Genomic DNA, 57,671 nt, shown 5'->3' on the forward strand with positions numbered 1-57,671 from the left:
AAAAACCAATAACTAAATAAAGTAACAGACTACATACTTTTGAGAAATGAAGTTAGACTAGTCATAAATTTGTAATTCCATGAAAAACATATGTTTATATTTTCAAGTTCATCAACCGTTTCGTTTCAAGAAATATTCTTTCTTCGATATGGGAAAAGAACATTATTACTACGATGATTTTTTGAATGAGAGTGTGATGAGAAAAGTAGCTGAGAAATGCTATTTGCCTGCAAATAATCTTTTACTAAAGCTTATTGAACAAAATAAAGGCGAGTTTAAAGTCACATTCTCTATATCAGGAACAGCTCTTGATCAATTTGAATTGTATGCCCCTGAAGTACTAGAGAGTTTTCAGAAACTGGCAGAGACTGGTTGTGTTGAGTTTTTAGCGGAGACCTATTCACACTCGCTAGTATCATTACACAATAAAGATCTTTTCAAAGAGGAAGTTAAAAAGCATACTAAAGCCCTTAAAAACCTGCTGGGAATAAAAAAACCTAAAGTTTTTAGAAACACAGAGTTGATTTATTCTGATATGCTGGGTAAGGATATTTTTGAAATGGGATTCAAAGGAGTTCTTGCAGAAGGTGCAAAACATATTCTTGGATGGAAAAGCCCTAACTATATATATTGTAATCCTTTAGAGCCAAAGTTGAAACTCTTGTTGCGAAATTATAATTATAGTGATGATATTGCATTCCGATTCTCAGACACCTCGTGGACAGAATACCCACTTACGGCAAAGAAATTTGCATCATGGATTGCTTCAGATGAAAATGAAGAGAGCCAAATCGTAAATCTATTTATGGATTATGAGACCTTTGGGGAACATCATAATGCAGCTACAGGAATTTTTGATTTTTTAGAACACCTGCCGACAGCAGTTCTTGAAGAAGAGCTGAAATTCATCACACCTTCTGAAGCTGTCAGTAGTTTAGACACCGTCTCTCCTATGTCTATGCCCTATCCTACCTCATGGGCTGATGAAGAGCGTGATGTTTCAGCGTGGTTAGGAAACGAGATGCAGAAAGAAGCTTTTGATAAATTGTATCAGCTAGCTCCATTGATAAAGAAGATAGACAATAAGAAGTTGAAAAGAGATTGGGAATATTTACAGACTAGTGATGCATTTTATTATATGTCAACAAAATGGTTTACTGATGGTGATGTTCACACATACTTTAATCCTTACCCATCCGCCTACGATGCGTTTCTGAATTATATGAATATCTTGAGTGATTTCTCACAAGAGGTACATAAGTTGATTTCTCCAAGCAACAAAAAAGATGATATCATTGCTGAGTTGAAAGAAGAGTTGAAACATAAAGAGAAGCAACTGAAAGAATATCAAGAAATCATAAAATCATTATAGGTTTTATGGAAATGTTTGCATGCACTTTTTATGAGAAGTTTTAATAAAAATAGGGTAGCCTATACTAAAGGGTTATTTTTGTAAAAGTTGATAACGATATGAAACAATACGAAGAAATAGATTTTATTTTTGAAACAAGCTGGGAAGTTTGTAATAAAGTGGGTGGTATCCATACTGTCATTAAAAGTAAACTCCCACACCTTCAAAAAATAATTGGAGATAATCTCGTCTATATAGGTCCTGATATTTGGAAAAAAGACAACACTTCCCCTGAGTTTATAGAAGATACTAATCTTTATAGCGCATGGAAACACAAAGCAACCAGTGAAGGACTGCGTGTACGAACAGGCTATTGGAATATCGAGGGAAAACCAAAGGTCATTTTAGTTGATTTTACCACTTTCATTCATGAGAAAGATAATCTTTTAGCGAAATTGTGGGAAGATTACTCCTTAGACTCACTTACGGGTGGCTGGAATTACGTAGAATCTGTACTGTTCGGATACGCTGCGAGTAAGGTGATAGAGAGTTTTGTTGATTTTGAAACTTCATACACGGATAAAATTCTTGCCCATTTTCATGAATGGATGACGGCTTCAGGTGTTTTATACTTAAAAAAATATTTACCTCATATAGCCACAGTATTTACAACACATGCTACAAGTTTAGGACGCTCTATTTGCAGCAACAATCAAAAACTTTATAATTATTTAGAGGCAGACAAACAACATCCGAAAAATAAAGCTCGAGAATTAAATATTTTCTCTCAACATTCTATCGAAAAGAAAGCTGCCGAGCATTCCGATGCTTTTACAACTGTAAGCGACATTACCGGGAAAGAATGTAAAGTTTTACTTGGCAAAAAGCCAGACGTCATTACACCTAATGGATTTTGGAGTGAGGACAATCAACAATTAGCAGGGAAACGAGATAGCGCTAGGATAAAACTGAAGGATGTTGCTAGAGCTTTAACGGGTTCAGTATCTGACGATGCACTTCTTATTGCAACCAGCGGACGTTATGAGTTCAGAAACAAAGGTCTCGACTTATTTATTGATGCACTAACTAATCTTCGCGAGCAAAATATTGAAAAAGAAGTTGTAGCATTTATTCTGGTACCGGCTTGGCAAAAGAATGTTAATTTAGAATTACAAAGGAAGCTGGCTGGAGAAGATGTGGAAATTTATAATAAAATGCTGACACATCACCTGATGGATGAGGCTAATGATAAAATTCTAAACTCATTAGCTTATCATCAATTTTATAATGCCGAGGAAGATAAAGTGAAAATCATTTTCGCCCCAGTCTATTTGGACGGTAACGATGGTATCTTCAATCAAGAGTATTATGATTTGTTAGCAGGATTTGATCTTACGCTCTTCCCCTCCTACTATGAACCATGGGGCTATACTCCATTAGAGAGTGTGGCTTATGGTGTTCCTACGCTTACCTCATCTCTTGCCGGATTTGGAGTTTGGTCAAAAGAGAATACTGCGAATCAGTTGATAGATGGTATAAAAGTAATCGAGCGTAATGATGAGAATTATAAACAAGCAGAACAACAACTAGCTGATGAAATAGCTAGTTATGCATCATATTCTAACGAAACTTATGAGCAAGCAAGAAATAGCGCTTTTAAAGTTGCAGAAAAAGCACTTTGGGAGAATTTCTTTGACAACTATAAACAGGCATACAGCATTGCTATAAGTAAAGTTGAAGATAGAATTTCAACAATTATAGATACAAAAAAGAAAAAAGAAAGTCGAATTATAAAAGAAATGGAAATAGAGAACACACCTAACTGGAAGAAATTAATTGTACAGTCTGATTTACCAGACAATTTAGATAAACTAGAGGAATTATCCATGAACCTATGGTGGGTATGGAATGATGAAGCTCAAGAACTTTTTGAAGAAATAGACCCTGACGGATGGGTAGATTGCAAGAAAAACCCCCTGGCGATCCTTAGAATGGCTGATACTGAGCGTTTGGCAGAAATAGGCAGAAATGAAGAGTACATTAATAAACTTGACCGAGTTTATAATGATTTTAAGGAATATATGTCCTCAAAACCTGCACCTGATGCTAACCATATTGGTTACTTTAGTATGGAATATGGTTTGACTAATTTACTTAAAATCTATTCTGGGGGTTTAGGTATTTTAGCTGGTGATTATTTGAAAGCAGCAAGTGATACCAATCAGCCTTTGGTTGCTGTAGGATTTATGTATCGCTATGGTTACTTTACACAACGCCTCTCTGCAGAAGGATATCAAATTTCAGAATATGAATCGCAGGTTTTTAGCGAACTGCCCGCAAAGATGCTAAGAGATAATACAGGTGAACCTTTACGTCTATCAGTGAGTTTCCCCGGTCGTGATGTGTATTTTAGAATATGGCAAGTGCAGGTTGGTCGTGTTGATTTATATCTTTTGGATACCGATACACATTTTAATACCGTTGAAGACCGATCAATTTCTTATAAACTCTATGGTGGAGACTGGGAAAACCGCATCAAACAAGAGTTAGTCTTAGGTATGGGTGGAATGAAATTGCTGCGTGAGCTAAATGTAAAGACAAACATTTACCACCTGAACGAAGGACATGCGGCATTTGCAAACTTAGAGCGTTTGACGTACAATATGGAGCAATATAATCTTTCATTTGATGAAGCACTCGAAGTTGTGAGAGCAGCGTCTCTATTTACCACACATACTCCAGTACCTGCAGGGCATGATTCATTTTCTGAAGACTTTATTCGCACGTATCTGCGTCACATGCCAGAGCGCCTTAATATTTCTTGGGAAGCATTTCTTGGCTTAGGTCGATTCAATCCGTCTGATAGTGGAGAAAAGTTTAGCATGAGTGTCTTTGCTGCAAAAACCTCCTCAGAAATCAATGGAGTAAGTAAGTTGCATGGAAAAGTGAGTCGCGAGATGTTTGCACATCTATGGCCAGGTTTCGCTTCCAATGAGTTAGCATTAGGGCACGTAACCAATGGTGTCCATTATTCTACTTGGACAGCTAAAGAATGGAAAGATATTCATAAAAGAATCTTAGGAGAAGAATACATTCATGATTTATCCAATAAAGAAATATGGAGTAGAATATATAATTTAGATGATGCAGAAATTTGGGAGGTTCGTAATTCGCTACGTAAAAATCTGATTGATTTTATTAAGAGAAAAATAGTGAAGAACTGGATTAGACGCCATGAAGACCCAAGTACATTAGTCGATATTCAGGAAAATCTAAGTGACAAGACGCTTACCTTAGGTTTTGCTCGTAGATTTGCTACTTACAAAAGAGCACACTTATTGTTCACAGATTTAGATCGGCTTAATCGACTATTAAATGCGCCTGACCGCCCTGTTCAGATTCTTTTTGCCGGGAAAGCACACCCTGCTGATAAAGCGGGACAGGATTTAATCAAAAATATTGTAGAAATATCTAGAAAGCCTGAATTCGTTGGTAAGATTCTATTCTTAGAAAACTATGATATGGATTTGGCAAAGCATCTCATCAGTGGCGTAGATGTTTGGCTCAATAACCCTACCCGACCATTAGAAGCGAGTGGTACCAGCGGGCAAAAGGCTGAGATGAATGGTGCGCTTAACTTTAGTGTGCTTGATGGCTGGTGGGTAGAAGGTTATAAAGAAGGTGCAGGCTGGGCACTTCCGGAGGAACGAACTTACGAGGAGCAGTTTATGCAAGATAAATTGGATGCCGCCACTATTTATCACAAACTCGAGAATGAGGTGATACCATTGTTTTATGATAGAGATGAAAATCATATCCCTCATGGCTGGATTCAATACATTAAGAAATCATTTGCAGAAATAGCTCCGGAGTTTACGACCAAACGAATGATAGATGATTATAACAACAAATTCTATAAAAAGTTGCACATACGTGCTTCAGAAATGCGTGCTGACAACTTTAAGCAAGCTGAAGATTTAGCGGCTTGGAAAAAGAAGATTCAAAACGGTTGGGATAAAATTGAGGTGGTGAAATATGAGTTTCCAGATACTGTCTTAAATCCTTACATTTCAGGAGAACAATTTGCAGGAACTATAGTTTTAGACCTTAAGGAACTGCAAGAGCAGAATATTGGTGTTGAGATGGTCTTTACCAATTCAAAACGTGCAGATAATATGGAAATAGAGGATGTTCAAGAACTTAAGCTTGATAGAATGGAAGGCAGTTTGGCATACTATACTACTCAATTCAATTTAAGCAGACCGGGAGTGTATGATTATGGATTACGCATCTTCCCCAAGAATGAAAAACTCGCTCACAGACAAGATTTCCCTATCCTAAAATGGATATAGAAATTCATTGAAGATGTTAATAAAAAAGAGCAGTATGGATTATTTTCCTACTGCTCTTTTTCTCTTTGTGAAAGATTAATTAACTACTATTTTTTTGTTGTTATTAAGATGACGCCATTTTTAGCTTTTTCTCCGTAAAGAGTTATAGCTGCTTTATCCTTCAATATTGTGATATTTCGTATGGAATCCGGAGAAATTTCCTTTAGCACCGTTGCGTCTGCAAACACACCGTCTATAATATAAAGAGGTGCACCACTCTTGCCTTTAAGAAATAGATTCTTTTTTTTTGTGTCTTTTTCCATCACTATAAGTGTTTCTTCGTTTTCTGATGGAGAATGTAACTCCATTTTTAAGAAATCATTATCCAATGAGTCGTCCACCCTGTCATCTATTGGTATTTCTTTATCACCAATAATTAGACTTGCACTTTTCCTGTAAGGCATTTTACCGATGATTTTTATACGATTACTATTCAATTTTATTCTCGCTCCTTTTATTTCTGTATTATCTGTAACCGGGATTTTCTTATCGTCTATTTCGACAAAAACCTTTTTTCCTGCAATATCTTTAGATTTATAGAGCATCTTCGAGATGGTGAACTTTATCCCATTTGGAGTGCCTTTTGTTAAATAATCTACATGTAGGTTTTTGCCAACACTAATTACGTAAAAGTATTCACCATCAGCTAATTTATCATACTCAGCTTGGGACATAAAATCCTTAAAATTAAGTTTGGTGTCAGGTAATTTAACATCTTGCTTTTCAAAAACCTTAGTATTAGTCTCATCAAAAAGCATTATTTTATTAGATTTTGCAATGTCAAACATTGTGTTTAACTGAACGTTTATGAGGTTCTTACCATCACATACTTTTTCGACAGAAGGTACTCCTACCATTGAAAAAACGAGCGTATCTCCTTTCTTTGGAACTTCTATGCTATAATTTCCTTCTATGTCTGTCACTGTTCCCACTGTTGTGTTTTTAACTGTAACACTGGCACCAAAAATTCCTTTGTTTGCTTTGTCTATTACTTTTCCTGTTACTTTGATTTTTGCATTTGCTGATAGCGTTATTAATAAAAAAGTCAATAGACTTACTATTATTCTTTTCATTATTTTTAAATTTTAATTGGTAAAATATTTAATTATTGAGCTCATTTCTTTTGATTATTCTTGCATATAGATGATAAAATCATCATCCTCGTAAAGAATTTCTGTCTGTGCTATTTGTTTTTTATGATGTATATTTTGTACTGCCCACAGAGAAAGTCCCAAGGCAATAAGTACCGTTGCTGCAATAGGTATTGCCAACTTTCTTAAAGTAAAATTCCTTTTTTGTATGGTTTGTGATGCTATTCTAGCTTTTAGTTTATCACTATCTGAACTTCTTTTTTCCTTTTCGAAATAGTCCGAAAGTTGTTTTTCTGTATTTTTTTTTGATTTCATTATTTCAGTCCTTTAGGTAGTATTTCTTGCAATGTTTTTTTAGCTCTTGATAATAATACTCTCACATGTGCTTCTTTCAATTCCAGCAGTTCGCTAATCTCATAAAATTCTAAGCCATCAATTTCCCGCATATTTATTACCTTTTGCTGTAATTCGAGGAGTGTCCTAATGCACTTCGTAATCCAATCTCTGGTATCAAAATCATCAGTAGTGGAGGTTGCTATATCTCTATATTCTTTATTGATTTCAAAATTCAGTTTGTTATTCTGTTTTAATGTATCCAAACATTTATTTCTCACGCTTTGGTATAGGAAAGCTTTGTAGCTTGTTTTTATATGCACTTCTTTCCGCCTTTCCCACAGTGAAAGCATAACTTCTTGTACAACATCTTCTGCCTTAGATGTACAGCCTAACATCCGACATGCCATTGGAAGCACATTATCAACTGCAGGCAACAAGTATTTTGCGTACTCTTTTCTGGTCATATATCTTTAAGACGATTTTGAAAGCTATTTTGCAACAAGGTACACGAGATTTTATTCAAATAAAAAAGCGGTGCTACAATAGCACCGCTTTTCATCAACGTTTATTGATCTATTTCTCTTAGAACATATAACCAACAGAAAATTGGATAACACTGTTTTTAGCGTCAACGTCACCTTCATCAAACACCTCAGTTAAACCAAGGTTGTAACGAGCATCAACGAAAATATTATTGTAAAATTTATAGCCTAATCCAAAATTCAAGCCGAAATCAACCGTTTTAAATACATCGTCAGTATCTGGACTTACAGAAACATCACCTAAACTAGCTTCGTAGTCGTCATTTACTAAAAATCCTACTTGTGGTCCAGCCTGTAATGAAAAACCTGGAGCTACATAGTATTTAAACATAACTGGAACAGTTATATAATCTAAAGTTAATTCTGTATTGTCTTCATCAGCTCCTTGTGCAGAATACAACACCTCTGGCTGGATTGAGAACTGTTCGTTAACCATGAATTCAGCTAACACACCAAGATTGAATTTTGTTTTCATATCGGCATCTACGTCATCACCAGTCAAATTCGTAAAGTTAACTCCACCTTTAACACCAAAATTAAAGTCTTGAGCAATTCCTTGAGTTGCAAAAAATGCAACAGCAACTACTACTAAAAAAATCTTTTTCATAATCTTAATTTTTTAAATTTAAATTGTTTTCAAACTTTACTGTTATTATGAATAACATACGGAATGATGCAAAGTGTGTGCCAAAGGCATAGTATTTTTCTCCAAATACTTTACTAGCTTTTCGTTATGCCATCAGGTTGCACCCACGAATATCAGAGGTGTCAAACCGACCTAATACAGAAAAACTTCCATCGTCATAGCGACGCCCCAGATCCTTTGTTTCAATAAATGAGCAACTAAAGAGATTCGCTAAGTCAATAATATTGATTCCTCCCGTTATTTCTTCTTCCACATAGCTAAAAGGATCATTCGCTTCTCTAATATACACTTGCATCCATGGCTGGCAGTGATAAATACCTTCTTTTTGAGAATAGGCTTGGGAAAGTAATTCTGTCATGCCATACTCTGAGTGGATTTGTTGAGTTCCGAAAGCTTGACAAAGTTCTGAGTGTAATTCTTCGCGGGTGATTTCCTTCCTTCTCCCCTTCATTCCGCCAGTTTCAACAACCTTCGTATGTTTTAGATTGAGATGATATTTCTCCGTGAAATCCAGTAAAGCAAAACTTACCCCAAACAACAAAGTCGGCTGTCCTTGTGCTTCCAATTCTTGCAGTTTTTCAAACAATTCTTCGTGATTATACAAATAGAAGCCATTATTGGGATGTTTACTCTCCTCCATCAAGCGATTGACCATATATACCAATGAGGAATTTTGGCGCTCCAAATAATTAGGTAATAATGCTAAGAAACAATAGTTGGACGCCTTACCGAAAGCTTGTTCAAAACTTTTTAAAAGACTTTCCTCATACATTGAGATCTTCGTAATATAATGCTTACTATTGATAGAGCCTGTCGTTCCGCTACTCTCAAAAGTCTGTTGAACAGGAGCTTCAGGAGCAAGAATGCGTTGCGATTTAAAAAACTCAATAGGAAGAAAAGGAATTTCTGAAAGATGCTGAACATCTTCCGATTTTACTCCCAAACTATCCACGTATTCACGATAAACAGAGCCGTGCTGATATTGAAAACGAAATACTTCTAAAGCTAAACGCTCGAAATTTGTTGCATTAACTTCAAATATTTGTTTCTCTAAATTCATTATTCCCAAAGAATTATCGTTGCCAATCAGATTTTTTAATTAAATCGACTAAGAATTTTGCATTTTCAGCAGGGATTTCAGGAATCATGCCATGTCCTAAGTTAATAATCCATTTCTTCTCCTTGCGACCAAATTTTAAATAAGGTTGAAATTCTTTTTCAATCGTTTTTTTATCCGTCAAAAGTAACCGAGGGTCTATATTTCCTTGCAACACAACCTCCTCTCCCACAAATTTCCTCACATCAAACAATGATGTTTGCCAGTCAATACTAATACAATCAGCAACATCATAATTCATCAAAGAAAGACCGGTTCCTATTCCCATGGGGAAATAGATTACAGCTGTGTTAGTACTTCGCACGGCATTGGTTATTCTTTTTACAGCTGGAAGAAATAACTCTTTATAAAGCTCTAAAGGAATTATACCAGCATGAGTATCGAACAATTCAAAGGCTTGTATACCTGCTCGTACTTGCTCTTTTGCATAGTGGATAGCCATTTCTGTTATCTCTTCGATAACGTTCTTTAGTTCTTTTTTATTTTGATACAATGCAGGAACTAGTGCTGGGAAATTTTGTTTTTTACTAAAGCCTTGATACATATAACAAAGCGTAGTTAATGGAGCGCCGCAAAATCCAATTAAATCAACATTATCCGGTTTGTCTTTTTTTATAATCTTTATGGCTTCGTAAATATGCTCTAATTTTTCTGGTTGTCTTTCCAGCAAATCCATAGGATTTTCTACATCCTTCAGAGCAGGATGAAATGAGGGCTTCGGGTCAAAAGTTAAATTCATGCCTAACGCCTCAGGTACAACCAATATATCTGAAAATAAGATAGCGGCATCTACACCTAAATCGTAAATAGGCAACAACGTAACTTCTGCAGCTAATTCAGGGGTATCCATCATATGCTTAAAACCATACTGATCTCGCAACTTCATATAAGAAGGCAAAATCCGTCCTGCCTGTCTTTTAAACCATACAGGTGGTCTATCTGTTACTTTTCCTTGTAGTGTTTCTGTAAATATATTTGCCATTGCTATGCTTCTTTTTGAACTAATTCTGAGGTGAAATTAAATGTAATTTTTGGATAATTGCTTTGTGCCATTTGCAGTAAATATTGTGACTCTGCTAAAAAAACATCATTACCATGTTTATCTTTTGCAATATACTGATACTTATGCTTTTTGAAATTCTCTAATTGTTCTTGGTCATCTGAACTTATCCAACAAGCTTTGTACATATTCATAGGTGTCCAACGGCATGATGCTCCGTATTCATGCAAAAGTCGGTACTCTATCACCTCAAATTGTAACGCCCCCACAGTTCCAATCAACTTACGACCATTAAAATCCAAAGTAAAGAGCTGTGCCACACCTTCATCCATTAATTGGTCTATCCCTTTAGCTAACTGCTTGTATTTCATCGGGTCAGCATTGTCTATATATTTAAACATTTCAGGTGAAAAACTTGGTAACCCTTTAAAATGCAATTCTTCTCCACCGGTTATGGTATCGCCTATCTTAAAGTTGCCATTGTCTGGCAGACCGACAATATCCCCTGGATATGCTTCATCAATGATGGATTTTTTCTCAGCCATAAATGCTGTTGGGCTAGAGAACTTCATTTTCTTGCCCATTCTCACATGATAATAATTGGTATTTCGTTCGAATTTACCGGAACATACTTTTACAAAAGCTAAACGATTACGATGATTTGGGTCCATATTAGCATGGATTTTAAAGATATACCCGGTAAACTCTTCTTCCATCGGCTTGACTACGCGTTCTATGGCCTTAGTTGGCAGTGGTGAAGGTGCTATTTCTACAAAACAATCTAATAACTCTTTCACTCCAAAATTGTGTAGCGCAGAACCAAAAAACACTGGTGCTATTTCAGCATCAAAATACTCCTCATTATTAAAAGGGGGATAAACCCCATCAACTAACTCGAGATGCTCACGCAACGTATCTGCATCACTCCCAATCTGTTCATCAAGTTCAGGAGTATTTATATCTTCAAAGTCAATAGCTTCGGTAATACTCTGGATATCTGCCCGGTATAAAGACAGATTTTTGCGATAGATATTATAAACCCCTTTAAAGTCAGGACCAGAATTAATAGGCCAAGTCAATGGACATACTTGTATTTGCAATTCCTTTTCAATTTCATCCATTAAATCAAAAGGATCACGACCAATACGGTCTAATTTATTTACTAAAACGATTACAGGTGTTTTTCTCATCCGACAAACTTGCATCAATTTACGAGTTTGTGCTTCCACTCCTTTCGCTGAGTCGACTACGATAATTACACTATCGCAGGCGGTAAGCGTACGGAACGTATCTTCCGCAAAATCTTGGTGACCTGGGGTATCTAAGATGTTGATTTTGTACCCTTCGTACTCAAAACCCATTACTGAAGTGGCAACAGAAATTCCTCTTTGTCGCTCTATCTCCATGAAGTCTGAAGTGGCTGTTTTCTTAATTTTATTGCTTTTTACGGCTCCTGCCACATTAATAGCACCACCAAATAGCAGTAATTTTTCAGTTAATGTTGTTTTTCCTGCATCTGGATGACTAATAATACCAAAGGTTCTACGTCTTTTTATTTCTTCTTCTCTCGTCATTTAATAATTTCTCTTTTTAGGATTGCAAAGGTAAGGATAATTGAAATGATGAGAAAGTATAAAAAATAAGAATCTAGTGCATAAAAAAAGACAACACCTTGTTTTTAATGTTGTCTTCCTTAGTTTATCTTCTGCTAGGCTTCTTGAAGCTCTGATAACATTTTTTTAGCTTCTTCAAAAATTGTGTCATCATCCATACGTACAACACCACCGCCACCTTGTTCAAAATGTACTCCTGCACTTTCTCCAGAATTAAAATCTTGTCCTCCAAAGTAGTTGCGTACTGTTTGAACATTAATTCCTAATCTATCTGCAAGTTTTTGAGTACTTCCTTTTGGTAAACTATCTTTTACTTTTCTAAACTCTATGAATGATATTGTTCTCTGCGCCATAATTTTTTATTTTTTTGAAGTTTATAACACCATAAAATTAACAAAAAAATATTATTAGGCAAGGATTTTTATTTTTTTATCTCAAAAAAAATGTTAAGAATCTGAAAAACAAAATTACTGATTTACTTCTCCAATTCTTTTTTCGATAGAAGCTATTTTTTGTTGCATACCATCTACTCTATCTTTTCGGATATCGATAGTAATCGAAGAATAGATTCGATCAGCATCAGGCTCTAAAATATCATAAGCTTTTTGTACCATAGCTAACGCTTCTTGCATCGTAGCTGTCTCGATAGTCGTTCCCATAGGATTCAGTTTATACGACACACCGCTCTCGTCTATCATATTAATGACTTTACTCACATATTTACTGATGCCTTTTCCGCCTTTATCGGTTGGAAACATGGCAAAATTTAATAATACTGACATAATTCTATTGTTTACAAATGATATAGTTAAAGATACAAAATATTTCTAATTTTCTAGAGAAACATAAGTTGTTATGTTGAAAAACTAAAGAGTTATTTTAATGCTTATTTCGTTGCTACTCCTCTTCTTCAGTCAATTGAGAATAATCTTGATACAAGTAATCGTTGTAAGGAAAACGAGTGGCATGAATCTCTTTCACCATATCATAGAGTTTCTCTCTGAGTTCGTCAATATTTTGCTTTTCCTTAGCAGAAATAAAAATAGTTTCGTATTCATCCTTTGCCATCCATGTTTTTTTCCATTCGTCGAGACTGAAATTCTCTTTTAGTTTTGGAGTCAAATCATCTTCATCTTTTTTTATGTATGAAAAGGCATCCACTTTATTAAACACTAAGAGCATTGGCTTAGAATACTTGTCAATCTCTGCTAATGTTTCGTTTACAATCTGTACTTGCTCTTCGAAATTCGGGTGAGAAATATCTACAACGTGCATCAAAATATCAGCTTCCCTAACCTCATCTAAGGTGGATTTGAATGACTCTACCAAGTGGTGGGGCAACTTACGAATAAAACCTACGGTGTCGGCTAATAAAAAAGGAATATTGTGTACGACAACTTTACGAACGGTAGTATCTAAGGTTGCAAACAGCTTATTTTCAGCAAACACTTCAGATTTACTCAATAGATTCATCAAGGTGGATTTCCCAACGTTCGTATAACCTACTAGAGCAACGCGAACTAACTTTCCTCGGTTTTTCCGTTGGGTAGCCATTTGCTTATCAATCTTCTCTAGTTGCTTTTTCAATCGAGCTATTTTATCGCGGATAATACGGCGGTCGGTCTCAATCTCAGTTTCCCCAGGTCCTCTCATACCAATACCACCTCGTTGACGCTCCAAGTGTGTCCACATACGAGTAAGTCTAGGCAATAAATACTGATATTGAGCTAATTCTACTTGCACTTTTGAGTGAGCAGTTTGAGCTCTGCTGGCAAATATGTCCAATATTAAATTTGTACGATCAAGAATACGGACTTTAAACGCACGTTCTAGGTTTCTTAATTGTGAGGGTGTTAATTCATCATCAAAAATCAAAAGACTTATTTCTTCGTGGTCTGAAAGACATTCTTTAATTTCTTCAATTTTACCTGGTCCTACAAAAGTGACAGGATGTGCTGTGTCTAGTTTTTGTATAAAACGTTTTTGAATATCTACACCTGCTGTATCAGCTAAAAATTCTAACTCATCTAAATATTCTTTTAGTAACTGTTCTGTTACTCCTGCTGATCTATCAACTAATCCAATTATTACTGCTTTCTCTCTCTTCGGTGTTCTATCAATCATAGAGTGATTCCTATCTTTTTACATATTTCATAATTTCTGCAGCAACTTGCTCAGCTGTGAATCCAAATTTTTCATCTAAAACCTTAGCTGGTGCAGAGTATCCGAAATGATTTAGTCCAAAAACCGCGCCATTATCACCAACTAAGCCTTCAAGAGTTACGGGCAAGCCAGCAGTAAGCCCAAATCGGAATTTATCTTTTGGTAAAATTCTTTCTTGATATTCTTTATCTTGGTTGCGGAAGATGCCTTCTGACGGAACAGAAACTAAGCTTACATTTACACCTTTTTCATTGAGTATTTGTTTTGCATCCCAAAGCGTTGAAACTTCTGAACCACTTGCTAATAATACCATCTCTGCATTTTCATCTTCATCAATAATATAGGCACCTTTCTGTGCTCCTAATGCTTGATTGTATCGATCATCTACAGGAATAGATGGAATATTTTGGCGGGAAAGAATCAAACAAGTTGGAGTTTTTTTGTTTTCCATTGCCATTTTCCATGCTACGGTAGTTTCGTCAGCATCACAAGGTCGAACAACCATCACAGAAGGTTCTCCAGAGTGATTTTTTAATTTCTCCAATAAACGAATTTGTGCTTCGTGCTCAATGGGTTGGTGCGTCGGTCCGTCTTCTCCCACACGGAAAGCATCATGAGTCCAAATATATTTTACAGGCAACTCCATAAGTGCTGAAAGTCTAACGGCAGGCTTCATATAATCAGAAAATACGAAGAAGGTTCCACACGCAGCAATGACACCACCATGAAGCGCCATTCCATTACAAATAGCTGCTAAAGTAAATTCTGAAACACCGGGCTGTAAGAATGAACCTGAAAAATCATGATGATTAAATGCGGTGGTTTGCTTAAGAAAACCGTCCGTTTTGTCTGAGTTTGATAAATCGGCAGAGCCCACAATCATATTCTCTACCTTGCCAGCTAATTCACCTAAAACTGTTGAGGATGCTCCACGAGTAGCAATATCCATCTTTTGCTCTATTTCATCAAAAGCAATAGACTTTATGTCAGAAGAAAAGAATCTGCGTAGCTTAGCTGCTAGTGCAGGATTATCTTTTTCCCATTTATCTTGTTCTTCCTTTTTCTTAGCTGCTTTAGCTTTTTTAGTTTGCATCAAACCAGCATAATATTTTGCTACATCAGGGAATATTGTTAATTCATCAATATCTTCTACACCAAAACCTTTTAAAGTCTTTTCTAAGTCACCTCCAGCTGCAGTTAGCGGTTGCCCGTGGGTAGCTACAGCTCCTTCTAAACTGCTTCCGTCAGCAGTAACGCCACCTTTAGCCATCACTGTGTTTCCAATGATTAGCGTAGGACGATTTTGTTCTTCATTCGCTTCTTTTAGAGCTCTACGTATTTCATTAGGATCATTCCCATCTATCTCAATGACATTCCAATGCCATGCTTCATATTTTTTAGCAACATCTTCTTTAGAGACTCTATCCACTTTTGTGGATAGTTGAACATTGTTGGCATCATAGAACATAATTAAGTTCTTTAGTCCTAAAGTTCCGGCTATGCGACCAGCACCTTGTGCAATTTCTTCTTGGATACCTCCATCAGAAATATAAGTGTATATCTTATGAGACATCCATTCTCCAAATCGAGTCACTAGAAACTGCTCTGCAATAGCTGCCCCTACTGCCATAGTATGTCCCTGACCTAACGGTCCGGAGGTGTTTTCAATTCCTCTGGAAAAGTCAACCTCTGGATGCCCTGGTGTTGGACTTCCCCATTGACGAAAACGAGCCAATTCATTCATACTAAAATGCCCAACCAAAGCCAATTGCGCATACAGCATTGGAGACATATGCCCTGGGTCTAAGAAGAAACGATCTCTGTTTATCCAAGTTGGATCAGAAGGGTCAAAAGACAAGAATTCAGAATATAAAATATTGATGAAATCTGCACCTCCCATAGCACCACCCGGATGACCTGACTTTGCACGTTCAACCATTTGTACAGCTAAGGCTCTTATATTGTCTGCAGCTCTGTTTGTCAATGTATTATCCATTATAATAATTCGTTTGTTTTAAAATCACCACAAATATACACTTTATTTCATTGAATTTTATTGCCATACAACAGCCTTAAGTGCTATGACAGATTAACTTGCTTACATTGAAAGTATTACGAAATGCCTTTATTTATTAACAGTTAAATATGAAAACTGTTGATGAGAATAGAATTAAAGTTGTATTTTTGCACTCGCAAATGTGAAAAGCTTTATTTTCACCTTTTTGAATATAATAAAGATTAGAATTTATGGGATTGCAGTGTGGTATTGTTGGTCTTCCTAATGTAGGAAAATCAACACTTTTTAATTGTTTGTCTAATGCGAAAGCACAAGCAGCAAACTTTCCTTTTTGTACTAAAGAACCAAATGTTGGCGTGATAACGGTGCCAGATGACAGACTGATTAAGCTAGCGGAACTAGCTAAACCACAGCGAGTAGTCCCTGCCACTATGGAAATAGTTGACATAGCTGGACTTATACGTGGGGCGAGTAAAGGAGAAGGGTTGGGGAATCAATTTCTTGCAAATATTCGGGAGACAGATGCCATAATACATGTATTACGCTGTTTTGATAATGATAATATTACGCACGTAGATGGTAAAATAGATCCCGTAAGTGATAAGGAGACTATAGACATAGAACTGCAATTGAAAGATTTAGAAACGGTTGAAAACCGGTTGCAAAAATCTGCTAAAGTGGCAAAAACAGGAGGAGATCCTGAAGCAAAGAAATTAGTTGCTATACTGGAAAGATATAAAGAGGCTTTGGAACAAGGAAAATCTGCGAGAACAGTAGAGTTAGATGAATCTGAAGAACCTATTGCAAAAAACCTATTCCTTTTAACTAACAAGCCGATTCTCTATGTCTGCAATGTAGATGAAGCTTCGGTAAAAACAGGAAACAAATATGTAGATGCAGTAAAAGAAGCGGTAAAAGATGAAGATGCAGGATTATTGGTTATCGGTGCAGCTATAGAGTCTGATATTGCAGAATTGGAAGATTATGAAGAGAAACAATTATTCTTAGACGAACTTGGTCTTGAAGAAGCAGGAGTAAATGCACTGATACGTGAAGCTTACAAATTGTTGGATTTGGAAACCTTTTTTACTGTAGGAGAAAAAGAAGTTCGAGCGTGGACTTTCCATAAAAATGCTACGGCGCCACAGGCGGCAGGTGTTATTCATTCAGATTTTGAAAAAGGATTTATCCGTGCCGAAGTTATAAAATATGAGAACTTCATAGAGTATGGCTCAGAAAATGCTTGTAAAGAAGCAGGAAAAATGGCTATAGAGGGCAAGACTTATGTTGTAAAGGATGGCGATATTATGCATTTCAGATTTAATGTATAAAACCTAGGATAAATGTTGAAGAATATTCTTATTGTTGGGTTTGGAGGCTTTATAGGCAGTATATTACGCTATATGGTCTCTTGGCTATTTATGAATAATTCAGCAAATAAAACACTTTTTCCTTGGGGAACTTTTACGGTAAATATCATAGGTTGTTTGTTGATTGGCTTACTTTGGGGAATGATGGATACCTATGATTGGTTTTCAGAAGAATTAAGACTATTTCTTATGGTAGGGTTTTGTGGTGGATTCACAACTTTCTCTTCTTATGCATTCGAAGGACTAATCATTGGAAAAAGCAACTTAACATTGAGTTTCGTTTATATGGGAATTAGTTTATTGACAGGCTTGTTATTTGTTTATTTAGGGCATGCTCTTATTAAAGTAATAAGTTAATTACTTTTTCAGTGTCGCTAGTCCAAACAACTACATAATCATGTGATAATCTCTCGTAGAAAAAGGTGTAAGGAATCATAATGTTGTCTTCCCGGACTTCGGCTACAAATTTATTCTTTCTGGGATTTATCGGGTGTACATACATATCCTCTAGGACTCTTAAATCTTTTCTATTAGCTATTTTTACCAAACATTCTTTTGCACACCAAATTAAATGTAACTGAAAACTTCGCTCACCTCTAACCAAACTATTCAGTTCTTCTGGGCGCAGAAAATAATCATAGACTTTATCTAAACGGGTTGACAACAACTCAATATCAACTGCAACTCGTCGATTCTTACCTAAAACTACACCTATAAATTCATTTTTATGAGTAATGCTTATTTCCCATTCCGAATTCAGGATATATGGTTTACCAGTGGGTTCATAGCTGATACTGACATCCTCCTCTAGCATCATTTGAGTAAGTAGTCGTGAGGCTAACCACTCTTTACAGCGCTTCTCGCTATGAAACGTTGCAAACATTTCCTCATCTTTTTTTGATAAATAAACTTGCCGACGAAGTTCATCTACGCCTTCTTCAATTCGCCAAACTGCAAGAACACTATGATCATTTATATGTCGGGTTGAATATAAAGGCATTAGTTAGTCTCCCATTCTAAGGTTTGCATTAAGCGAGCTACGTCCTCTCGAAGAAAATCAATAACTACATTAAGTGAGTCTTTGTTTGGTTTTTCATTCAAGTAAAGAGACCCTCGTAAAAAATGATGAGTGCTATCCGTTAAATAAAACTGTATTGAAGAGGCTGTATTCCCCTCAATATCATATAAGGCACCATACACTTTTCGCTCTGGAGCACGATATTCTTTCATATTTATTCCATCAGCTTTTATGGTATGTTTGTAGACAAACTTGTGTGTATCTTCCACGTACTCAGCGAGATTTTCTTTCAAAGGGAAATAAGTCAGATGCAATTGTCCATTTTGTTTCGGAAAATAGATGTTCTGCCAACTGTATTGTGCGGTATCATCATCTTTTAAAGTTGCATATATTGGCAATTGAAAAGTATATAATCCTCTCTCTTCTACTAAGTGGTATTTTTTTTCTGGGAAACTAATCCGGAAATATCCTTTTGCTTTGGGTGTAGGTTTATCTCCACAACTTAGGAATAAAAATAGTATAAAAGCTAATCTTATTAGTTTCATAACACAAATATAACTGCTAAGGCTTAAATAAAATTGTTTTTGCGACAAAAATATTATTATAATTCTAAAAGTCTTTTCTTTGTATTTTAAGTATTAAATAAAATTACTACTAATGAAATTCAACTATTTGCTCATTCTGTTGTCGTTCTTGTTTCTATATTCATGCAACAACTCACCTCATAATACTACAAACAATAGAAATAATGAATATATCATAAACGGATACGTCATTAATAAAGATAATGAAATTGTTTTACTTTCTGATAGTGTCGGGAATGAATTGAATAGGGCAACTGTAAGAGAGAATAGGTTTTCTCTTATAGGCAAACCTAATGTTAACATTGCTTTTCTGCATTTTAAAAATGATGAAAAACACCCCATTTTTTTAGATGCACTTACGTATGAAATTCGAGTTTGGGATAATAATCCAAATCGGTTTTTCATTAATAGCTCTCATCCTGGCCAGCTTGCATATAATGAGTATCAAAAAGAATTAGCAAATATTGACAGAAAGCTTTTTCTTTCAAGTTTGTCTGCAACAAGATCGAATACTTCGAATGGTAATCAGTTAAAAAAACCGTACACATCATTGATCAACAAACGCAAGAAACTTTCTGCTAATTACATAAAAAAGAATACAGCTAACTATATCAGCTTGTTTGAATTAAACCGATCTGTGGAATACCTGGAACGAGAAAAAGTTGAATTATTATATTCTGCTTTGGACACTGTGCTACTGAATACCCCAACTGGTACTGAATTAACTAAAAAACTAAAGCAACTAGTAAAACCTCTAGAAGTCACAGAATTAAAATCGGAGAAAATCACGGTTGATAAGACACCTGTAATAAAACCTACACCAAAGCCTAATAAGCCCGAAAGGCTTCCTGCATCACAGTTCAGTGGTTTGAGTCCTGAAGGGTATTTAGTTGATCTGCAGGATATTGTCAGCAAGAACAAAGTCGTTATGCTTGATTTCTGGGGGTCGTGGTGTCAGCCTTGTCGCATGCAAAATCCGTTTTGGAATCGACAGTACAAGAAATACCATGATAAAGGTTTTGAAATTATTAGTATTGCAGAAGAAACAGAAGAATCACGTCCCTATTTGGAAGGTGCTATTTCGGAAGATAATATGATTTGGCAACACATCGTAGATGAAAATCATGCAATTGCAGAGCTTTACAGAGCATTTTCATTGCCACATGCCGTTCTCATTGATAATGAAGGCAGGGTCATTTACTATAAAGCAACTGCACGCGATGTGCAAGAATTTTTAGAAGCGAATTTTGCTGAGTAAATTCAAAAAGGGTAAAAGTTAACTAACTCCTACCCTTTTCTAATGAATAAAATTTGTTTTTAATCTATGCTTCAGTTAAATCTTTAACCTCTCCACTTGCGTTTTTTTGTACAGAAGCGATACCGTTTTTCATACCACTTTCTGATTTATACATTTGACTAGAACCAATAATCTGTCCGTTAGTTGCTTTCAAATTAAAGAACATGCGTCCATCTTTAGCTTCTTTTATTTCAAAAAGATCTACATTTTGTGAGTTTCTTTTAACGGACTCAACTCCATTTAAACAAGATGCTTTTGATTTGTAACCTTGACTGGTTAAAATCGCTTCTCCGTTTTTTGCTTTTAATCTGAAATAGAACTCTTGGTTCTTTTCACTCTTATATACTTCGAACATAACAAATAAAGTTTTAGTTGATTATGGTAACAAATATAAAGATAATTACATTAAAACAGAAATTTATAGTGTTAATTTAATTTAGAGGCTATCGATTGTGTAGTAAACATTGCACTTTACTAACTTTATTAAAATTTATAGCGAATTTGGAGCTTTATTTCTTGCTGTTGATTGCCGTCAATGAGGTTTAAACCTGAGCTAATGGTTTCCCTGTCAGAGTACCTAGTTATTGCATATTTTGCCCACAATGTAAAATGTTTGTTTATGTCCCATTTAGCATTTAGATAAAAACGAATTCCTTTGTTTTGTAATGCTGGCGTAGAAAACGCATAGAGTACATCATTTTCATAAGTATAAATTCGTGCATTGTAATCTTCAACATCAAACAGTGCATAACGCATTGAAAAGCTTAATGGATATTGTGCATTTTTATAGATTACGTCATGGAACAGAACAATTCCTTTCATATCCTTATCTTCCTTTTTGTAGAAAGACATTTCACCTCTGTCTCTAAAATAAAGATTTGGCATTACTTGATAATTGAGTTGCAAACGCACTTTAGTCCTCTTCTCATCTGTAAGATACCGAAGGTTGCTTGACGGATTGGCTGTATTTCTTTGATTTGTTTCATGATAAAATTGCCCGTAGATATCAAGTTGTCGAGAATGATGATAAGCTAAACGAAGCTTATAATCATGCCCGCGTGCCGGTGCGTCTATGCCCAAGCGTAGCCACGGAAATTCATAGGTGTCAAAATAGGCACTTAGTTTCCATTTTGCAAAGGGGAGCATTTCCATGCCAATGTACCATCCTCTTTCGTTCTTAGTCCCCGATTTGTCTCCAAATCCTGAAGAATAGAGTCCTTGATAGGATTCTCCGTAATCTCGATAAACCATTGAAAAATTGAGCTGATCTGTGGCATTAAAAACAGCACCGCCTAAGAATGCTTTAGAATCATCTAAATCTAAAGCTGCTTCACCAAAAAAATACAGCCTTTTAATTCTATAATTTGCATATATACTATAGTTTCTCCCATGATCGCCTGAAAAATCAAAGAAATCACTGATACTACTGCCGCCAGAAAACGGCTTAGAGAATTTATAATCTATAAAATTCAATCCAATTCTTAGATTTTTATAGAAATAATTCGTGTTGAATCCCCAGATTTCTTCTCCTATTACTTTTCTTTTTCCCAATTCGTTATGATTCCTATGGTATCCGGAAGTCAGAAATGAAGTAAATCGTTCTTCGTCATTATCATACGCTGAACTATCCTTTATATTCCCATCAATTTTTTTGCTTGAAAAATAGGCAGTAACTAATAAACGTTTTATCGGCTCAACCGTTATAGCTACGCCTCTCATATATTGATTTTCGTTGGTGGAAGCATATTTTTTGATACCTTCGTTGCGTTTATTAACGTTTAAAAAGTAACCGGATTTCCCCATGCTATAGCCTCCCCAGGTCGCTAGTCCTTGTCCAAACCTAGGTGTATAATCTCCAACTATTGCTGTTTTTAAAAAGCCGATATTGCTAAATTGTATGAATCCGGCATAATGGTCAAATCCTCTTTTTTGTGTGCCGGAAAAGAACTCTTCACCAGGGTCTTTTTCAGCAACTAATCCCATCTTGAACTCGTCTTTATAGCGGGTTTCATATCTCAAGTAATAACGCCATGGAGAGCCTAAATACCGTTTGTTTTGCCAATTTTCATAAGTATCGGCATCATCAAAGTCTGAAATAGCTAAATCGCTATAGCCGTATGCTTTCTCCAGTACCCGCTGCCCTCTTAACATAATACTATTTGAGGTATATCGAATTTTCTCTTTTAAACTTCTTTTATATTTTGGTCTTTGTGGAGCTTCAAAAACAACAAAATGCTGTAAATCTTTCAAAAGTGTAGGTGTAAATCCTTCTATGGCATTCAATTCATAGATTGTATAAATCTGCTCAACCCTATTGCGATAATTGATTAGATTGATAATGTCTATTTGAGAAAGCATGGGAAGCATTTCTAACTGGTCAGCTGTGATTTCATTTATATTCAAAGGATTATCGTAGAGCTCATAAAGCTCTTGGATAAGCGTAGTATAATCGGCTTCTTCATCAATATCCATATCTTCCAATAACCGCTCAATAACTTCATCTTTTAAGTCTTGAGCCTTACAGGTAAAGTTCAGCAGCAGAAAACAAACAAGACAGAAAAGGATAAGTTGAAATTTTCTCATGAGTTAACTGTTAGAAAGCGTAAGATAATGATATTGATGGCGTATAACCTAAATATTGGTGCTTGTAGAAAGCTAAATCTGCTTTGAAGTTTTGGAGCTCAACACCAATGCCTCCACTAAATTCTGTTGGGTTGGTTGTAATCCCTCCCCTTAAGAATAGTTTGTCCCACGCTCTATATTCAATACCCGCTTTCACTCTTGTATCATAATCAATATCTTTTTCCACCTCGGCAAGAAAGAAAACATCCTCTGTAAAATGATATAATGCTCCTATGCTAAGTATGGTGGGTATTGGTTCTTCATATTCATAATCACTAATAGACACTCCAAAGGGATTGTAAGCATGTGCTGAAAGCCAAAGATTTTCTATGGGTTCACCCATAATGCCCAACTCGCCGGTAACTGTTCCTGTATGACCACTTTCAGACGAACCCGAAACACTCATCCCGAGATAATCAAAAGCTAACCCCATAGCAAAATGTTCTCCTAGAGGCATGGCATAGCCAACATTAATTCTAAACTCATTGAACTCACTGTCACCGAAATGTGTGTAAGAAAAACCAAAATTGCCGACTCTATTTGTTGGTAGAATGAAAGCAACTGTTTTTAAGCTCATCTCTTTCATCATAAATCGCTCTTCGTAGCTAACTCCTAAAGTTGGTCGATCAATAAATGCCATCCCAGCTTGATTATTCACTATAGACCATAAATCTTTGAAGCTTATACTACTATGTCCTAAAGCAGTAGCACGTGCTCCGATGGCATGATGATCATTAGCTCCTTTTATAACTGAGCTCGTTATCATCAAGAAAAAGAATGACAAAAGTAGATTTTTCATAATAAGGTTTAGTTAGAAAACAAACTCATAATGTTTGTTTGATTTTTGATAATCATCAAATATACACATAATTAATGGTTTGTTAACTTACGCTCCTTTAGAAATTCCATAAACTTTTTGTAAAGGTGCAATCGTGTTTTACCTCCATAAATACTGTGATTTTTGTCTGTGTAAATGTGCATATCGAATGGAATGTCTTTAGCAACCATTTTATGCGTAAGTGCATAAGTATTTTGCACATGCACATTATCATCAGCAGTACCGTGCACCAAAAGTAAATTCTTATTCGTTTTTAATTTATCCACATTTTCTAAAGGAGAATTATTGTCATATCCATCTGGGTTTTCTTGTGGCGTACGCATGTATCTTTCAGTATATACACTATCATAAAATTTCCAATGTATTACGGGAGCCACAGCAATTGCGCTAGTAAACACATCTCCTCCTTTCATAAGACAAAGTGTAGACATAAATCCACCGTAACTCCATCCCCAAATTGTTATATCATTAGCTTTTACATAAGGCAAAGATTGTAAATGGCGCCCAACTGCTATCATGTCTTCACTTTCTAACTTGCCTAATTGCATATAAGTTTGCTTTCGAAAATATTCTCCACGAGCTGCAGTACCTCTGGAATCTACGCAATAAACAATAAATCCCTCCTGTGCTAAATAATCATACCAACTAACACCAAATGTATTTTTTACTTGTTGTGAGTTTGGACCGCTATACTGGGTGATAAATGCAGGATATTTTTTTGATTGATCAAAATCCTTGGGCAAAATCCGCCAAGCAGATAGTTTCACAGTATCCTCTGCTGATGGTAATTCTATAAATTCCTTTTCCGGTAAATCCATAGAGTCCCATTTTCTTTGCAATTCGTTATTGTTCTCAAGGATATAGCTTATATTATTTTGAGTAGATTTCACCTCATAAATAGGCGCTTTTTTTGTCGAGCTATAGCTATGTATCCAGAACTTAAAATCCTTGTCAAAACGAGCATTGTGGTAGGCTTCATCTTCAGTCAAGAATAAAAGCTTCCCATGTTTATCGACTTTGCAAATAGCTCTATTATAAGGTTTCTGATTAGCCACTTGAAGATAGGCGTTTCCTTTCTTATCTACACCGTAAAAAGCTGTAATATCCCAGTCTTTTTTGAGCCATGGAGTCAAGGTTCTTGTTTTGTAATTGTATTTATACAAATTATTATAGCCACTCAACTCTGTTAAAAATGCAAATTCATCTTTATTTAAGAAAGTTAGTGCGTCAAAGTTCGTCGCATCGACATAATACTTATTCTTTTCAATAAAAACAGTTTTAACGATATTGTTTTGTGTATTTACAATAAGATACTCAAGGTTATTTTGATGACGATTGAGCCTTAAAATCATCAATTCATGCTCTCCTTTCGTCCATTTTATCCTTGGAATGTATTGTTCACTGCCTTTATTAACATTCAATTCTGTATTTTTTGCAGTATTTAAGTCATATACCCAAACGCTTACGGTAGCATTCTTCTCTCCTGCTTTTGGATATTTATATGTGTATAAATCAGGATAAGATTTCCCATTACCGTAAAACTGTAATGAGTATGTTGGGACCTCTGTTTCATCAAATTTCATATAGGCTATCTGCTCGCCATCGGGTGACCAAGCATAAGCTCTGCTGAAACCAAATTCTTCTTCGTAAACCCAGTCCGGCAGTCCATTAATAATTTTTGTGAATTCACCATCACTAGTCAGCTGAGTTTCCTTTTTTGTTTCCAAATTGAATACAAATAGATTGTTTTCCCTCACATAGGCAAGTTTATCTCCTTTGGGTGAAAATGTTATTTCTTGCACTTTTCCTTTATCTGTGAGATAATAGTTTTCATTTGTTTTTATATCAACAAGATAATAATCAGCTTTATAGGAATGACGATAAATAAGCTCTACATTTGCGCTTAGCAGTATCTTGTCTCTTTCACCGCTAAATTGATAATTGCTAAACTTTATTTTTTTGCCATCATAAACTAAGCTGTCCAATAAAATCTTTTTATAATCTTCATCTGCATATTTTCTCAATGTTATACCCTCTTTGGTATAGGTGGCATAATAACCATCGCCCACAGACCTCATTTGTTGAATACCCTTAGCACTAAAGGTGTTTTTCTCATAAAGATCTTCAAGTGTAATATCTTGACCATACAATGGAAGTGCGACAAACAACAGGAGTACAATTTTTAGTATTTTCAGTATTTTCATTATTCAGTTTAATTATTGGGTTAACTTATAGAAATTCAATATCTTAAAAACGTTTTTACAAGTTTCAGTATCATTATTGAACATTAAAAATACAAATAATAGATAATAGTTATGCATTATTTATTATTTCTAGTATAAAATAATTGGAAAGATGCGATAGTTTTATGAAATTTACATTTTATATACAGTAAACTAAGTAAATCATAAGAATGAGCAAGAAGATTGAATTAGGAAATATGGATATTGAAGCAATTGATGCTTTGTTTCAACAATATAAAAAAGATCCTGAGAGTGTAGATGATAGCTTTCAGCATTTCTTTGAAGGCTTTGAATTAGCAACTAAGGATTATGCCAAAACAGTAAAAGACACTGGTTCTACTCCTACATCAACTACTTCTGAAACGGAAGTTTCCAAAGAGATGAATGTAAGAAATCTAATTGATGGATACAGACGCAGAGGACATTTATTTACCAAAACTAATCCTGTGCGAACAAGGCGCAAGTATTTTCCTACTTTAGATATTGAAAATTTCAACCTTTCCAAATCTGATCTCGATACGAAGTTTGAAGCGGGGAAAGAGATTGGAATTGGCGTGGCTACCCTGCAAGACATTATTGACCATCTTCAAGAAACCTATTGTAAATCTGTAGGTGTCGAATATCGCTATATGACGCACCCACATATCATCACATGGTTGCAAGAGAAGATGGAATCCTCAAAAAACAGAGAAGAGTTTAAGGTAGAAAGCCAAAAACGCATTTTGCAAAGATTAGTTCAAGCTGCCGGGTTTGAGAATTTTATTCACAGAAAATTCGTTGGGCAAAAACGCTTTTCCTTGGAAGGATCAGAAACGATTATCCCAGCATTAGAAGCTATTATAAGAAATGGTGCATACGGTGAAGTGAAGGACATTGTTATCGGTATGGCACATCGCGGTCGTTTGAATGTTTTATCAAATATTCTACAAAAGCCTTATGAAGATATTTTCAGAGAATTTAATGCAGAAAGTTATGAAGAAGATATTCAATATGGCGATGTGAAATATCACTTAGGTTATAATAATATTGCTACATTTGATGGTCATGATGTTACGGTAAACTTGGCTCCTAATCCTTCACATCTAGAGGCTGTAGGTCCTGTAATGGAAGGGATTGCAAAGGCACAATTGCAAAATGACTATACAGGTAATGAGAATGAAGTTTTGCCTATCCTCATCCATGGTGATGCTGCTATCGCAGGTCAGGGAGTGGTTTATGAAACTATTCAAATGTCAAAAATTATAGGTTATAAGACTGGTGGTACCATACATATGGTTATAAATAACCAAGTCGGCTTTACAACCAGTTATTTAGAGGCGCGTTCAAGCACCTATTGTACTGATATTGCTAAAGTAACACAATCGCCAGTATTTCATGTGAATGGTGATGATGCAGAAGCTATGGTGTATGTCGCAAAATTAGCTTTAGAATTTCGACAAAAATTCCATATTGATGTATTTATAGATATTTTATCCTATAGAAAGTATGGACATAATGAAGGTGATGAGCCTAGATTCACACAACCTAAACTTTATGACATCATATCAAAGCATAAAAATCCGAGAGATATATACGCTGAGATATTGGTTGGAAGGAAAACCATATCACAAGAAGAGCATGAAAGGAATGTAGATGATTTTGAAAAATTGCTAGACCGTGCTTATGAGAAATCAATAGAAAGTAATGAATTAGAAATACAACCTTTCTTAGAAGAAAAATATGAGAATATCGAGTTGCCTGAGCCTGAAGATTTCGAGGAGGTAGCAGAAACAAAGGTGACTAAGGATACTTTTCTTCAATTAGCAGATATCATCACAAGCTTGCCTGAAGAATTGGATTTCTTCAAAAAGACTAAAAAATTGTTCGAGCAAAGGACAAAAATGATAGAAAATAATAAATATGACTGGGCAATGGGTGAGCTGATGGCTTATGCTACACTTGCAAAGGAGAATCACAGTGTGCGTTTAAGTGGTCAAGACTCTGAACGAGGCACATTCTCGCATCGCCACGCTGAATTAATGACCCAAGATGGAGAAACGAAATATTATCCTCTGCGCCATTTATTTGAGGGACAACCGTCTGTAAGAGTTTACAATTCTCCTCTTAACGAATATGCAGCTTTAGGATTTGAATATGGGTATTCGATCGCTCACCCAGAAGGTTTAACGATTTGGGAAGCACAGTTTGGTGATTTTCATAACGTTGGTCAAGTTATTGTGGATCAATTTATTTCATCAGCTCAAGAAAAGTGGGGACTCAAATCAGGCTTAGTTATGTATTTGCCCCATGGTTATGAAGGACAAGGTGCAGAGCATTCAAGTGGACGTATTGAACGATTTTTAACATTATGTGCAAATTATAATATGCAGGTTATTAACCCTACAACACCTGCCAATATGTTCCACGCAATACGTCGTCAACTACATAGAAACATACGTGTACCTTTGATTGTTTTTACGCCTAAAAGCTTGTTGCGTCACCCTAAATGCACCTCTACAATTGAAGATTTTACAGAAGGGCATTTTAATGAAGTCATTCCAGATAGAGAAGTAAATAACGCTAAAGAGGTAACTAAAATACTATTTTGTACCGGAAAGATATATTACGATTTGCTACAAGCTCGTGATGAAAAGGAAGCAAATCATATAGCGATTGTTCGAATTGAACAGCTTTATCCTTTCCCTGAAAAACAAATAAGAGAAGCAATAAAAACGTATCCACCCAAGGCTAAAAAAGTTTGGGTACAAGAAGAACCTTTGAACATGGGGGCATCTTGCTTCTTAAGAAGACAAGAAGTTTTCAATGGCATAGATGCTATTGGCAGAGAACCAAGTGGCGTTACTGCTGAAGGTTTGAAAGCCACTCACAAAATTAATCAACAAGAAATAATTGACGAAGCTTTAAAATAAGATATTATATGGCAACAATAGAAGTAAAAATTCCTAGTCCGGGAGAATCAATCTCAGAAGTAGAACTATCGTCTTGGTTAGTGGAAGACGGAGCAGTTGTTAGTAAAAATGCTGAAATTGCTGAAATAGAATCTGATAAAGCTACACTTACACTGGTGGCTGACGAAGGGGGTAAAATCAAGCAAATGGCTTCTGAAGGCGATACTTTAGAAGTAGGTGCTGTTGCATGTACTATTGACACCTCTGTAGCTCCCAAAGCTAACGAGGACATAAAAAAGGACGAAACACCCCAAGATGATAAAAAGGAAGATAGCTCTTCTGAGGAACACCAGGAAGAGAAAAAAGAACCTAAAAAAGAAACTTCGGAAGAGTTTTCTAAAGTAAAAGTTTCCCCACTTGCTAGAAAAATGATGGATGAGGAGAACTTAAGTATTGATGATATAATCAATGGCTTACGACGTCTCAAAAGTTCAGATGTTGAAGTGGCTAAACGAGCAGGGACACAAGCACCTACTGCTACCGGAGCTTCCCTTAAGAAAGAAGCAAACAGAGATGATAATAGGAAGCGTATGAGTACACTACGTCGCAAATTAAGCCAACGTTTGGTCTCTGTGAAAAACGAAACAGCAATGCTTACCACTTTCAATGAAGTGGATATGTCGCCTATTATGAAACTCAGGAAGAAATATCAAGAGAAATTCATTGAAACACATGGCATCAAGCTAGGTTTTATGTCATTTTTCATCAAAGCTTGTTCAAAAGCTCTTCAAGATTTTCCGGCTGTTAACGGAATGATTGACGGTGAAGATATTGTAACACACGACTATACAGACATTTCTGTTGCAGTGAGTACACCTAAAGGATTGATGGTTCCAGTTATTCGGAACGTCGAGTCATTAGGATTAGCAGAAATAGAAAATGAATTGAAAAAATTAGCCACAAAAGCTCGTGATGGAAAGCTATCTATTGATGAGATGACAGGTGGAACTTTTACGATTACAAATGGCGGAGTATTTGGGTCAATGATGTCCACTCCTATCATTAATCCACCACAATCTGCAATTTTGGGTATGCACAATATTATAGAGCGACCTGTAGCTATCGAAGGAAAAGTAGAAATCCGCCCGATGATGTATGTCGCAGTTTCTTACGACCATAGGATTATTGACGGAAAAGAGTCTGTAAGTTTCTTGGTGCGGGTAAAAGAGTTGCTAGAGAATCCAGAGAACCTTCTTTGGGATGGTAAGAACAGTACAGAAATGTTACTTGAAATTTAATAGAATGAAAGACATTTTTGTAAAATATAAATTGGCAATTATAGGCACTATTGTAGGAGCCATTGCTGGTTTTTTGTACTGGAAGTATATAGGATGTGTATCAGGTACATGCCCGATTCAGACCTCCCCATTTAGGAGCACATTTATTTGTGCCTTGATTGGGGGTCTAGTTTTCGACCTGTTTAGGAAACCCGATAAAATGATATAAAAAGATTAATAAACATGAAAGAGCTTGCTTCGGCAGGCTCTTTTCATAAATAGAGCATTATCAGTATTTACGCAATTTTATTATTTTTACTCTCGATATAAAAACCATTATTAGAATATAAAATGGAGGCATTGAAAACATACGAAAAAGTACATACGAAAAAAGAATGTAACACCTCGTTACGATCAGATTTCGATAAGAGAAGTAGCAGAAGAATACAAATTCTATCAAGTACTTTCTCCTAATAAAGACGACCAAGGAGTTTGGATTCATCAAGATGCATGGTTCCACTTAGGAAAATTTGAAAAAGGAAAATCAGATACTTATACAATTAAAAAAGAAGGAAATGGAGTTTATGCTTTTATTTTGGAAGGAGAAGTAGAGATTGAAGGAGAAAAATTCTCTAAAAGAGATGGAGTCGGATTTTGGGAAACAGACAAAATCACTGTAGAGGCAACTGACAATGCACGTGTACTCCTTATAGATGTACCTATGTCATTCTAATACAATGACATTTTAAAAATCATAAAGTTTTTTTAGGGAACAGGGTTGAAGCAATTCAGCCCTGTTTTTTTTTACAAAAAAAGCTTTTCAGCTTCCTCAATTTGTTCATATTTCCCTAAATCCATCCATTGGCTATCATTATCGATAAATCCTGTAATTTGTTCATTTACAGCTAATCTAAGATATAAATCAATGATAGAGAAAGCTCCTTGCTCTTCTGTTTTCTTTAGAATTCGTGGCGAAAGGAATTGAATACCGCTAAATGCGTAATTAAATAATTTATAAGCATCTCTAGACTCTTTTTGCTCTCCTGTTTTCGTATTGATCCACCCACACAAATGATTGTCTGCATCAAATTGCAAATAACGAGAGGTTTCACGTTTTCTTACAACTAAAGTGGCTAAAGCCCGTTTATTAATATGAGCATTAAGTAGCTCAGTAATAGATAAATCGCTAAACACATCAACATTGTGCATCAGGACAGGCAAATCGTTATGTAAAAAAGTGAGTGCTTTTTTTAAACCTCCACCTGTATTTAACAGCTTATCACGTTCATCAGAAATATGTATTGAAAGTCCAAAGTTATCATTTGCTTTTAAAAAGTCAATAACTTGGTCCGCAAAATAATGCACGTTCACGACTACTTCGCTAACTACTAATTTCTTTAGTTTTAGCAATTGATGTTCTAGTAAAGGTTTTCCTCCAATTTCTACCAAAGCTTTAGGCTTATCTTTCGTTAGCGGATACAATCTTGTTCCTAATCCTGCTGCTGGTATAAATGCATTGAAGTTCATAAGAATTATATTAATTTGCGTTTTCTTCTATTTCACGTTCAATATGGCGAACTTTCACACGAATATCATATTTTTTTTCTAAAAAATTCGCCAAATGTTCGGCTGCATACACAGAACGATGGCGCCCTCCTGTACAGCCAAAATTAACTTGTAGATTAGTGAAACTTCTCTTAATATAACGTTTTACACTCATCTCAACCAGTTTTTTGACAGGTTTCAAAAACCGATCCATACCTTTATGCTCTTTGAAAAAAGCAATAACCTCAGGATCCTTTCCCGTTAAATTTTTATATTGCTCATAACGACCTGGATTATGAACAGCACGGCAGTCAAAAACAAAACCACCTCCATTTTCACTTTTATCCATTGGTATTCCACGCTTGTATGAGAAACTATTAATTTCTACTTGCAGTTTTACCTGTGCATCTTGGGCTATTTTCAATAACCGTTTAGAGTTTGCTACAGCGTCCAAAGCTTTGAGTAATTGTGGAACCTTTATGGGTAAATCTGCTTTTTGAAGTACTCTTTTCAAATTTCCCATAGCATAAGGTATAGACTTCAAAAAGTGCTCTTTTTTTTCGTAAAAGCCTCTAAATCCATAAGCCCCCATTGCCTGCATAATTCGAATCAATACGTATCCATAGTAATGCTTCCTAAAAGCATCAGCATCAATTTGTTTTTCTTTTTGCAATTCATTTAAATAATATTCAAAAAGCTCTTCCCTAACTTCCTCAGGGATATCAGCCTTAGCATCGTATAGCAAAGAAGCCAAGTCGTATTGTAAAGCTCCTTTCCTACCACCTTGATAATCAATATAGGCTGGTTTTTTACCGTCTATCAGCATGATGTTACGCGACTGAAAATCACGATACATAAAGAAGTCATGTTCTGCCTCCAGCAAATAATCTGCAAAGCGTTGAAAATCATCTTCAAGCAATTGTTCGTCAAACGGTATTTGAGCTAACTTTAAAAAATAATACTTGAAATAATGCAAATCCCAAAGCATTGACTGTTTATCAAACTTTGCTCGTGGATAACAATTCTCATAAGGTAAGTTTTGTCTAGCATAAAGTTGGAATTGAATCAAATCTCGCAACACATGCTGGTAAATTTCTTTCAACTCTACAGGATACTCATCTGAAACACGAGTTACTAATAAATGTTCGAAAAGTGTTTCACCGCCAAAATCCTCAATTAAATAAATACTATTATCTAAATCTTCTGCATAGATTTCAGGGACTAACATTCCCTCTTGTTTGAAATGCTTGCTGAAGGAGATAAATGCAACATTTTCTTTATAATCTTCATTATGAACGCCTAAAACAGTCATCTTATCCCCTACAATTCGGCAATATGTCCGCGCAGAGCCAGAAGGTGGCAATTCAATGACTTTCGTTACAGTATCATTCCCCCAATTTTCATAAAGCCGAACGAGAGCTTTCTTATTTTCTTCTTTCAAGATATTCTAGTTTTTTATTGAATGCAAGATACAACGAATCCAAAATCAATACAAATCGTTTGTCAAGAATTGCTTATCTTTATAGAAAATTTATTACAATAATATTTAGATAGATATGAATAACGAAATTTCAAAACTCGACCCCAAAGTTGTATGGGAACATTTTTATTCACTAACTCAAGTACCAAGACCTTCAAAACATGAAGATCGCATACAAAAATTCATGTATGATTTTGGTAAAGACTTAGGTTTGGAAACCATTAAAGATGAGATTGGTAATATCATTATCAAAAAGCCAGCAACATCAGGTATGGAAGATCGCCAAGGTGTTATTTTACAGGCACATTTAGATATGGTTCCACAGAAAAATGCAGGTGTAGATCATGATTTTGAGAAAGATCCTATCGAAACATACATTGAAGATGGGTGGGTACACGCAAAAGACACAACTTTAGGTGCTGATAATGGTATTGGTGCCGCTGCAATGATGGCTGTATTATCATCAGACGATTTGGAACATGGTCCTATTGAGTGTCTATTTACTTGCGATGAAGAAACAGGAATGACTGGAGCTGAAAATTTAAAACCTGGTGTTCTTGATGGTGACATCTTGATGAATTTAGACTCTGAAGATGAAGGCGAACTTTACGTGGGTTGCGCAGGTGGCGTAGATGTAGAGGTTGAAGTTCCTTACACTTTAGAAGATTGCCCTGATAATATGCAAGGTTTTGAATTCCATATTAAAGGACTAAAAGGTGGGCATTCAGGTATGGATATCCACTTAGGAAAAGCGAATGCCAACAAACTTTTAGCAAGATTCTTAGATAAATATGATAACTTGGGAATTCGTCTTTCTGAAGCAGAAGGCGGTTCATTACGAAATGCTATTCCTCGTGAATCGCATGCACTTCTTGCTGTTCCTAACGACAAGGTTGCAGATTTTGAAAAAGCTGTAAAGGAATATGAGAAGGATATGCAACAAGAGTTTAAAGATATAGAACCAACTTTAAATGTTGAAGCTAAAGAAGTTGGCACACCTAAGCAGGTGATAGACGCTAAGGAAGCAAATGCAATGGTAAAGGCTCTAGTTGCTTGTCCTGATGGTGTAGAGGCAATGAGCAAAGAGATGGAAGGACTTACTGAAACATCAAATAACTTAGCGCGGATAGAATTTCTTAAAGGTAAATTATTAGTACAATGCTTAACCCGTTCATCTAATGATGATGCTAAAATGGCATTGACAGAAAAAATACGAGATGCGTTTAAAGGTCTAGATGCAAGCTTTTCAACTTTTGGAGCATATCCAGGTTGGCAGCCAAATATGGACTCTACAATTTTAAAAGCTATGCAGGAGGTTTATAAAGATACATTCGGCAAAACACCAGAAATAAAGGCTGTACATGCAGGTTTAGAATGTGGATTATTGGGTGCAGTTTATCCAAATTGGGATATGATTTCTTTCGGTCCTACAATACGTAATCCTCACTCTCCTGATGAACGTGTAAATATTGAAACTGTTGAGAAATTCTGGACATTCTTGAAAGCTTCGTTAAAAGCAATTCCAGCAAAATAATTGCACAGACTTATTGAGTACCATTCCATCTTTGGGATGGTACTTTTTTATGAGCTAAAGTTATGAATAAAGCCTCTCTTTTAAGATTTATATCAATATTTTCGATGGTTATGGGTTTTATAATTTTGTTTTCTCATCGTTATTCTACAGTAAGAATATTATTCGCCATAATTACAATTATTATCGGAATACTTATTCAATTCAAATATTTAAAAGTTAAAAAATAGCTGAACTTTCATGGATTTTAGACTAAAAGTATTTCAAACCGTAGCTGAGTTGCAGAGCTTCACTAAAGCAGCAAAGATGCTTTCACTATCTCAACCAGCTGTGTCCAAACATATTGCTGAATTAGAAAAGAAATACAACCACTCGTTGTTTATTCGAAACAATGGACGTGTGCAATTAACGCCAGAAGGGAATTATTTACTCTCAAAAACCAAACAAATCTTACAGCTATTTGCAGAAACTGAAGAACACTTTTTCTCCAATCAGCACAATCTACCTAAAGAAATTTGTTTGGGAGCGAGCAGTTCTATAGCTCAATATATCCTTCCTAAAAGTTTGCCTAAGCTCAAAAAACTTTATCCCGAAACGCATTTTTTATTGAAAAGTGGCAATACCGATGAAATTGAGAATTTGGTTATTGAACAAAAAATTCCCTTTGGTTTGATCGAAGGCACTCATCGTAATCCATCACTACAATATGAGCGTTTTTTAAAGGATGAAATTGTTTTGGTGTGCAATTCCAACACCCAGACTAATGATAGCATTAAACTAAAAACTCTCTTGAAGTTACCTCTCGTTTTACGAGAACAGGGGTCTGGAACAAGAGCTATTATTGAAAACCATTTACGTGAAAATAATATCTTTTTAAAAGATTTGCAAGTAGATGCTGTTTTAAATAATTCTGAGAGCATTAAAACCTATCTGAACCATTCAGATTCATTTGCATTTATTTCAATTCATGCAATTTTAGATGATTTAAAAGGTGGGAATTTGAAGATTGTAGATATTGCTAGTTTTAGTATGGAGCGCTATTTCTATTTTACAACTTTAAAAGGACACTACTCTCCTAATTATACTACATTGAAAAGATTTTTCAGTAAAAATATTTAATTCTAATTCAATAAAAAAAGGGAATATCTCTGTCAAATAAAGATACTCCCCCGTATTCATTATTAAAATTATATATTATTTCTTATAAATTTCTCCTTTAGCTGCTAAGAGTGTATTTTGCAATAAAGAAACAATTGTCATTGGTCCTACACCTCCTGGAACTGGTGTAATATAGCTACATTTTGGAGCCACATTTTCAAAATCAACATCACCATAAAGTTTTACTCCGTTTTCTTTTTCCTCTCTGTGAATACCCACATCAACAATCACTGCTCCATCTTTTACCATATCTTCAGTAAGGAAATGTTTTTTTCCTATGGCAACAATAATAATATCAGCTTGAAGTGTATGCGCCTTGATATCTGCAGTGCGACTATGGCAAAGTGTAACAGTACTATTTCCACCTTCTGTTTTGCGTGAAAGCAATATACTAACTGGTGTACCTACGATATTACTTCGACCTATGACTACGCAGTTTTTTCCTGAAGTCTCGATATTGTATCTTTTTAGCAATTCAACAATGCCCGCTGGTGTTGCAGGTAAATAAGTAGGCAAACCAAGCGTCATGCGTCCAATATTTGTAGGATGAAATCCATCAACATCTTTCTTAGGATTTATTGCTTGAAGAATTACATCCTCGTCAATATGCTTAGGAAGAGGAACTTGAACGATAAAGCCATCAACTTCATCATCATTATTCAATTTTTCAACTTCTTTTAAAAGTTCATCTTGCGTCATACTTTCTTCAAAATGTAAGGTTTCTGTGCCAAAACCAACTTTTTCACATGCTTTACTCTTTGCATTGACATAAGTACGACTAGCTCCATCATTGCCGACTAATACAGCAACTAACTTTGGTGTACGCTTTTCAGATGCCGTCATTTCTTTAACTTCTTCGGCAATCTCTTCTCGTATTTCTTTACTTGTTTTTTTTCCGTCTATTAACTGCATTGCTTCACGTTTTTTAGAATTTATCTTCTCATGCCACCCATCGGCATTTTGGGTAATTTACCTCCATTTTTAGAAACCATTTTCATCATCTTACGCATCTCATCAAATTGTTTTAACAGACGATTAACATCAGCAGTGCTACTACCACTACCTTTGGCAATACGCTTACGACGCGAGCCGTTCAAAATTGATGGCTTTTCGCGTTCTTCGGGCGTCATAGAATAAATAATCGCTTCAACTCCTTTAAAAGCATCATCATCAATATCAACATCCTTCATTGCCTTTCCCATTCCTGGAATCATTCCCATGAGGTCCTTCATATTCCCCATTTTCTTGATTTGGTTAATCTGCTTTAAAAAGTCATTAAAATTAAATTGATCTTTAACTAATTTCTTTTGGAGTTTCCTCGCCTCTTCTTCATCAAATTGTTCTTGTGCTTTTTCAACAAAAGAAACAATATCACCCATACCTAAGATGCGGTCTGCCATACGCTCTGGATGGAATACATCTAAAGCATCCATCTTCTCTCCCATACCGACAAACTTAATCGGCTTATTGACAACTGAGCGAATGGATAAAGCGGCACCACCGCGTGTATCACCATCTAACTTTGTAAGAACAACACCATCAAAGTTCAAGACATCATTAAATGCTTTAGCCGTATTTACCGCATCTTGACCAGTCATGGAATCCACAACAAACAAAATCTCATCTGGGTTTACAGCCTTTTTTATAGCTGCTATTTCGTTCATCATTTGCTCGTCCACAGCCAAACGTCCTGCGGTATCTATGATAACTAAATCCTGTCCTTTTTGTTCTGCCTCTTCTACAGCTGAAGTAGCAATATTCACGGGGTCTTTACTTCCTTCAATCGTATAAACAGGAACATTGATTTGTTCTCCTAATATTTTCAATTGGTCAATCGCTGCCGGACGATAAACGTCACCTGCAGCAAGCAACGGGAATTTCCCTTTTTTACGTTTTAAATGATTCGCTAATTTCCCGGAAAATGTTGTTTTACCAGAACCTTGAAGCCCGGCAATTAAAATAACAGATGGCTTTCCTGAAAGGTTAATTCCTTCGGCACTTCCACCCATCAATTCAGCTAGTTCATCATGAACTAACTTCACCATCATCTGACCTGGATTCACAGCTTTGAGTACATCTTGCCCTAATGCTTTTTCCTTGACTCTATCAGTAAAGTCCTTCGCAATTTTGAAATTAACATCGGCGTCTAAGAGTGCACGGCGTACATCTTTCAATGACTCAGCAATATTTATCTCTGTTATCTTATGACTTCCTTTTAATATTTTAAAGGAACTTTCTAACTTTTCCGTTAAATTCTCAAACATAATTTCATCTCATTTATTAATTGTCACAAAAGTAATAAATCATAGGTAAAATCCCTTATTATATTGATAAGAAGCTTTCTTTTTCATCTTAAAAATTGTATAACTATCCAATTATAGCTAATTTGGCAGCTTGAAAATAGACTTTTAGATGAAAGCAATGAAAAGAATATTAGTATGGGCGCTTGTTATTTTAACGTTTACAGCCTGCGATGACGATGACGATAAGCAAACTGTTGTGGAGTTAAAACACGATATGCGTTACACTTTTAATGTAACAGTAAGAGGACAATGGACTGAAGAAACTCATCCAAACTACTTCCCTGGTGATGCTGGTTTTGGGAAAGTTGTAGCTATTACTCAAAAAGATGATAATGTTCTCTTTCAAAAAGGTAAAAAGGCTCCAACTTGGATGAAGTCTTATTTCGAAAATGAAGACACATCTAACTTTACTAACTACTTTACAGAGCAAAAGACGAATAACAGAGTGAGTGGCTTTACTTCATCTGAGGGTTGTCCCGCTACTGGCAGTTCAGAATTCGAAATAACCACAGAGGGCAGATTCAATAAATTTTCTATGATAACGAAACTATCTCCTTCAGCTGATTGGTTTATTGGAGTTAATAATATTGATCTTGACGGTTTGGCATATGGAGGTTCTGCTACATTTATCACTTCAGTTTGGGATGCTGGATTATTCTCAGGCGAATATCATTCAAATAAAGGAAGTGCAACAAACGAATCCATCGAAACTTACAAAGGAGCTCCGCTTAGTTACCCTGATGGAGGAATCAACAACTTTGCTATTGTTACGATAAAGCTGAAATCTTCAGAAAAAATAGAACCGTAATTTAGCGCTTCCCAAAGATTTTACTTCCTACGCGTATCATGGTACTTCCCTCCTTTATGGCAATCGGATAGTCTCCTGACATTCCCATAGATATTTCTTTGAATTCATCAGCAGAGTCAAAGAACTCTTTTTTGATTTGAGTAAAATATTCCTTTAGTCGTGCAAATTCATCATGTATCTGTTGCTGATTATCAGTGAGTGTTGCCATTCCCATAATACCACAACAACGAACATGTTGCATCTCCTTATAAGTATCACTTTGTAATAATTCTTTAGTTTCTTCTAATGAAAGACCACTTTTTGTTTCTTCTTCCGCAACCTTTATTTGAAGTAAAAAACTGATGATTCGGTCATTCTTTCTACCCTCCTTCTCTACAACTTTTAATAAGCTCAAAGAATCAACGGAATGAATCATGGCAACGTATGGGGCAATATATTTCACCTTATTTTTCTGTAAATTACCAATCATATGCCATTCAATATCTTTAGGTAAAATAGCTTCCTTTTCTCTCAACTCTTGTGGCCTGCTTTCTCCAAACACTTTGTATCCTCCATCATAAGCTTCCTGTATTTTTTCGGGGGCATGAGTCTTTGAAACTGCTACTAATTTTACATTATCAGGGATTGATTTTAATATTTGTTGAATATTTTCAGAAATACAAGACATGTAACTCTTTTTTTTTGATTAAAATTTGATATTATAGTTGCGAAAGTAATCATTTTATCTATATTTGTTCCAAATAATCACTTAACAAAACAATTTATGAAACATTTATTTTTAGTATTTGGACTCTTATTCTCATTAGCTGTAAGCACAGCTACTATGGCTCAAGATAACAAAAAAGAACCCGTAAAGAAAACCTGTGTTGATAAAGCAAATAAAAAAGACACCAAAACTTGTTGCAGTGAAGCTAAAATGCTAGCTTGCTCAGACAAGACCAAAGGAGTAAAAGCTACAGACTGTGCTAGAAAAACAAAATCAGATTGTAGTAAGACACAAAAGGTCTCTTGTGCTGACAAAGCTAAGACTAACTGTAGCAAAGCAAGCAACAAAGCCTGTGCTAACAAGCCGAAAGCAGAAAAAACGACTCCTTATACTACAAAAGAAAAAGAATAATTAACTGGAAAAATTAGTATAATAATTTGACTTAAGTGTATCTTTGAAAAAAGATACACTTTTTGTTTATAATTTAATATCGGATGAAAAACACATTAATACAGATTAATAGTAATGGAATGGGAACTAGCGAACTAGCCCTAGCCAGTATTCTTATTGAGAAGTATTTCCAACTATTACTCGAAGAAGACGTAGCTCCCAAATTTATTGTATTTTATAATGAAGGTGTTAAGTTGCTTTGCGAAGATTCTAATTGCCTAAAGTTCTTGCAGGAGTTAGCTGAGAAAGGCACAAAACTTATTGGCTGTAGCACTTGCCTCAACTATTTTAAGCTCACCGAGAAGCTAGCTGTAGGTACACGAGGTAGTATGCAAGATATTATCAGCTTACAGGCTAAGGTTGATAAAGTCATCAGTTTATAAAGTCCAATACATACTTATCATTAAATTCTTAGTCATATCCTATTTATCTTATAATTTATTAGGTATATTTGTATTAGTATGAGTTTAGTTGACCCCAAAGACTTGTTGGCTGCAAGCGATAGCTTGAATAAATTTGGAGGTATGGGTGGTGCCAAACTACTGATGTACTTTCTACGCCTTACCAAGCTTAATAAAATATATGACACTTTAGATGATTCTGATGGTTTAAAATTTATTGATTCCATTTTGGATTCTCTCCAGATAAATTTTACTATAGACGAGGATTATTTACAACGAATCCCTAAAGAAGGGCCCTTTATCGTTGTTGCTAATCATCCTTTTGGAGGTGTTGATGGAATTATTTTACTGAAAGTTTTAGCAGAAGCCAGACCCGACACTAAAGTAATGGCAAATTTTTTATTGAAGAAAATTGAGCCTATTGCTGATTACATTATAGAAGTGAACCCCTTTGAAAATCGCCCTGATATTAAGAGTACTAAAGGGTTGAAAGAGGCTATAAAACATTTAAATGATGGAGGTCCATTAGCGATATTTCCCGCCGGTGAGGTTTCTTCTTTCCAAAAAGGTTTTCGTATTTCTGACAGAAAATGGAGTAATTCTATTCTTCGCTTTATTAAGAAAGCGAAGGTTCCGGTAGTTCCTATTTATTTTCATGGAAATAACAGTCTTACATTTTATATGCTAGGAAAAGTACACCCGGTGCTACGCACTATAAAATTACCATCTGAGCTGTTAAACAAGCAAAATAAAGAAATTAAACTATCCATTGGAAAACCTATATCTGTAAAAGAACAAGATTACTTTTCGGATATAGAGCATTATGGACGCTACTTACGTGCCAACACATTTACTCTCTCTAACACACTAAAATTGAGGGATTTTTATGAGGATGAGACGAAATCTTTAGAAAAATCTGAACTTATTGATGCCATTGATCCTAAAATTCTCAGAGCAGAATTGGATGCTATCCCAGAAGAATTCAAACTCTACGAGATTAAAAATTACAGAATTTATTGTACTAATAGCAATATAATTCCTAATATTCTCAGAGAAATCGGTCGTTTACGAGAACTAACTTTTCGTGAGGTAGGTGAAGGTACTAACCAACCGATGGATTTAGATGAATATGATCTTTATTACCATCAGTTGTTTATCTATGATATTGAAGTCGACAAGATAGTCGGTGCTTATCGTATAGGGAAAGGCAAAGAAGTTATCCAACAATATGGTATTGAGGGCTTTTACCTTCACTCATTATTTAAGTTAAAGAAGCCCTTCCACCCTATTTTGGAAGAGTCCCTAGAGTTAGGTCGTTCATTTATTACACCAGATTATCAACGGAAAGCCTTACCCTTATTTTTATTATGGAAAGGTATCCTATACATGATGCTCAAAAATCCTGAATACCGATACCTTATTGGTCCGGTCTCTATCAGTAATGACTATTCTGATTTGGCTAAAGAGATGATCATAAAGTTCATTATGAAACATCACTTTAATTATGAGCTTTCAAGATACGTGAAACCGAGACATAAGTTCAAATTCAAAACTAAAAATATTGATACTGAAATTATGCTTGAAATTGCACAAGAAGATATTAATAAGTTAGACAAATATATTGGGAAGTTTGAAACAAAGGACGTTAGACTTCCGGTATTGTTGAAGAAATACATTTTCCTTAATGCAAAAATTTTAGGATTTAATAGAGATCCCCTATTTAACAATTGTTTAGATGGATTTATCCTATTGGATATTTATGAAATTCCTGATAAAGTGATAAACTCCCTCACTGAAGATTTGAATGAGGACACCTTAAAATCAAAATTGGAAAAATAGTGGAGGTTTGGGTGAAAATAATCAAAGGTTTTGTAATAGGACTAATGGTTTCTATTCCCTTGGGTCCTATTGGTATAATCGTAATTCGTCGTACATTAAATAGAGGCTGGCTTTCGGGATTCTTCTCAGGTCTGGGTGCTGCAAGTGCAGATATCCTTTACGCTATTATAGCAGCTACAGGTTTCGGGTTAATCCTAAATCTAGTCAACGAGCATATTCACAACTTACAGATTTTTACATTCTGCATTATTATAGGCATTGGCTATGTGATTTCAAGGAAAAGCGTAAGAAAATTGCGCCAAGAACGCTCAAAGTCTTCCAACCTGTTTTCAGATTTCATTTCTATATTTTTCCTGACACTTTCTAATCCATTGATTCTTGGAGTCTTTTTAGCTTTCTTCACAGGTGCCGCCAGCATGGAAGATGCCTCTATCCAAAACATAATATTAATTCTTTTTGGCGTATTTATAGGCGCTATATTCTGGTGGTTCAGCTTAACACTTTCAGTTAGCCTTTTTCGAAAAAAATTCCGTTTTCGTAATCTTTTTTGGATAAACAAAATAACTGGCATTGTAATTTTAGTTTTTGGTATAGTAGGACTCCTTTACTCTATAGCGGAGCCTTGGTTGGTTAACTAGCAAATAAAACGTACCTTTGCCCTATCTAAAATGATTGTGACATCAAACGTAATATCAACACATGACAACAACTTATAATAGCAAAAAGAAACCATTAATATTTCCAGAGTATGGAAGACACATTCAAAAAATGGTAGATTTTGCCGTAACTATAGAAGATGATGAAAAACGCAAAGAAACTGCGTACGCTATCGTAAATATTATGGGGCGTATGCATCCTAATTTAAAGGACGTAGATGATTTTAATCATAAACTTTGGGATCACCTCATCATTATGTCAGACTATCAATTAAATGTAGAATCTCCTTATGGAAACCCTACCCCCTCCGACACTATAATCACTCCACGTCATATTGAATACAAAGATTCAGACATCAGATACAAGCAATACGGTCGCATTCTTTTCAAAATGATTGAAGAAGAGAAAAATTGTAAAACGGAAGAAGAGAAGCAGGCCTTAGCCCTTATCGTTGCAAATCATATCAAAAAATCATTAAGCATCTGGAATAGTGATAACGTTAGCGATGAGTTAGTTCTAGAAGCTATGGAGAAATTATCTAACTCTAGATTGACCTTGCCTAAGGATACCGAACTTGTTGAGATACGTTCTGCAAATTCGAACTCTAGCAACAATTCTAGACGTAAAGGAAGAAAAAAAGGTAGATAAAATCCTGCCCATTTATCACTCATTTAATTTAAGCCTGCCAAACTGACACTAAAGTGCTATTGGCAGTAATTTTGTATGCACCATCAATACAAAATTGAACAATATTTTTGAAAAAAGACATGACAGATAAAAAGAAGAAAAAGAGTTCTGAGAAGGAGCCTAAGGTTGATGAGCTTCAGCTATTGGAAGAGAGAATAGCAGAACTGGAGAATGAGGTTGAAACACTCGAGGATAAAAATTTGCGACTTACTGCTGAGTTTGACAATTATAGAAAGCGTACGCTGAAAGAAAAAATGGAGTTGACGAAACATGCAGGAGAAAAAATATTGACAAATATTCTTCCGGTTATAGACAACTTCGAGCGTGCTATGGATGTCATGCAAGATACTAAAGACATTGAAGCAGTTAAGGAAGGGATTGAACTCATTTATAGTAACTTTAAAGACTTTCTACGTCAAAATGGCGTGACTGAGATTGAAGTGCTTAACGAAGAGTTTGATACAGATGTGAGTGAGGCAATCACAAAAATACCAGCTCCATCGGAGGATATGAAGGGCAAAGTTATCGATTGTACAGAAAAGGGATATAAACTTAATGATAAAGTGATTCGCTACGCAAAGGTAGTAGTCGGAGAATAAAAAAAGAAAGAAAAAGTATATGGCGAAGCGAGATTATTATGAAGTATTAGGTGTAAGCAAATCAGCATCTCCTGAGGAAATAAAGAAAGCCTATCGAAAATTAGCACTAAAATATCATCCAGATAAAAATCCGGACGATAAAGAGACAGAGGAGAAATTTAAAGAAGCAGCTGAAGCCTATGATGTATTAAGTTCACCAGAAAAAAAACAACGCTATGATCAGTTTGGTCATGCAGGAATGGGTGGTGCCGGTAATTTTGGTGGTGCAGGAATGTCTATGGAAGATATTTTCTCACAATTTGGCGACCTTTTTGGAGGTGGTGGCGGTTTTTTTGGCGGTTTTGGAGGCGGACAACAACGCCAGCAAGTTAACAGAGGATCCAACTTGCGCCTCAAAGTAGAATTAACACTTGAAGAAATTGCAAAAGGTGTTGAGAAAAAATTAAAAGTAAAGAAATATACTGCATGTAACTCTTGCCATGGAAATGGGGAGAAAAATGGAAATTCACATACCACTTGTTCTGAATGTAATGGCACAGGACAAGTCACTAGAATACAAAACACACTTCTCGGTCGAATGCAAACAACATCAAGTTGCCCCGTTTGTAATGGACAAGGTAAAGTGATAAAAGAAAGATGCCCTGACTGTAATGGTGAAGGAATTGTAAGAGGTGAAGAAGTTATTTCAGTAAAAATACCAGCTGGCGTTTACGAAGGCTTGCAGCTTTCAGTTTCAGGAAAAGGAAATGCAGCACGTCGTGGCGGTATCAATGGAGACTTGCTAGTGCTTATTAAGGAAAAAGAGCATCCTGACTTGATGCGTGATGGCAATGATTTGCTTTATAACTTATTTATAAGCATCCCTGATGCTATATTAGGTGCATCTGCGGAGATACCTACTTTAGATGGTAAGGTAAAAGTCAGTATCGAAAAAGGAACCCAATCGGGTAAAATCCTTCGCTTGCGTAAAAAAGGCTTACCTAATATCGAGGGCTACGGAGTTGGCGATTTATTGATAAAAGTCAATGTATTTATCCCCAAAGACATCAGTAGTGAAGAGGAAAAAATTATGGAGAAATTAGAGAAATCTCCTAATTTTGATACTGCCCATGTAGAACGTGAAAAGGGATTCTTTCAAAAGGTAAAAAGCTTTTTTTCAGAATAATTGGCATATTTTTTGGAAACATTGATTAAGAAAAAATGCAACTTTGTATTTTTCATTATCTTTGTAGCAAAATAATAGTATTATATGAAGCAAATAATCTTTTACGGAATTTTCTTTACGTTTATCATTAGCTTAAGTTCCTGCAATAGCAAATTGAATGTTTTTGGAGGGAAAAATAAAACGCATTCTTCAACTACAGGTTGGAAATACAATGATCCTGACAACGGGGGGTTTCAGTATTACAATGGATATCAGGCACAAATAGGACCAGGATTAGTGCATATTCCTGGGGGAACATTCGTTATGGGGCAAAACCAAAAAGACGTCATGGGCGATTGGAATAACATAAGAAGACGAGTAACTGTTGCTTCTTTTTTTATGGATGAAACGGAAGTTCGAAATGTTGACTATCGCGAGTATCTATATTGGCTTTCACGTGTTCACGGTGGAGATGATTCTATAACTCAAACGGCACTGCCAGATACCTTAGTTTGGCGCGATGAGCTAGCATATAATGAGCCACAAGTTCAAAATTATTTCAGACATACTGCTTTTTCTGAGTATCCTGTAGTTGGTGTTTCTTGGGAGCAAGCTAATGCCTATGCGAAGTGGCGTTCTGATCGTGTTAATGAAATTATGCTCATTAAAAATAGAGTAATTAAAGAAAATCCTGACCAGCAAGGTGCTGAAAATTTCAATACAGAAGCTTATTTAGCAGGACAATATGATGCAGAATTAGATAAAGGCTTAAGAGATTTAAGTTCTCAAGACGGAAAAGATATAAGACATGCGAATTGGTCTGATGGTATTATGTTACCAGACTATCGTCTTCCAACTGAAGCAGAATGGGAGTATGCGGCATACGGTCTGTTAGGAAACACTGAAAAAGAAATTATTAAAGAAGGTCGTGTTTATCCTTGGACCGGAAAATGGGTGCGCAATGACGGTTCACGTAAAAGTGGAAACAAACGTAAAGATATGGGTAAAATGATGGCAAACTTTGCCAGAGGAAATGGTGATTACATGGGGCTGGCAGGCTCTCTCAATGACGGAGGAGATATTACTGTGCCTGTGAAGTCATTTTGGCCTAATGATTTTGGACTGTATAATACGGCAGGCAATGTTAATGAATGGGTTGCAGATGTATATCGTCCGATGAATCCCCTGGACGTCAGCGAATTTAACCCTTATCGTGGAAACGTTTTTAAAGTCAATGTAACTGATGAAAATGGTAATATCGTTGAAAAAGACAAATACGGTAGAATAAAAAAACGCGTTCAAACAAAAGAGGAACTTAAAAACAGGAAGAACTACACCGTAGGTGATGCAAGAAATTACAAAGATGGTGACCCTGGCTCTAGAATAGATCAAGGTGACAGCACTTTAGATCCTATGTATAATAATGGTTCGGGTAATGAACTCATTGGGATCACCTCTATGATAAGTGATAAGTCAAGAGTTTATAAAGGCGGATCTTGGCGCGATAGGGCTTTTTGGCTCTCCCCCTCTACGCGTCGCTTCATGAATCAAGATATGGCACGTGATGATATTGGTTTCCGATGTGCAATGAGTCAAATTGGTTCTCCGGAGAATAAACCCAAGAAATGGAAATAATCTAAAGCTCAAAAGCCCTGTTGTTAAGGGCTTTTTTTAGTACAATATATTTTATGGAAATTGCTAAATTACATCAACTTTTCTTACAACATCCCACAGTTTGCACCGACACAAGAAAAGCCAAAATAGGGAGCATTTTTTTTGCATTGAAAGGCGAAAATTTTGATGCAAATTATTTTGCCAAAGATGCAATAAAAAAAGGTTGTGAGTTAGCTGTAGTTGATGATCAATCAGCCGTATTGTCCGAACAGTATATCCTTGTTGATGATGTCTTAGAAACATTACAAAATCTTGCTAATTTTCATCGTCAATATTGCAACACAAAAATTATAGGGATTACTGGCACTAATGGCAAGACAACGACCAAAGAGCTTATAAAATCAGTATTGGAAACCACATATGATACCTTAGCAACAGAGGGTAATCTCAATAATCACATCGGTGTGCCACTGACTTTGCTTCGCCTCACTCCTGCTACGGAAATTGCAGTCATTGAGATGGGTGCTAATCATAGGCATGAAATTGCAGAACTTTGTGCCATAGCTGAACCTGATTATGGCATTATAACGAATGTTGGGAAAGGACATATTGAGGGATTTGGTTCGCTTGAAGGTGTCATCAAAACAAAGACTGAGCTGTATGAAGCAGTCGAGAAAAAAAATGGAACGCTTTTCGTAAATGCAGATAATGAAATACTATCCGAAAAAGCGTCTGCAACTAAATGTCATCTTTATAGTTATGGCAGTGAGCATGCACAAGTTACAGGCAAATTCATTGCAGCTTCACCTTTCCTAAACATGGAGATAGAAAACGTTGAACTACAGACTAAACTGCTGGGAGCTTACAATTTTGAAAATATATTAGCTGCTTTTGCCATTGGTAAATTCTTTGATGTTCCTAAGAATAAAAACTTAAATGCTTTAGCTAATTATGTCCCAAAAAATAACCGCTCACAACTTATAGAGACCAAATATAATACAATTCTATTAGATGCCTACAATGCGAATCCGACAAGTATGAAATTATCTATCTTAAATTTCATACAAACTGAATATCCTCATAAGATGCTCATTCTTGGTGATATGTTGGAATTGGGGCACTTGAGTGAAACAGCACACGAAGAAATCATCACTCTGATAAAAGATAAAGGATTAGCACCCAACACCTGGCTAGTTGGCACTCATTTTTTAAAGAGAAAAACAGATTCATTTTTATATTTTAACGATGCAGAACAAGTTATCGACTATCTAAGCAAAAACCCTATAAGAGGGAACCAAATCTTAATAAAAGGTTCACGAGGAATAAAGTTAGAGACTTTAGTCAAAATGTTGTAAATTTACCCAAATTAAAACCTAAAATATGAATTTGAGAATTGGACAAGGATATGATGTTCATAAACTTGCAGCAGGATATGAATTTTGGCTTGGGGGAATTTTAATACCTTACGAATTAGGCTCAGTTGGACATTCTGATGGTGATGTATTGATTCACGCCATTTGTGATGCCATATTAGGTGCAGCATGCTTAAGAGATATTGGATACCACTTTCCTGACACTGACAATGCATATAAAAATATTGATAGTAAAATTCTACTTCAAGATACACTAGAATTGATTAAGAAAGAAGGATATTACATCAACAATATTGATGCGACAGTCTGCTTACAAAAACCCAAGGTAAAAGATTATATTCCCAAAATGAGAGATGTACTTGCTGAGATATTAGAAATTGATAAAAATACGCTTTCTATAAAAGCAACGACAACAGAACAACTTGGTTTCGTAGGTCGCAGAGAAGGCGTAGAAGCACACGCTGTTGTTCTTCTAATTAAGGAATAAAAAATAGACAGAATTGCATGAAAAAATCATTAGTTATAGGTGCTAGTACCAACCCTCAACGCTATGCATATCAATGCATTACTATGCTGAGAGATCATAATATCGAAACAGTAGCGATAGGGTTACGAGAAGGAAATGTACAAGATGTAAAAATCACAACAGAAAAAGAAAAATTTGAAGATATCCATACCGTCAATATTTATCTTTCAGCCAAGAATTTGAAGGAATACGAAGACTATATCATTGACTTAAAACCCAAACGTGTACTGTTCCCACCGGGAACAGAAAATCCTGAGTTTGAAAATCGCTTGACTAAAGAAAAAATTTTGCATGAGAGAGCTTGTCCTCTAGTTATGCTATCCGTATCAACTTACTAAGCAAACTATGAAAAACATCACAGAATCTTCATCCGAATATGAACATCTTGACGAAATGAGCGTAAGCGCTCTATTGGAGGGGATGAATGAAGAAGATCGCAAAGTTTATGAAGCGATACAAAAAACACTCCCAGAAATAGAAAAGCTTGTAAAGGCAATCGTACCACGCATAAAAGAAGGTGGACGTGTATTTTATATAGGTGCGGGTACTAGCGGTCGATTAGGTGTATTAGATGCCTCAGAACTTCCTCCTACTTTTGGTGTTTCTGATGGTATTTTCATTGGATTGATCGCCGGGGGTGATATTGCACTGCGTAAAGCGGTAGAAAATGCTGAAGATGATACGAAACAAGCTTGGAAAACTCTTCAAGATTATGAGATTAACGAAAAAGATGTTGTTATTGGCATCGCTGCTTCGGGAACAACTCCCTATGTAATTGGAGGTGTGAAAACAGCCCGAGATAATGGCTTGCTTACTGCCTGCATTACTTGCAACCCAAACTCTCCTCTTGGGAAAGCCGTTGATATTCCTATTGAAGCTGTTGTAGGCAGTGAATTTGTTACGGGAAGTACACGGTTAAAATCAGGAACGGCACAAAAAATGATCTTGAATATGATAAGTACTGTAACGATGATACAATTAGGAAAAGTATCAGGAAACAAAATGGTTCATATGCAATTGACTAATCAAAAATTGGTAGAGCGTGGTAGCCGAATGCTTATGGATGAGTTAGATATTTCTTATAATGAAGCCAAAAAATTACTAAGACAACATGGTAGTGTTTCTGCAGCTTTGAATTCCAAAAGATAATCAACTTTGTTTTGCAAATCTATTATTATCTTGAATCCAAATTTTATATAATATATAGTTAAAACGAAATCTATATGAAAAAAGCATTACTAGTCCTAATTTTTTGTACATCAGTATTCATAGCCAAATCACAAAACGCAAGTGTAGAAAAATCTGTTTATGGAATCCAAATAGGATTTTTAGGCGTTTATGCACACAATGAAAGTTACCTAACAGATAATATGCCCTTCGCACAGAAGTAGGATTAGATTCAGGTATTTGGTGGGGTAAAGCTTACGATGGAGTGAGCTTTGTAATGGCACCTGCTTTTACTGTAGAACCGAGATATTATTACAACCTGAATAAACGGATAAATAAGGCACGAAGTATCACTGGGAATAGTGGCAATTTTATTTCTTTGAAGACAACTTTTCATCCGGATTGGTTCTTAATTTCCAATGAAGATAATGTAAATGTAGTGAGTGATATCTCGTTTGTTCCAACTTGGGGAATTAGAAGAACTATTGGAATGCACTTTTGTTATGAAGCTGGTTTTGGCATTGGCTATCGACGCTATCTACAAAGTGATGGATATTATGGTGATAAAGATTATGTAGCTGTAAACCTGCACTTAAGGATTGGCTATAAGTTTTAATTCATTATTTTTCATTTTTGGCAAAGGTTTTGCTTTTATTAAAAATAAAAACTTGGTATTATGAAATATTTTATTGGAATTCTCAGTTTTTTATTATTTACAGCTTGCCAAAATAACTCCACTATTGAGCATTCGAAATTTAAAACGATAATGCTCAAGTTATCTTGAGAAGTTGAGGTATTACCTGACCAAGCAAGTTTTTCTATTGATTTAGAATGTCTGGATAAATCCATTAAAAAATCCAAAAACTGTTTAATTGAAAAATCGAATAAATTGAATGAGCAACTGCAGTCGTTGGGCGTAAATAAAAACGACATCCTTACGATGAATATCAATCTTCGCAAAAGTTATAAATGGTGGAACAATTCACGTATTTTTGAAGGCTACAAAAGTTCAACCAGTTTAATTGTAACAGTAAAAGATATTGACATATTAGATGGTATTTATACTCAAATTTTAGATCATAAAAATCTTTCTATTGGAAGGCTTAGTTTTACCCATTCAAACATGGACAGTTTAAGAAATGATGCCTACATAAAAGCATTAGAAAAGTCAGCTATTCTTGCCGATAAACTTTTAGATAAGCTTCCTGAGTCTGGAAAAGAGATAGTAAAGATAGGTAATGTAAAAATTTCATCTTCAACACCTAATCCAAGAGTTGAATATCGGTCTGATTCATATAAAACAATAATGGAAGAAGCTGAAGTTGCTTATGAAACGTTAGAGATAAACAAAGGTACTATTAAGGTAAATGCGACATTATTTGTAGAATATCAAATACAATAAAAACATCCTATTCTCTAGATAAAAGAATAGGATATCTAATTTTTAGTTAAAACGAGTCTTAGTTTTCTAATTGAGACTCTTTTCTTTTGGGTAAAATTAAGTTCAAAAGTACCCCTACGATACTTGCCAAACCAATCCCAGAAAATTCTGCTTTGATGTTTCCCATCTGTATTCCTTGCTCGGCAAGCCACTGAGTCATTGCATCAGGAAGATGCATTGGTAAAACAGCTCCACCTATTCCTATAACGAGAATGACAGATGCAATCACTTGATTTCGAGTATTGTCAAAATCAATTTTATTACTAATCAGTGTTTTGATACCTACCGAGGCTATCATTCCGAATAGTAACAACATCACTCCTCCCAAAACGGCTTGTGGTATTGTTGTCAATGCAGCTGCTACCACTCCAATGAATGAAAAAATAATAGCTGTAATGGCAGTAATACGTAACACTCTAGGGTCAGTTACTTTAGTTAATTGCACAGCTCCAGTAACTTCTGAGTAAGTCGTATTTGGAGGCCCTCCAAGACAAGCAGCTACTAATGTTGCCACACCATCACCAAGAATCGTTTTATGGAGTCCCGGTTTTTTGACAAAATCCTTTCCCGCAACATTACTTACCGCATAGATATCACCAACGTGTTCTACTAATGGTGCTACCGCGACAGGAAGCATAAACAAAATTGCGCCCCAATTAAACTCAGGAAAAACAAGTCGAGGAGCTTCTAGAACAGGTGCTTGAGTTATGACATGATAATCGACTTTCCCTAACAACATAGCTACAATGTAGCCCACCAGCAATGCAATAAAAATAGGGATTAACTTTATAAACCCTTTACCAAACATAACTACGATAATGGCTGTGGCTAATGTTATCAATGCTAGAACCCAATCACTGCGTGACATATCTACAGCAACGGGTGCTAATGACAAACCAATCAGCATAATTACAGGCCCTACTACGATAGGTGGGAAAAGTCGGGTAATGACTCTAAGTCCAAAAGCTCTTACCAAAAATGAAAATATCACATAGAATACACCAACAGCTATCAATCCTGATAGTGTCCCTGCATATCCATACGCATTGATAGAGGCAATAATCGGTGCAATAAATGCAAAACTACTTCCTAAAAAAATCGGAATACGTCCTTTGGTGATTAAGTGAAAAATAAGTGTACCCACCCCGGCTGTAAATAACGCTGTAGTGGTTGAAAAGTCTTCTCCAGTACTTTGAGAAATAAGAATAGGAACTAGAACAGTAGCACCAAATGCAACGAAAAGAAACTGCATCCCTAAAGCTACCCTTCTTAGAGGGTTTTTGATAGTTTCCATAGAAAGATTTCTTTCAAAGTTAATCGTTAAGACTATTTTCTCCAAAAGATTATAAATATTTAAGATTCAAATCAATTTAAAATATAGCTTCAACTAATTGACAATCAGATGTTTTATAGTTATAAAAAAGAAAAGATATTTTTGCAGATTTTTAATAGGGGTTTTTAATAAAGTTGCGTCTTATATATGTATGAGAACAAAAACATAAACTTAATTTTAAAAATAAAAAAAATGAAAACAATTGTAAAAACCACAGTACTTTTAGCAACTTTGATTTTAGGAGCTACAACTTTGAATGCACAAAATGCGTATAAAACAAACAGACATGAGATCAGACCATTTTATGGAACTGCTTATGCATCAAGTGACACTGATATCTTTGCCAACACTCTTTCCAACGGACTGCTAGGCATTGCAGAAAAGTCAGAAACAACAACTTTCGGTATGGCAGGGATAGGCTATCGTTATCACATCAAGCGATTAGCTTTAGGAGTGGATTTAGGTTATTCAACAGCAACTGAGGAGTTGTTCAAAAAAAGAAAAAGATGCGAAACCTTTTGAAACAAAAAAAATCAAGAGATACTTCCCTAATGCTCTCACTCCTACCCATATTTTAATGTTAACTACAGAATATTCATTTAATAAAATACACAGCATTTCTTTAATGTGGGAATATAATACAGAACGCTATATAAGTATTCCTATTTATGAAATTGCAAATATCGATAATGTGATAAATGATGATTCTCCTAGTATAAAAAACTACGTTTATGGTGACATAAATGGTTTTCAACTAAAAGATAATTATCGAATTGACGCTGGATATACATTTCAAATAAAAGGGAAGAAATATGCTAAGCATATTTTAAAGACGGGCATTTATAGTTTAGTGGGTAAAGCTGCTCCTTTTCGTGCAACATCAAGCGTTTTTGAAGGCGAAGTTAATATTGAAGAGGTAGCTCTCCCCTCTCCAATGCCATATGTTAGTTATACTTTTAAATTCTAAACAAGATGAAAACTATATATCTTTTATGCTCAATAATACTTTTCTTCAGTTCTTGCAGTAACGAATATACACCTCCACCCCAGCAGAAGGAAAATGTTCCAGTTGTATTAGGAGAAGCTGTGCAAAATGAGTATTTTAAAATTACCTTAACAAATGCAAGAAATAGAACATATCCTGAAAATAAGAGTGTTGTTTCTATTAAAGAAGTGAGTCTTTGGGATAGTTCTAATAATTTTCTAGATAAATTGGCTGCACAAGGAAATAATAAAAGGAAATCGAACCAAAAAGCAGAGGCTGGCAAAAGTTATATTTTAAAGTTTAAATATGACAATGAAGAAATAACAGCAAAGACAACAATACCTTCTTCTTTCACAGCTAACATTCATAGGAAGACACAGCTTTCTAATGATTCTTTATTAGTTGAGTTATCCATAAAAAATAATGCATCAAGCACTGATGATTCATTTTATGTAATAGAGTGTTGGGCATCTATTAATAAAAAACAAACTAAATTACCCTTTGCAAATAATGACTCTTTTATACATAATAATAAGTACGGAATGCTTTCTTCTCCTTTTAAACGTTTGTTTTTCAGTAGTACATCACCACAACAATTAAGTATAAAATTTTTAAGCAATATCTACCTTTATTTTAAAGATGGTGATTCTTTGATTATTAAGATAAAAAGCGTCAATCCTGATTATTATAAATACTTATATAATACAGAAATTCAACTTCAAAACGAAGAGTTTTATCTCCCTAATAACGCCAATGGTTATTTAGGCGTTTGGGGAGGAGCTTACGAGGAAACCCTTACAATCTTTTAGTTTTTATTTTCTAATCCTTGAACATAATCACACATTTCCGCCTGTGCTCGAATAGCTGGAGTATTAGGTTCTCTTTCGATTCTCACATTTTCCAATTTCTCATTGACAAGACAAGCAGAAAGATTATCAGCCAATTGTATATCTAAGAAGTCTTTTATTTGTTTTTTTAATGGTTCATCAACTATTGGGAATGCACTCTCTATACGTCTGTGCATATTTCTGTTCATCAAATCAGCTGAAGAAAGATAAAATTCCTCGTCACCATCATTATAAAAATAAAAAACTCTTGCATGTTCGAGAAAGCGATCGACAATACGAATAATTTTGATGTTTTTGCTGTATTTCTGATTAGGGACTAAACAGCAAATACCTCTGACAATTAAATCGACCTTTACCCCTGCCAAACTGGCTTCATAGAGCTTTTCAATTACATTCTTCTCTTGCAAACCATTCATTTTCAAAATCATATGGGCTTTTTTGCCATCTTTTTTATTTTTGATTTCTCGCTCTATTAATTTTATGATATTCTTATAAAGATTGAATTGTCCTATGAAAAGATGCTTGAAACGAGGTGAGGTATTTTGATTTTCAAGGTAATCAAACAAATTAACTAAATCAGTAATGATTTCTGGCTTCTTGGTAAAATAACCGATATCAGAATACAAGGTTGCCGTCTTTTCATTAAAATTACCAGTACTTAAAAATGCATAATTTGTGCTGTCTCCTTTGCGTAAAACTAAGGCGACTTTAGCATGAACTTTTATACCCGGGATACTGTAGATAATTTTGATACCTGCATGTTGCATTTCTTTTGCAAAATGCAGGTTTGCAGTTTCGTCAAAGCGGGCTTTCACTTCTACAAAAACAGTGACCTCTTTACCATTTCGTGCGGCACCAATCAATGCTTCAACAACTGCTGAGTTTTTGGCTACACGGTATTGTGTTACCATTATTTTTTCAACTTTAGGGTCTATTGCTGCTTCATTAAGCATTCTAATCACATAATGATAAGAGTGATATGGGAAATGCAATAAATATTCCTTTTTCTTTAGTGCTTTTAAAATTGTATTTGCTTCATCTAACTCTTTCACATTGAGATGGTGAAATTTCTCTCTCTCCATTTCAGGATAAAACGGGTTGGGGAATGAAAATAAATCATTCAATTTAAGATACTTGCCAGCTTCCAACATGTCTGTATAGATCAATTTGAAATTGTCCTTTAAGACTTCCACCATTCGTGCAGGCATATTATGATCATAAGAAAAACGAGAATATTCTCCTACTTCTCTTCTCAATACGTTTTTCTCAATATTGTCGATAATATCTCCATCTAATTCATCTTCTACCTCAAAATCTGCATCGCGCGTAACCATAAATGTATGGGCTTTGTCAATTGTATAGCCTGGAAATAGCGAGCTTAAATTATAACGAACGATGTCGTCCAAAAACATGATAAAATGACGTCCATCTCTTTGGGGTATTTCAATAAATCTATCAAAATGATGACTCGGAATGCGAACAATAGCGTACCGTGGCTGTGGTTTGGATGCTTTTGACTTTTTCTTATAAAGTCTAAGCAGATAATATGGCACATTATTCTGCAAGAATGGGTTCACTCTATCCTTGAGCAAAAGCATAGGGTGAGTATGAGGAATTAATGCATCATGAAAAAGCTCGGTGATATACGACTTCTGATTCTCATCCAGTTTTTTGAAATCACGGACTAAATATATGTTATTTGATTTCAACTTTTCAATTACATCATCAAAAATCTGATTAAATTCTTGGAGGTGACTATTTACCGTTTTTCTAATTTCATTGAGGATCTTACCAGGTTTAGTATCACCGTTGCCTATATCTTCAGAAAGTCGTTGCAACTTTTTGTATGAGGCAACCCTTACACTAAAAAATTCCTCAAGGTTGTTTGAATAAATAGCTAAGAAATTGATACGTTCATACAACGGCAACTCTTCAGACTTTGCTTCATCCAAAACTCGTTTATTGAAAGACAACCAACTTAATTCTCTATTAAAGAAACGATAGGTATTCGTAGGCATAATTCCGTATTTAAAATTTTGAACATTAAAGATATAAATTATTTTCGCACACTCAGCAATACCCACTCATTTAGCACAGTCTTTTCACAATTTGTTAACGCTGATTTTTCGATAGCTTCTTCTAATTTTGGAACATCTTGCTCAAGAAAACCGCTCAATAGCAAGACACCATCATCATGTAGTCTGCTTGCGTATTTATGCATATCTTGTAATAAAACATTCCTATTGATATTGGCTAAAATAATATCAAATGGTTTTTCATCAACATTGTCTATTGTTCCCTTCAGAATGGAAAATCGACCTTCTACTTTATTCAGTTTCTGATTCTCGAAGGCATTTTCATATGCATTGGAGTCTATATCTACACCGACTACATTAGCACCCTGTTTTGCAACAAATAAAGACAAAATCCCAGTGCCATATCCCACATCTAACACTTTTTTAGCAGTCAAATCCATTTTTAACAATGCCTCTAGCATAAGGCTGGTTGTTTCATGGTGACCTGTCCCAAACGACATTTGAGGATTAATAATAATCTCATATGGAATATTAGGTATAGACTCGTGAAATGTGCTCCTTACCAATAGTTTATCAGCGATAATCACAGGTTTATAATTTTCCTCCCAAAGCTGATTCCAATTTTTATCTTCCAAT

Annotated in this window: 54 protein-coding genes and 1 pseudogene (2 of these 55 running past the window's edge); 30 read left to right on the forward strand and 25 right to left on the reverse strand. The window is 35.4% G+C overall.

Annotation, left to right across the window (positions count from 1 at the left end; translation table 11 throughout):
• The 3 genes from C7377_RS07825 to glgP all read left to right on the forward strand — a co-directional run.
• Positions 1-16: the 3' end of a glycosyltransferase family 4 protein gene (locus C7377_RS07825; RefSeq protein WP_116496799.1), read on the forward strand. It extends 1,271 nt beyond the left edge of the window; 16 of the gene's 1,287 nt are visible here — the last part of the coding sequence; its start codon lies off the left edge, out of view; the stop codon is at positions 14-16.
• Positions 17-79: 63 nt separating this feature from the next.
• Entirely contained in the window at positions 80-1,372 is a 1,293-nt protein-coding gene (locus C7377_RS07830) for a glycoside hydrolase family 57 protein (RefSeq protein WP_116496800.1), read from the forward strand.
• Positions 1,373-1,470: 98 nt separating this feature from the next.
• On the forward strand, positions 1,471-5,703 hold the full coding sequence (gene glgP / locus C7377_RS07835; protein WP_116496801.1) for an alpha-glucan family phosphorylase: 4,233 nt from the start codon (positions 1,471-1,473) through the stop codon (positions 5,701-5,703).
• Between the two features lie 86 nt (positions 5,704-5,789).
• Here the strand turns inward: glgP and C7377_RS07840 are convergent, their stop codons facing one another.
• The 11 genes from C7377_RS07840 to C7377_RS07890 all read right to left on the reverse strand — a co-directional run bounded on the left by C7377_RS07840 (position 5,790) and on the right by C7377_RS07890 (position 16,249).
• Positions 5,790-6,815, reverse strand: a complete 1,026-nt coding sequence (locus C7377_RS07840) for a carboxypeptidase-like regulatory domain-containing protein (protein WP_116496802.1) — start codon at positions 6,813-6,815, stop codon at positions 5,790-5,792.
• Positions 6,816-6,869: 54 nt separating this feature from the next.
• Positions 6,870-7,148, reverse strand: coding sequence for a hypothetical protein (locus tag C7377_RS07845; RefSeq protein WP_116496803.1), 279 nt, complete (start codon positions 7,146-7,148; stop codon positions 6,870-6,872).
• Entirely contained in the window at positions 7,148-7,633 is a 486-nt protein-coding gene (locus C7377_RS07850; RefSeq protein ID WP_116496804.1) for an RNA polymerase sigma factor, read from the reverse strand. Before C7377_RS07850 ends, C7377_RS07845 begins: the two co-directional genes overlap by 1 nt.
• Before the next feature lie 118 nt (positions 7,634-7,751).
• The gene (locus C7377_RS07855; RefSeq protein WP_116496805.1) at positions 7,752-8,318 is read right to left on the reverse strand and encodes a porin family protein; all 567 of its coding nucleotides are present in this window, start codon (positions 8,316-8,318) and stop codon (positions 7,752-7,754) included.
• Positions 8,319-8,442: 124 nt separating this feature from the next.
• Positions 8,443-9,417, reverse strand: a complete 975-nt coding sequence (locus C7377_RS07860; RefSeq protein ID WP_116496806.1) for a LuxE/PaaK family acyltransferase — start codon at positions 9,415-9,417, stop codon at positions 8,443-8,445.
• A gap of 13 nt (positions 9,418-9,430) precedes the next feature.
• Entirely contained in the window at positions 9,431-10,456 is a 1,026-nt protein-coding gene (hemE, locus tag C7377_RS07865; RefSeq protein ID WP_116496807.1) for a uroporphyrinogen decarboxylase, read from the reverse strand.
• 2 nt (positions 10,457-10,458) lie between these two features.
• A complete protein-coding gene (locus C7377_RS07870) occupies positions 10,459-12,048 on the reverse strand; it encodes a peptide chain release factor 3 (protein ID WP_116496808.1) in 1,590 nt (529 codons plus the stop codon).
• Between the two features lie 134 nt (positions 12,049-12,182).
• Positions 12,183-12,440, reverse strand: a complete 258-nt coding sequence (locus tag C7377_RS07875) for a helix-turn-helix domain-containing protein (protein ID WP_116496809.1) — start codon at positions 12,438-12,440, stop codon at positions 12,183-12,185.
• A 114-nt stretch (positions 12,441-12,554) separates the two neighbouring features.
• Entirely contained in the window at positions 12,555-12,869 is a 315-nt protein-coding gene (locus C7377_RS07880) for an MTH1187 family thiamine-binding protein (RefSeq protein ID WP_116496810.1), read from the reverse strand.
• A 115-nt stretch (positions 12,870-12,984) separates the two neighbouring features.
• Positions 12,985-14,211 (reverse strand): GTPase HflX, encoded by a 1,227-nt coding sequence (gene hflX, locus C7377_RS07885; protein ID WP_116496811.1) that lies wholly within the window; start codon positions 14,209-14,211, stop codon positions 12,985-12,987.
• A gap of 10 nt (positions 14,212-14,221) precedes the next feature.
• Entirely contained in the window at positions 14,222-16,249 is a 2,028-nt protein-coding gene (locus C7377_RS07890; protein ID WP_116496812.1) for a transketolase family protein, read from the reverse strand.
• Positions 16,250-16,497: 248 nt separating this feature from the next.
• Between C7377_RS07890 and ychF the strand changes: the two genes are divergently transcribed.
• On the forward strand, positions 16,498-17,598 hold the full coding sequence (ychF, locus tag C7377_RS07895; protein ID WP_116496813.1) for a redox-regulated ATPase YchF: 1,101 nt from the start codon (positions 16,498-16,500) through the stop codon (positions 17,596-17,598).
• A gap of 12 nt (positions 17,599-17,610) precedes the next feature.
• Positions 17,611-17,994 (forward strand): fluoride efflux transporter CrcB, encoded by a 384-nt coding sequence (gene crcB / locus C7377_RS07900; protein ID WP_116496814.1) that lies wholly within the window; start codon positions 17,611-17,613, stop codon positions 17,992-17,994.
• On the opposite strand, the gene C7377_RS07905 is transcribed toward crcB, so the two are convergent.
• Both C7377_RS07905 and gldD read right to left on the reverse strand, forming a co-directional pair.
• Positions 17,978-18,637, reverse strand: coding sequence for a 4'-phosphopantetheinyl transferase family protein (locus C7377_RS07905; RefSeq protein ID WP_116496815.1), 660 nt, complete (start codon positions 18,635-18,637; stop codon positions 17,978-17,980). The genes crcB and C7377_RS07905 overlap by 17 nt on opposite strands.
• Entirely contained in the window at positions 18,637-19,200 is a 564-nt protein-coding gene (gene gldD / locus C7377_RS07910) for a gliding motility lipoprotein GldD (protein ID WP_116496816.1), read from the reverse strand. Before gldD ends, C7377_RS07905 begins: the two co-directional genes overlap by 1 nt.
• A gap of 112 nt (positions 19,201-19,312) precedes the next feature.
• On the opposite strand from gldD, the gene C7377_RS07915 reads away from it, so the two are divergent.
• Entirely contained in the window at positions 19,313-20,497 is a 1,185-nt protein-coding gene (locus tag C7377_RS07915) for a TlpA family protein disulfide reductase (protein ID WP_116496817.1), read from the forward strand.
• 64 nt (positions 20,498-20,561) lie between these two features.
• On the opposite strand, the gene C7377_RS07920 is transcribed toward C7377_RS07915, so the two are convergent.
• The 4 genes from C7377_RS07920 to C7377_RS07935 form a co-directional block, all read right to left on the reverse strand.
• Entirely contained in the window at positions 20,562-20,891 is a 330-nt protein-coding gene (locus C7377_RS07920; protein ID WP_116496818.1) for a YegP family protein, read from the reverse strand.
• Positions 20,892-21,019: 128 nt separating this feature from the next.
• Complete coding sequence (locus C7377_RS07925) at positions 21,020-23,119, reverse strand: helix-hairpin-helix domain-containing protein (protein ID WP_116496819.1); 2,100 nt, start codon at positions 23,117-23,119, stop codon at positions 21,020-21,022.
• A 10-nt stretch (positions 23,120-23,129) separates the two neighbouring features.
• Positions 23,130-23,957, reverse strand: a complete 828-nt coding sequence (locus tag C7377_RS07930) for a PorV/PorQ family protein (protein WP_133241476.1) — start codon at positions 23,955-23,957, stop codon at positions 23,130-23,132.
• 71 nt (positions 23,958-24,028) lie between these two features.
• On the reverse strand, positions 24,029-26,200 hold the full coding sequence (locus C7377_RS07935; protein WP_116496821.1) for a S9 family peptidase: 2,172 nt from the start codon (positions 26,198-26,200) through the stop codon (positions 24,029-24,031).
• A 209-nt stretch (positions 26,201-26,409) separates the two neighbouring features.
• Here C7377_RS07935 and C7377_RS07940 point away from each other — a divergent pair, with 209 nt between their 5' ends.
• The 3 genes from C7377_RS07940 to C7377_RS07955 all read left to right on the forward strand — a co-directional run bounded on the left by C7377_RS07940 (position 26,410) and on the right by C7377_RS07955 (position 31,137).
• Entirely contained in the window at positions 26,410-29,148 is a 2,739-nt protein-coding gene (locus C7377_RS07940) for a 2-oxoglutarate dehydrogenase E1 component (protein ID WP_116496822.1), read from the forward strand.
• An 8-nt stretch (positions 29,149-29,156) separates the two neighbouring features.
• Entirely contained in the window at positions 29,157-30,425 is a 1,269-nt protein-coding gene (gene odhB / locus C7377_RS07945) for a 2-oxoglutarate dehydrogenase complex dihydrolipoyllysine-residue succinyltransferase (protein ID WP_116496823.1), read from the forward strand.
• Between the two features lie 403 nt (positions 30,426-30,828).
• Positions 30,829-31,137: a pirin family protein gene (locus C7377_RS07955; protein ID WP_262494801.1), complete on the forward strand. Its 309-nt coding sequence runs from the start codon at positions 30,829-30,831 to the stop codon at positions 31,135-31,137.
• 71 nt (positions 31,138-31,208) lie between these two features.
• On the opposite strand, the gene C7377_RS07960 is transcribed toward C7377_RS07955, so the two are convergent.
• Positions 31,209-31,931 (reverse strand): sugar phosphate nucleotidyltransferase, encoded by a 723-nt coding sequence (locus C7377_RS07960; RefSeq protein WP_116496825.1) that lies wholly within the window; start codon positions 31,929-31,931, stop codon positions 31,209-31,211.
• Between the two features lie 10 nt (positions 31,932-31,941).
• Entirely contained in the window at positions 31,942-33,390 is a 1,449-nt protein-coding gene (locus C7377_RS07965) for a RapZ C-terminal domain-containing protein (RefSeq protein ID WP_116496826.1), read from the reverse strand.
• Positions 33,391-33,505: 115 nt separating this feature from the next.
• Between C7377_RS07965 and C7377_RS07970 the strand changes: the two genes are divergently transcribed.
• Together C7377_RS07970 and C7377_RS07975 are read left to right on the forward strand one after the other, a co-directional pair.
• Entirely contained in the window at positions 33,506-34,963 is a 1,458-nt protein-coding gene (locus tag C7377_RS07970; protein WP_116496827.1) for an aminoacyl-histidine dipeptidase, read from the forward strand.
• 237 nt (positions 34,964-35,200) lie between these two features.
• Positions 35,201-36,079: a LysR family transcriptional regulator gene (locus C7377_RS07975; protein WP_116496828.1), complete on the forward strand. Its 879-nt coding sequence runs from the start codon at positions 35,201-35,203 to the stop codon at positions 36,077-36,079.
• Between the two features lie 75 nt (positions 36,080-36,154).
• Here C7377_RS07975 and C7377_RS07980 read toward each other — a convergent pair whose 3' ends face one another.
• Together C7377_RS07980 and ffh are read right to left on the reverse strand one after the other, a co-directional pair.
• Entirely contained in the window at positions 36,155-37,030 is an 876-nt protein-coding gene (locus C7377_RS07980) for a bifunctional 5,10-methylenetetrahydrofolate dehydrogenase/5,10-methenyltetrahydrofolate cyclohydrolase (protein WP_116496829.1), read from the reverse strand.
• A gap of 20 nt (positions 37,031-37,050) precedes the next feature.
• Positions 37,051-38,382, reverse strand: coding sequence for a signal recognition particle protein (gene ffh / locus C7377_RS07985; protein ID WP_116496830.1), 1,332 nt, complete (start codon positions 38,380-38,382; stop codon positions 37,051-37,053).
• A 157-nt stretch (positions 38,383-38,539) separates the two neighbouring features.
• On the opposite strand from ffh, the gene C7377_RS07990 reads away from it, so the two are divergent.
• Complete coding sequence (locus C7377_RS07990) at positions 38,540-39,229, forward strand: spondin domain-containing protein (RefSeq protein ID WP_165806879.1); 690 nt, start codon at positions 38,540-38,542, stop codon at positions 39,227-39,229.
• Position 39,230: 1 nt separating this feature from the next.
• Here the strand turns inward: C7377_RS07990 and C7377_RS07995 are convergent, their stop codons facing one another.
• Entirely contained in the window at positions 39,231-39,896 is a 666-nt protein-coding gene (locus tag C7377_RS07995; protein WP_116496832.1) for a YggS family pyridoxal phosphate-dependent enzyme, read from the reverse strand.
• A gap of 96 nt (positions 39,897-39,992) precedes the next feature.
• On the opposite strand from C7377_RS07995, the gene C7377_RS08000 reads away from it, so the two are divergent.
• The 15 genes and pseudogenes from C7377_RS08000 to C7377_RS08065 form a co-directional block, all read left to right on the forward strand.
• A complete protein-coding gene (locus C7377_RS08000; protein ID WP_116496833.1) occupies positions 39,993-40,346 on the forward strand; it encodes a hypothetical protein in 354 nt (117 codons plus the stop codon).
• An 83-nt stretch (positions 40,347-40,429) separates the two neighbouring features.
• Positions 40,430-40,768, forward strand: a complete 339-nt coding sequence (locus tag C7377_RS08005; protein WP_116496834.1) for a DsrE family protein — start codon at positions 40,430-40,432, stop codon at positions 40,766-40,768.
• 78 nt (positions 40,769-40,846) lie between these two features.
• Positions 40,847-42,625 carry a lysophospholipid acyltransferase family protein gene (locus tag C7377_RS08010; RefSeq protein ID WP_116496835.1) on the forward strand — a complete coding sequence of 593 codons (1,779 nt, stop codon included), beginning with the start codon at positions 40,847-40,849 and terminating at the stop codon, positions 42,623-42,625.
• 11 nt (positions 42,626-42,636) lie between these two features.
• Positions 42,637-43,263, forward strand: coding sequence for a LysE family translocator (locus C7377_RS08015; RefSeq protein ID WP_133241477.1), 627 nt, complete (start codon positions 42,637-42,639; stop codon positions 43,261-43,263).
• 61 nt (positions 43,264-43,324) lie between these two features.
• Positions 43,325-43,930, forward strand: a complete 606-nt coding sequence (locus C7377_RS08020; RefSeq protein WP_116496837.1) for a DUF4290 domain-containing protein — start codon at positions 43,325-43,327, stop codon at positions 43,928-43,930.
• Between the two features lie 119 nt (positions 43,931-44,049).
• Positions 44,050-44,568 (forward strand): nucleotide exchange factor GrpE, encoded by a 519-nt coding sequence (locus tag C7377_RS08025; protein WP_116496973.1) that lies wholly within the window; start codon positions 44,050-44,052, stop codon positions 44,566-44,568.
• Positions 44,569-44,587: 19 nt separating this feature from the next.
• The gene (gene dnaJ, locus C7377_RS08030; RefSeq protein ID WP_116496838.1) at positions 44,588-45,733 is read left to right on the forward strand and encodes a molecular chaperone DnaJ; all 1,146 of its coding nucleotides are present in this window, start codon (positions 44,588-44,590) and stop codon (positions 45,731-45,733) included.
• Positions 45,734-45,817: 84 nt separating this feature from the next.
• Positions 45,818-47,347 (forward strand): SUMF1/EgtB/PvdO family nonheme iron enzyme, encoded by a 1,530-nt coding sequence (locus C7377_RS08035; RefSeq protein WP_116496839.1) that lies wholly within the window; start codon positions 45,818-45,820, stop codon positions 47,345-47,347.
• 53 nt (positions 47,348-47,400) lie between these two features.
• On the forward strand, positions 47,401-48,681 hold the full coding sequence (locus C7377_RS08040; RefSeq protein ID WP_116496840.1) for a UDP-N-acetylmuramoyl-tripeptide--D-alanyl-D-alanine ligase: 1,281 nt from the start codon (positions 47,401-47,403) through the stop codon (positions 48,679-48,681).
• 25 nt (positions 48,682-48,706) lie between these two features.
• Positions 48,707-49,186, forward strand: coding sequence for a 2-C-methyl-D-erythritol 2,4-cyclodiphosphate synthase (gene ispF, locus C7377_RS08045; RefSeq protein WP_116496841.1), 480 nt, complete (start codon positions 48,707-48,709; stop codon positions 49,184-49,186).
• Positions 49,187-49,203: 17 nt separating this feature from the next.
• Positions 49,204-49,563: a CoA-binding protein gene (locus C7377_RS08050; RefSeq protein ID WP_116496842.1), complete on the forward strand. Its 360-nt coding sequence runs from the start codon at positions 49,204-49,206 to the stop codon at positions 49,561-49,563.
• Between the two features lie 7 nt (positions 49,564-49,570).
• Positions 49,571-50,374: an N-acetylmuramic acid 6-phosphate etherase gene (gene murQ, locus C7377_RS08055; protein ID WP_116496843.1), complete on the forward strand. Its 804-nt coding sequence runs from the start codon at positions 49,571-49,573 to the stop codon at positions 50,372-50,374.
• Between the two features lie 74 nt (positions 50,375-50,448).
• Entirely contained in the window at positions 50,449-50,616 is a 168-nt protein-coding gene (locus C7377_RS09600; RefSeq protein WP_207778456.1) for a hypothetical protein, read from the forward strand.
• 41 nt (positions 50,617-50,657) lie between these two features.
• The gene (locus tag C7377_RS09605; RefSeq protein WP_207778457.1) at positions 50,658-51,008 is read left to right on the forward strand and encodes a hypothetical protein; all 351 of its coding nucleotides are present in this window, start codon (positions 50,658-50,660) and stop codon (positions 51,006-51,008) included.
• A gap of 180 nt (positions 51,009-51,188) precedes the next feature.
• Positions 51,189-51,794, forward strand: a pseudogene (locus tag C7377_RS08065) (SIMPL domain-containing protein); the annotation flags it as partial.
• Positions 51,795-51,852: 58 nt separating this feature from the next.
• Here C7377_RS08065 and C7377_RS08070 read toward each other — a convergent pair.
• Positions 51,853-53,127 carry a uracil-xanthine permease family protein gene (locus tag C7377_RS08070; RefSeq protein WP_116496845.1) on the reverse strand — a complete coding sequence of 425 codons (1,275 nt, stop codon included), beginning with the start codon at positions 53,125-53,127 and terminating at the stop codon, positions 51,853-51,855.
• Between the two features lie 231 nt (positions 53,128-53,358).
• Between C7377_RS08070 and C7377_RS08075 the strand changes: the two genes are divergently transcribed.
• The 3 genes from C7377_RS08075 to C7377_RS08085 all read left to right on the forward strand — a co-directional run bounded on the left by C7377_RS08075 (position 53,359) and on the right by C7377_RS08085 (position 54,960).
• Complete coding sequence (locus tag C7377_RS08075; RefSeq protein WP_133241478.1) at positions 53,359-53,688, forward strand: hypothetical protein; 330 nt, start codon at positions 53,359-53,361, stop codon at positions 53,686-53,688.
• 103 nt (positions 53,689-53,791) lie between these two features.
• Entirely contained in the window at positions 53,792-54,133 is a 342-nt protein-coding gene (locus tag C7377_RS08080; protein WP_116496847.1) for a hypothetical protein, read from the forward strand.
• 5 nt (positions 54,134-54,138) lie between these two features.
• Complete coding sequence (locus tag C7377_RS08085; RefSeq protein ID WP_116496848.1) at positions 54,139-54,960, forward strand: DUF4249 family protein; 822 nt, start codon at positions 54,139-54,141, stop codon at positions 54,958-54,960.
• On the opposite strand, the gene ppk1 is transcribed toward C7377_RS08085, so the two are convergent.
• On the reverse strand, positions 54,957-57,017 hold the full coding sequence (gene ppk1 / locus C7377_RS08090) for a polyphosphate kinase 1 (protein ID WP_116496849.1): 2,061 nt from the start codon (positions 57,015-57,017) through the stop codon (positions 54,957-54,959). The two genes, C7377_RS08085 and ppk1, sit on opposite strands and share 4 nt — an antisense overlap.
• 38 nt (positions 57,018-57,055) lie before the next feature.
• On the reverse strand, positions 57,056-57,671 hold the 3' portion of the coding sequence (gene prmA, locus C7377_RS08095) for a 50S ribosomal protein L11 methyltransferase (protein WP_116496850.1). 215 nt of this gene lie beyond the right edge of the window; 616 of the gene's 831 nt are visible here — the last part of the coding sequence; its start codon lies off the right edge, out of view — the gene reads right to left on this strand; the stop codon is at positions 57,056-57,058.

It is taken from the genome of Balneicella halophila (assembly GCF_003096835.1).
GTDB classification, from domain to species: domain Bacteria; phylum Bacteroidota; class Bacteroidia; order Bacteroidales; family Balneicellaceae; genus Balneicella; species Balneicella halophila.

What these genes read in the sequence shown, in the direction of transcription:
- C7377_RS07830 (WP_116496800.1), top strand. Translation starts at nt 80, where the DNA reads ATGAAAAACATATGTTTATATTTTCAAGTTCATCAACCGTTTCGTTTC.
- glgP (WP_116496801.1), top strand. Translation starts at nt 1,471, where the DNA reads ATGAAACAATACGAAGAAATAGATTTTATTTTTGAAACAAGCTGGGAA.
- C7377_RS07840 (WP_116496802.1), bottom strand. Translation starts at nt 6,815, where the DNA reads ATGAAAAGAATAATAGTAAGTCTATTGACTTTTTTATTAATAACGCTA.
- C7377_RS07845 (WP_116496803.1), bottom strand. Translation starts at nt 7,148, where the DNA reads ATGAAATCAAAAAAAAATACAGAAAAACAACTTTCGGACTATTTCGAA.
- C7377_RS07850 (WP_116496804.1), bottom strand. Translation starts at nt 7,633, where the DNA reads ATGACCAGAAAAGAGTACGCAAAATACTTGTTGCCTGCAGTTGATAAT.
- C7377_RS07855 (WP_116496805.1), bottom strand. Translation starts at nt 8,318, where the DNA reads ATGAAAAAGATTTTTTTAGTAGTAGTTGCTGTTGCATTTTTTGCAACT.
- C7377_RS07860 (WP_116496806.1), bottom strand. Translation starts at nt 9,417, where the DNA reads ATGAATTTAGAGAAACAAATATTTGAAGTTAATGCAACAAATTTCGAG.
- hemE (WP_116496807.1), bottom strand. Translation starts at nt 10,456, where the DNA reads ATGGCAAATATATTTACAGAAACACTACAAGGAAAAGTAACAGATAGA.
- C7377_RS07870 (WP_116496808.1), bottom strand. Translation starts at nt 12,048, where the DNA reads ATGACGAGAGAAGAAGAAATAAAAAGACGTAGAACCTTTGGTATTATT.
- C7377_RS07875 (WP_116496809.1), bottom strand. Translation starts at nt 12,440, where the DNA reads ATGGCGCAGAGAACAATATCATTCATAGAGTTTAGAAAAGTAAAAGAT.
- C7377_RS07880 (WP_116496810.1), bottom strand. Translation starts at nt 12,869, where the DNA reads ATGTCAGTATTATTAAATTTTGCCATGTTTCCAACCGATAAAGGCGGA.
- hflX (WP_116496811.1), bottom strand. Translation starts at nt 14,211, where the DNA reads ATGATTGATAGAACACCGAAGAGAGAGAAAGCAGTAATAATTGGATTA.
- ychF (WP_116496813.1), top strand. Translation starts at nt 16,498, where the DNA reads ATGGGATTGCAGTGTGGTATTGTTGGTCTTCCTAATGTAGGAAAATCA.
- crcB (WP_116496814.1), top strand. Translation starts at nt 17,611, where the DNA reads ATGTTGAAGAATATTCTTATTGTTGGGTTTGGAGGCTTTATAGGCAGT.
- C7377_RS07905 (WP_116496815.1), bottom strand. Translation starts at nt 18,637, where the DNA reads ATGCCTTTATATTCAACCCGACATATAAATGATCATAGTGTTCTTGCA.
- gldD (WP_116496816.1), bottom strand. Translation starts at nt 19,200, where the DNA reads ATGAAACTAATAAGATTAGCTTTTATACTATTTTTATTCCTAAGTTGT.
- C7377_RS07915 (WP_116496817.1), top strand. Translation starts at nt 19,313, where the DNA reads ATGAAATTCAACTATTTGCTCATTCTGTTGTCGTTCTTGTTTCTATAT.
- C7377_RS07920 (WP_116496818.1), bottom strand. Translation starts at nt 20,891, where the DNA reads ATGTTCGAAGTATATAAGAGTGAAAAGAACCAAGAGTTCTATTTCAGA.
- C7377_RS07925 (WP_116496819.1), bottom strand. Translation starts at nt 23,119, where the DNA reads ATGAGAAAATTTCAACTTATCCTTTTCTGTCTTGTTTGTTTTCTGCTG.
- C7377_RS07930 (WP_133241476.1), bottom strand. Translation starts at nt 23,957, where the DNA reads ATGAAAAATCTACTTTTGTCATTCTTTTTCTTGATGATAACGAGCTCA.
- C7377_RS07935 (WP_116496821.1), bottom strand. Translation starts at nt 26,200, where the DNA reads ATGAAAATACTGAAAATACTAAAAATTGTACTCCTGTTGTTTGTCGCA.
- C7377_RS07940 (WP_116496822.1), top strand. Translation starts at nt 26,410, where the DNA reads ATGAGCAAGAAGATTGAATTAGGAAATATGGATATTGAAGCAATTGAT.
- odhB (WP_116496823.1), top strand. Translation starts at nt 29,157, where the DNA reads ATGGCAACAATAGAAGTAAAAATTCCTAGTCCGGGAGAATCAATCTCA.
- C7377_RS07960 (WP_116496825.1), bottom strand. Translation starts at nt 31,931, where the DNA reads ATGAACTTCAATGCATTTATACCAGCAGCAGGATTAGGAACAAGATTG.
- C7377_RS07970 (WP_116496827.1), top strand. Translation starts at nt 33,506, where the DNA reads ATGAATAACGAAATTTCAAAACTCGACCCCAAAGTTGTATGGGAACAT.
- C7377_RS07975 (WP_116496828.1), top strand. Translation starts at nt 35,201, where the DNA reads ATGGATTTTAGACTAAAAGTATTTCAAACCGTAGCTGAGTTGCAGAGC.
- C7377_RS07980 (WP_116496829.1), bottom strand. Translation starts at nt 37,030, where the DNA reads ATGCAGTTAATAGACGGAAAAAAAACAAGTAAAGAAATACGAGAAGAG.
- ffh (WP_116496830.1), bottom strand. Translation starts at nt 38,382, where the DNA reads ATGTTTGAGAATTTAACGGAAAAGTTAGAAAGTTCCTTTAAAATATTA.
- C7377_RS07990 (WP_165806879.1), top strand. Translation starts at nt 38,540, where the DNA reads ATGAAAAGAATATTAGTATGGGCGCTTGTTATTTTAACGTTTACAGCC.
- C7377_RS07995 (WP_116496832.1), bottom strand. Translation starts at nt 39,896, where the DNA reads ATGTCTTGTATTTCTGAAAATATTCAACAAATATTAAAATCAATCCCT.
- C7377_RS08000 (WP_116496833.1), top strand. Translation starts at nt 39,993, where the DNA reads ATGAAACATTTATTTTTAGTATTTGGACTCTTATTCTCATTAGCTGTA.
- C7377_RS08005 (WP_116496834.1), top strand. Translation starts at nt 40,430, where the DNA reads ATGAAAAACACATTAATACAGATTAATAGTAATGGAATGGGAACTAGC.
- C7377_RS08010 (WP_116496835.1), top strand. Translation starts at nt 40,847, where the DNA reads ATGAGTTTAGTTGACCCCAAAGACTTGTTGGCTGCAAGCGATAGCTTG.
- C7377_RS08020 (WP_116496837.1), top strand. Translation starts at nt 43,325, where the DNA reads ATGACAACAACTTATAATAGCAAAAAGAAACCATTAATATTTCCAGAG.
- C7377_RS08025 (WP_116496973.1), top strand. Translation starts at nt 44,050, where the DNA reads ATGACAGATAAAAAGAAGAAAAAGAGTTCTGAGAAGGAGCCTAAGGTT.
- dnaJ (WP_116496838.1), top strand. Translation starts at nt 44,588, where the DNA reads ATGGCGAAGCGAGATTATTATGAAGTATTAGGTGTAAGCAAATCAGCA.
- C7377_RS08035 (WP_116496839.1), top strand. Translation starts at nt 45,818, where the DNA reads ATGAAGCAAATAATCTTTTACGGAATTTTCTTTACGTTTATCATTAGC.
- C7377_RS08040 (WP_116496840.1), top strand. Translation starts at nt 47,401, where the DNA reads ATGGAAATTGCTAAATTACATCAACTTTTCTTACAACATCCCACAGTT.
- ispF (WP_116496841.1), top strand. Translation starts at nt 48,707, where the DNA reads ATGAATTTGAGAATTGGACAAGGATATGATGTTCATAAACTTGCAGCA.
- C7377_RS08050 (WP_116496842.1), top strand. Translation starts at nt 49,204, where the DNA reads ATGAAAAAATCATTAGTTATAGGTGCTAGTACCAACCCTCAACGCTAT.
- murQ (WP_116496843.1), top strand. Translation starts at nt 49,571, where the DNA reads ATGAAAAACATCACAGAATCTTCATCCGAATATGAACATCTTGACGAA.
- C7377_RS09600 (WP_207778456.1), top strand. Translation starts at nt 50,449, where the DNA reads ATGAAAAAAGCATTACTAGTCCTAATTTTTTGTACATCAGTATTCATA.
- C7377_RS08070 (WP_116496845.1), bottom strand. Translation starts at nt 53,127, where the DNA reads ATGGAAACTATCAAAAACCCTCTAAGAAGGGTAGCTTTAGGGATGCAG.
- C7377_RS08075 (WP_133241478.1), top strand. Translation starts at nt 53,359, where the DNA reads ATGAAAACAATTGTAAAAACCACAGTACTTTTAGCAACTTTGATTTTA.
- C7377_RS08080 (WP_116496847.1), top strand. Translation starts at nt 53,792, where the DNA reads ATGTGGGAATATAATACAGAACGCTATATAAGTATTCCTATTTATGAA.
- C7377_RS08085 (WP_116496848.1), top strand. Translation starts at nt 54,139, where the DNA reads ATGAAAACTATATATCTTTTATGCTCAATAATACTTTTCTTCAGTTCT.
- ppk1 (WP_116496849.1), bottom strand. Translation starts at nt 57,017, where the DNA reads ATGCCTACGAATACCTATCGTTTCTTTAATAGAGAATTAAGTTGGTTG.